Annotated in this window: 54 protein-coding genes (2 of these 54 running past the window's edge); 49 read left to right on the top strand and 5 right to left on the bottom strand. The window is 50.8% G+C overall.

From position 1 onward, the window contains the following. Positions 1-4,201: the 3' portion of a WIAG-tail domain gene (locus ACQSGY_RS13950; RefSeq protein WP_427052332.1), read on the top strand. Its footprint begins 1,193 nt before the window's first position; the window shows 4,201 of its 5,394 coding nt (coding positions 1,194-5,394); the start codon falls outside the window, past its left edge; the stop codon is at positions 4,199-4,201. A 147-nt stretch (positions 4,202-4,348) separates the two neighbouring features. Here the strand turns inward: ACQSGY_RS13950 and ACQSGY_RS13945 are convergent, their stop codons facing one another. Further along, entirely contained in the window at positions 4,349-5,914 is a 1,566-nt protein-coding gene (locus tag ACQSGY_RS13945; RefSeq protein ID WP_427052331.1) for a M4 family metallopeptidase, read from the bottom strand. Positions 5,915-6,479: 565 nt separating this feature from the next. On the opposite strand from ACQSGY_RS13945, the gene ACQSGY_RS13940 reads away from it, so the two are divergent. From ACQSGY_RS13940 to ACQSGY_RS13805, 28 genes are all read left to right on the top strand, one after another. Then, positions 6,480-7,430 (top strand): glycosyltransferase family 2 protein, encoded by a 951-nt coding sequence (locus tag ACQSGY_RS13940; RefSeq protein WP_427052330.1) that lies wholly within the window; start codon positions 6,480-6,482, stop codon positions 7,428-7,430. A gap of 122 nt (positions 7,431-7,552) precedes the next feature. After that, entirely contained in the window at positions 7,553-8,671 is a 1,119-nt protein-coding gene (locus tag ACQSGY_RS13935; protein ID WP_427052329.1) for a glycosyltransferase family 2 protein, read from the top strand. Further along, complete coding sequence (locus ACQSGY_RS13930) at positions 8,668-9,441, top strand: glycosyltransferase family 2 protein (protein WP_427052328.1); 774 nt, start codon at positions 8,668-8,670, stop codon at positions 9,439-9,441. The genes ACQSGY_RS13935 and ACQSGY_RS13930 overlap by 4 nt, the downstream gene beginning before the upstream one ends. Next, positions 9,438-10,169, top strand: coding sequence for a sugar phosphate nucleotidyltransferase (locus ACQSGY_RS13925; RefSeq protein WP_427052327.1), 732 nt, complete (start codon positions 9,438-9,440; stop codon positions 10,167-10,169). Before ACQSGY_RS13930 ends, ACQSGY_RS13925 begins: the two co-directional genes overlap by 4 nt. Before the next feature lie 191 nt (positions 10,170-10,360). Next, positions 10,361-10,516, top strand: a complete 156-nt coding sequence (locus ACQSGY_RS13920; protein WP_427052326.1) for a hypothetical protein — start codon at positions 10,361-10,363, stop codon at positions 10,514-10,516. Next, a complete protein-coding gene (locus ACQSGY_RS13915) occupies positions 10,513-11,787 on the top strand; it encodes a GT-D fold domain-containing glycosyltransferase (RefSeq protein WP_427052325.1) in 1,275 nt (424 codons plus the stop codon). Before ACQSGY_RS13920 ends, ACQSGY_RS13915 begins: the two co-directional genes overlap by 4 nt. Before the next feature lie 65 nt (positions 11,788-11,852). Then, positions 11,853-13,508 (top strand): glycosyltransferase family 2 protein, encoded by a 1,656-nt coding sequence (locus ACQSGY_RS13910; protein WP_427052324.1) that lies wholly within the window; start codon positions 11,853-11,855, stop codon positions 13,506-13,508. 347 nt (positions 13,509-13,855) lie between these two features. Continuing rightward, the gene (locus tag ACQSGY_RS13905; RefSeq protein ID WP_427052323.1) at positions 13,856-14,131 is read left to right on the top strand and encodes a glutaredoxin family protein; all 276 of its coding nucleotides are present in this window, start codon (positions 13,856-13,858) and stop codon (positions 14,129-14,131) included. A 375-nt stretch (positions 14,132-14,506) separates the two neighbouring features. Next, positions 14,507-15,850 carry an LLM class flavin-dependent oxidoreductase gene (locus ACQSGY_RS13900; RefSeq protein WP_427052322.1) on the top strand — a complete coding sequence of 448 codons (1,344 nt, stop codon included), beginning with the start codon at positions 14,507-14,509 and terminating at the stop codon, positions 15,848-15,850. A gap of 287 nt (positions 15,851-16,137) precedes the next feature. After that, positions 16,138-17,787 carry an ABC transporter substrate-binding protein gene (locus ACQSGY_RS13895; protein ID WP_427052321.1) on the top strand — a complete coding sequence of 550 codons (1,650 nt, stop codon included), beginning with the start codon at positions 16,138-16,140 and terminating at the stop codon, positions 17,785-17,787. A 71-nt stretch (positions 17,788-17,858) separates the two neighbouring features. Then, positions 17,859-18,791, top strand: coding sequence for an ABC transporter permease (locus ACQSGY_RS13890; RefSeq protein ID WP_145405341.1), 933 nt, complete (start codon positions 17,859-17,861; stop codon positions 18,789-18,791). A 93-nt stretch (positions 18,792-18,884) separates the two neighbouring features. Further along, positions 18,885-19,808, top strand: a complete 924-nt coding sequence (locus ACQSGY_RS13885; protein ID WP_427052320.1) for an ABC transporter permease — start codon at positions 18,885-18,887, stop codon at positions 19,806-19,808. Between the two features lie 25 nt (positions 19,809-19,833). Then, a complete protein-coding gene (gene ssuE / locus ACQSGY_RS13880; RefSeq protein ID WP_427052319.1) occupies positions 19,834-20,382 on the top strand; it encodes an NADPH-dependent FMN reductase in 549 nt (182 codons plus the stop codon). 105 nt (positions 20,383-20,487) lie between these two features. Then, positions 20,488-21,360 (top strand): LysR family transcriptional regulator, encoded by an 873-nt coding sequence (locus ACQSGY_RS13875; protein ID WP_216518096.1) that lies wholly within the window; start codon positions 20,488-20,490, stop codon positions 21,358-21,360. A gap of 101 nt (positions 21,361-21,461) precedes the next feature. Then, positions 21,462-22,769, top strand: a complete 1,308-nt coding sequence (locus ACQSGY_RS13870) for an amidohydrolase (protein WP_427052318.1) — start codon at positions 21,462-21,464, stop codon at positions 22,767-22,769. Positions 22,770-23,121: 352 nt separating this feature from the next. After that, positions 23,122-23,988 carry a diaminopimelate epimerase gene (locus ACQSGY_RS13865; protein WP_427052317.1) on the top strand — a complete coding sequence of 289 codons (867 nt, stop codon included), beginning with the start codon at positions 23,122-23,124 and terminating at the stop codon, positions 23,986-23,988. A 101-nt stretch (positions 23,989-24,089) separates the two neighbouring features. Further along, positions 24,090-24,887, top strand: coding sequence for a methyltransferase domain-containing protein (locus tag ACQSGY_RS13860; RefSeq protein ID WP_427052316.1), 798 nt, complete (start codon positions 24,090-24,092; stop codon positions 24,885-24,887). Positions 24,888-24,905: 18 nt separating this feature from the next. Next, positions 24,906-26,207, top strand: a complete 1,302-nt coding sequence (locus ACQSGY_RS13855; protein ID WP_427052315.1) for an opine metallophore biosynthesis dehydrogenase — start codon at positions 24,906-24,908, stop codon at positions 26,205-26,207. Between the two features lie 216 nt (positions 26,208-26,423). Then, positions 26,424-28,058: a staphylopine-dependent metal ABC transporter substrate-binding lipoprotein gene (gene cntA, locus ACQSGY_RS13850; RefSeq protein WP_427052314.1), complete on the top strand. Its 1,635-nt coding sequence runs from the start codon at positions 26,424-26,426 to the stop codon at positions 28,056-28,058. A gap of 13 nt (positions 28,059-28,071) precedes the next feature. Beyond that, complete coding sequence (gene opp1B / locus ACQSGY_RS13845; protein WP_427052313.1) at positions 28,072-29,004, top strand: nickel/cobalt ABC transporter permease; 933 nt, start codon at positions 28,072-28,074, stop codon at positions 29,002-29,004. 4 nt (positions 29,005-29,008) lie between these two features. Next, positions 29,009-29,905, top strand: a complete 897-nt coding sequence (gene cntC / locus ACQSGY_RS13840; RefSeq protein WP_216518082.1) for a staphylopine uptake ABC transporter permease subunit CntC — start codon at positions 29,009-29,011, stop codon at positions 29,903-29,905. Then, positions 29,886-30,695: a staphylopine uptake ABC transporter ATP-binding protein CntF gene (cntF, locus tag ACQSGY_RS13835; protein WP_216518080.1), complete on the top strand. Its 810-nt coding sequence runs from the start codon at positions 29,886-29,888 to the stop codon at positions 30,693-30,695. Before cntC ends, cntF begins: the two co-directional genes overlap by 20 nt. Then, on the top strand, positions 30,696-31,559 hold the full coding sequence (locus ACQSGY_RS13830; protein ID WP_426333340.1) for an ABC transporter ATP-binding protein: 864 nt from the start codon (positions 30,696-30,698) through the stop codon (positions 31,557-31,559). A 148-nt stretch (positions 31,560-31,707) separates the two neighbouring features. After that, positions 31,708-32,889, top strand: a complete 1,182-nt coding sequence (gene cntE, locus ACQSGY_RS13825) for a staphylopine family metallophore export MFS transporter CntE (protein WP_427052312.1) — start codon at positions 31,708-31,710, stop codon at positions 32,887-32,889. A 106-nt stretch (positions 32,890-32,995) separates the two neighbouring features. Beyond that, the gene (gene cntE / locus ACQSGY_RS13820; protein WP_427052311.1) at positions 32,996-34,225 is read left to right on the top strand and encodes a staphylopine family metallophore export MFS transporter CntE; all 1,230 of its coding nucleotides are present in this window, start codon (positions 32,996-32,998) and stop codon (positions 34,223-34,225) included. Positions 34,226-34,609: 384 nt separating this feature from the next. Next, the gene (locus ACQSGY_RS13815; RefSeq protein ID WP_427052309.1) at positions 34,610-35,806 is read left to right on the top strand and encodes a GTP-binding protein; all 1,197 of its coding nucleotides are present in this window, start codon (positions 34,610-34,612) and stop codon (positions 35,804-35,806) included. Between the two features lie 117 nt (positions 35,807-35,923). Further along, entirely contained in the window at positions 35,924-36,193 is a 270-nt protein-coding gene (gene rpsN, locus ACQSGY_RS13810; protein WP_427052308.1) for a 30S ribosomal protein S14, read from the top strand. A 182-nt stretch (positions 36,194-36,375) separates the two neighbouring features. After that, positions 36,376-36,816, top strand: a complete 441-nt coding sequence (locus tag ACQSGY_RS13805; protein WP_427052307.1) for a DUF3024 domain-containing protein — start codon at positions 36,376-36,378, stop codon at positions 36,814-36,816. A 921-nt stretch (positions 36,817-37,737) separates the two neighbouring features. Here ACQSGY_RS13805 and ACQSGY_RS13800 read toward each other — a convergent pair. After that, positions 37,738-38,847, bottom strand: coding sequence for a substrate-binding domain-containing protein (locus tag ACQSGY_RS13800; RefSeq protein WP_427052306.1), 1,110 nt, complete (start codon positions 38,845-38,847; stop codon positions 37,738-37,740). A gap of 336 nt (positions 38,848-39,183) precedes the next feature. On the opposite strand from ACQSGY_RS13800, the gene modA reads away from it, so the two are divergent. The 18 genes from modA to ACQSGY_RS13710 all read left to right on the top strand — a co-directional run bounded on the left by modA (position 39,184) and on the right by ACQSGY_RS13710 (position 53,719). Beyond that, entirely contained in the window at positions 39,184-40,071 is an 888-nt protein-coding gene (gene modA / locus ACQSGY_RS13795; RefSeq protein WP_427052305.1) for a molybdate ABC transporter substrate-binding protein, read from the top strand. After that, the gene (modB, locus tag ACQSGY_RS13790) at positions 40,068-40,757 is read left to right on the top strand and encodes a molybdate ABC transporter permease subunit (RefSeq protein ID WP_427052304.1); all 690 of its coding nucleotides are present in this window, start codon (positions 40,068-40,070) and stop codon (positions 40,755-40,757) included. Before modA ends, modB begins: the two co-directional genes overlap by 4 nt. A gap of 241 nt (positions 40,758-40,998) precedes the next feature. Continuing rightward, positions 40,999-41,331: a hypothetical protein gene (locus tag ACQSGY_RS13785; protein WP_145405333.1), complete on the top strand. Its 333-nt coding sequence runs from the start codon at positions 40,999-41,001 to the stop codon at positions 41,329-41,331. 412 nt (positions 41,332-41,743) lie between these two features. Further along, the gene (locus tag ACQSGY_RS13780) at positions 41,744-42,031 is read left to right on the top strand and encodes a nucleoside-diphosphate sugar epimerase (RefSeq protein ID WP_110897441.1); all 288 of its coding nucleotides are present in this window, start codon (positions 41,744-41,746) and stop codon (positions 42,029-42,031) included. A 23-nt stretch (positions 42,032-42,054) separates the two neighbouring features. After that, positions 42,055-42,393 carry a restriction endonuclease subunit S gene (locus tag ACQSGY_RS13775; RefSeq protein ID WP_427052303.1) on the top strand — a complete coding sequence of 113 codons (339 nt, stop codon included), beginning with the start codon at positions 42,055-42,057 and terminating at the stop codon, positions 42,391-42,393. Further along, a complete protein-coding gene (locus ACQSGY_RS13770; protein ID WP_427052302.1) occupies positions 42,390-42,689 on the top strand; it encodes a hypothetical protein in 300 nt (99 codons plus the stop codon). Before ACQSGY_RS13775 ends, ACQSGY_RS13770 begins: the two co-directional genes overlap by 4 nt. A 1-nt stretch (position 42,690) precedes the next feature. Beyond that, positions 42,691-43,029, top strand: coding sequence for a hypothetical protein (locus tag ACQSGY_RS13765; RefSeq protein ID WP_427052301.1), 339 nt, complete (start codon positions 42,691-42,693; stop codon positions 43,027-43,029). Positions 43,030-43,041: 12 nt separating this feature from the next. Further along, on the top strand, positions 43,042-43,212 hold the full coding sequence (locus tag ACQSGY_RS13760; RefSeq protein WP_427052300.1) for a hypothetical protein: 171 nt from the start codon (positions 43,042-43,044) through the stop codon (positions 43,210-43,212). A 56-nt stretch (positions 43,213-43,268) separates the two neighbouring features. Beyond that, entirely contained in the window at positions 43,269-44,363 is a 1,095-nt protein-coding gene (locus ACQSGY_RS13755) for a CgeB family protein (RefSeq protein ID WP_188593409.1), read from the top strand. A 67-nt stretch (positions 44,364-44,430) separates the two neighbouring features. Beyond that, on the top strand, positions 44,431-45,570 hold the full coding sequence (locus ACQSGY_RS13750; RefSeq protein ID WP_427052299.1) for a CgeB family protein: 1,140 nt from the start codon (positions 44,431-44,433) through the stop codon (positions 45,568-45,570). A gap of 69 nt (positions 45,571-45,639) precedes the next feature. Then, positions 45,640-47,265, top strand: a complete 1,626-nt coding sequence (locus tag ACQSGY_RS13745; RefSeq protein WP_427052298.1) for a glycosyltransferase family 4 protein — start codon at positions 45,640-45,642, stop codon at positions 47,263-47,265. Between the two features lie 147 nt (positions 47,266-47,412). Continuing rightward, a complete protein-coding gene (wecB, locus tag ACQSGY_RS13740; protein ID WP_216519799.1) occupies positions 47,413-48,504 on the top strand; it encodes a non-hydrolyzing UDP-N-acetylglucosamine 2-epimerase in 1,092 nt (363 codons plus the stop codon). Beyond that, complete coding sequence (locus ACQSGY_RS13735) at positions 48,497-49,483, top strand: polysaccharide biosynthesis protein (protein ID WP_184182635.1); 987 nt, start codon at positions 48,497-48,499, stop codon at positions 49,481-49,483. Before wecB ends, ACQSGY_RS13735 begins: the two co-directional genes overlap by 8 nt. Beyond that, the gene (locus ACQSGY_RS13730; protein ID WP_427052297.1) at positions 49,480-50,307 is read left to right on the top strand and encodes a dTDP-4-dehydrorhamnose reductase family protein; all 828 of its coding nucleotides are present in this window, start codon (positions 49,480-49,482) and stop codon (positions 50,305-50,307) included. Before ACQSGY_RS13735 ends, ACQSGY_RS13730 begins: the two co-directional genes overlap by 4 nt. After that, positions 50,289-51,230, top strand: coding sequence for an NAD-dependent epimerase/dehydratase family protein (locus tag ACQSGY_RS13725; protein ID WP_427052296.1), 942 nt, complete (start codon positions 50,289-50,291; stop codon positions 51,228-51,230). The genes ACQSGY_RS13730 and ACQSGY_RS13725 overlap by 19 nt, the downstream gene beginning before the upstream one ends. Continuing rightward, positions 51,227-51,943 carry a glycosyltransferase gene (locus ACQSGY_RS13720; RefSeq protein ID WP_427052295.1) on the top strand — a complete coding sequence of 239 codons (717 nt, stop codon included), beginning with the start codon at positions 51,227-51,229 and terminating at the stop codon, positions 51,941-51,943. The genes ACQSGY_RS13725 and ACQSGY_RS13720 overlap by 4 nt, the downstream gene beginning before the upstream one ends. A 106-nt stretch (positions 51,944-52,049) precedes the next feature. Beyond that, on the top strand, positions 52,050-52,862 hold the full coding sequence (locus ACQSGY_RS13715; RefSeq protein ID WP_427052294.1) for a glycosyltransferase: 813 nt from the start codon (positions 52,050-52,052) through the stop codon (positions 52,860-52,862). A gap of 302 nt (positions 52,863-53,164) precedes the next feature. Continuing rightward, complete coding sequence (locus ACQSGY_RS13710) at positions 53,165-53,719, top strand: GNAT family N-acetyltransferase (RefSeq protein WP_427052293.1); 555 nt, start codon at positions 53,165-53,167, stop codon at positions 53,717-53,719. A 125-nt stretch (positions 53,720-53,844) separates the two neighbouring features. Here the strand turns inward: ACQSGY_RS13710 and ACQSGY_RS13705 are convergent, their stop codons facing one another. From ACQSGY_RS13705 to ACQSGY_RS13695, 3 genes are all read right to left on the bottom strand, one after another. Further along, positions 53,845-54,237 carry a hypothetical protein gene (locus ACQSGY_RS13705; protein ID WP_427052292.1) on the bottom strand — a complete coding sequence of 131 codons (393 nt, stop codon included), beginning with the start codon at positions 54,235-54,237 and terminating at the stop codon, positions 53,845-53,847. Positions 54,238-54,325: 88 nt separating this feature from the next. Continuing rightward, complete coding sequence (locus ACQSGY_RS13700; RefSeq protein ID WP_427052291.1) at positions 54,326-54,496, bottom strand: hypothetical protein; 171 nt, start codon at positions 54,494-54,496, stop codon at positions 54,326-54,328. Next, positions 54,493-55,731, bottom strand: coding sequence for a glycosyltransferase family 4 protein (locus ACQSGY_RS13695; protein WP_427052290.1), 1,239 nt, complete (start codon positions 55,729-55,731; stop codon positions 54,493-54,495). Before ACQSGY_RS13695 ends, ACQSGY_RS13700 begins: the two co-directional genes overlap by 4 nt. Before the next feature lie 193 nt (positions 55,732-55,924). On the opposite strand from ACQSGY_RS13695, the gene ACQSGY_RS13690 reads away from it, so the two are divergent. Together ACQSGY_RS13690 and ACQSGY_RS13685 are read left to right on the top strand one after the other, a co-directional pair. Further along, positions 55,925-56,284 (top strand): hypothetical protein, encoded by a 360-nt coding sequence (locus ACQSGY_RS13690; protein ID WP_427052289.1) that lies wholly within the window; start codon positions 55,925-55,927, stop codon positions 56,282-56,284. 237 nt (positions 56,285-56,521) lie between these two features. Then, a protein-coding gene (locus ACQSGY_RS13685; RefSeq protein ID WP_427052288.1) for a DHA2 family efflux MFS transporter permease subunit crosses the window boundary here: on the top strand, positions 56,522-57,671 show its 5' portion. The gene runs 335 nt beyond the window's last position; only the first 1,150 of its 1,485 coding nucleotides appear in the window; the start codon lies at positions 56,522-56,524; its stop codon lies off the right edge, out of view.

Genomic DNA, 57,671 nt, shown 5'->3' with positions numbered 1-57,671 from the left:
ATCGGCACAGATTCGAGCTGGTGCAATCGGCAGTGAGCAGATTGGCAGTGCCGAAATCGGCACTGAGCATCTGGCTAATGGTGCGATCAGCAGCAGCAAGCTGGCAGACCAGTCCGTGGGAACGGCCAAATTGCTGGAGCAGGCTGTGACTTCTTCGAAGCTGGCAGACCAGAGTGTTATTGCTTCCAAAATTGCCGATGAAGCCGTACAGGGGAAACATCTCACCAAAGGTTCGATTCGTGCAGAGCATATCGCCAATCGCGGTATTACCCCCGTTCATATCGATAATGGAGCCATTCATTCGATTCATCTGGCCAACAGCAGCATCGAAACAGCTCATCTATCAGAGGAAAGTGTATCTGCTGATGCGCTGGCAGCTGGATCGGTTCTGGAGAAACACCTGACAGAGTCATCGGTTGGATCATTTCAATTACAGGATGAAGCGGTAACGACTGCGAAGCTGGCTGCCGAAAGTATAACGTCTGAAAAACTTGGACCCGGCTCGGTAAATGGCAGAGTTCTGGCTGCAGGTGCGGTGAGCTCTTCCCATCTGGCGGGCGGAGCCATTACATCAGCACATCTGACCCCAGGCAGTGTGGGCTCGGAGGCACTTCGTCCGTATGGAGTGAAATCCGAGCACCTGACAGAACGTGCGGTAGGTGCACCACATCTTCAGCCCGGAAGTGTTCAGACGGACACCGTGTCACGTGCAGCCATTACAACCGACAAAATAGCACCGGGCAGCATCACTTCCGCACTTCTCGCGAATGGCTCGATCTTCCCGCCGCATCTGACAGACCATGCCGTGACATCACCTAAACTTTCACCTGAAAGTGTATCCACGGATAAGCTGGCAGATCTGTCGGTCACCTCGGCAAAGCTGGCTGACGGCAGCATCACCTCCTCCAAAATTATGGCGGAAAGCATTGTTGCCAAACATATTCCTGCGGAAACGATTCGCGGATATCATCTGAAGCAGCATGCTGTTTCATTGGAACATCTGTCGGATGAGGTACGCAATCCCGAACTCTTTGCCAATGGCAGTATTCCTGGAAGCAAGCTGCGTCCAGCAGCAATATCGACAGAACATCTGGCCTCTGGTTCGGTATCCGGAGAGGCATTGCAGCATGGAGCAGTAGGCAGCGAGCACCTGCGGCAGGATGCTGTCGATTCACAGCACCTTGCTGACGGCAGCATCAAGTCCGAGCATTTGGCTGCCCAGGCTGTGAATGGTACTCATCTGAAAGCAAATGTAATAGACAGTGAGCACATTGCCGAACAGGCGATATGTTCCCGTCATCTGGCGGCTGGGATTGTGCAAAGCGGACATCTTGCGCCACTCTCTGTATCGGAAGCACATATGCAGCCGGGACTGATCAGCGGACTGCATCTGCAATCAGAAGCTGTAGGTGCAGCTCATTTGCAGCAGGGCGCGGTGCATTCTCGTCATCTTCAGGATAGAGTGGTGCTTTCGCACCATATTCTGGAGCGTAGCATCGGGACTGAACATCTGGAGGAGGAATCGGTTAGCACTGCACTTCTGCAAGATGGTGCAATCACCGCCTCCAAACTCGCTGATAACAGTGTGGACGGAAGTAAACTTGCAGATGGCAGTGTAAATGACAGTAAGCTTGCAGAAGGCAGTGTAGACGGCAAAAAGCTTGCAGAAGGTGCAGTAAGCAGCAATCATTTAACGGCAGAGAGTGTGCAGGGTGCGCATATTGCAGCAGGCGAGGTCCATGGGGATCATATATCGGAAGGCAGCATCACTTTCTACCATCTGAGTGAAGAAGCGGTAGGTACAGTTCACCTGCAAGATGGTGCAATTACCGCCTCAAAACTTGCGAATAACAGTGTGGACGGCAGTAAACTTACAAATGGCAGTGTAGACGGCAAAAAGCTTGCAGAAGGTGCAGTAAGCAGCAATCATTTAACGGCAGAAAGTGTGCAGGGTGCGCATATTGCAGCAGGAGAGATTCATGGGGATCATATATCGGAAGACAGCATCACTTTCTACCATCTGAGCGAAGAAGCCGTAGGCACAGTTCACCTGCAAGATGGTGCAATTACCGCCTCAAAACTCGCGGATAACAGTATGGATGGCAGTAAGCTTGCAGAGGGCAGCGTAGATGGCAGCAAGCTTGCAGAAGATGCGGTAAGCAGCATTCATTTAACGGCAGAGAGTGTGCAGGCTGCGCATATTGCAGCAGGCGAGGTTCATGGGGATCATATATCGGAAGGCAGCATCGCTTTCTACCATCTGAGCGAAGACGCTGTAGGTACAGTTCACCTGCAAGATGGTGCAATTACCGCCTCCAAACTCGCGGATAACAGTATGGATGGAAGTAAACTTGCAGAAGGCAGTGTAGACGGCAGCAAGCTTGCAGAAGATGCGGTAAACAGCATTCATTTAACGGCAGAAAGTGTGCAGGGTGCGCATATTGCAGCAGGAGAGATTCATGGGGATCATATATCGGAAGGCAGCATCACATCCTACCATCTGAGCGAAGACGCCGTAGGCACAGTTCACCTGCAAGATGGTGCAATTACCGCCTCCAAACTCGCAGATAACAGTATGGACGGAAGTAAGCTGGCAGAGGGCAGCGTAGATGGCAGCAAGCTTGCAGAAGGTGCAGTAAGCAGCATTCATTTAACGGCAGAAAGTGTGCAGGCTGCGCATATTGCAGCAGGCGAGGTCCATGGGGATCATATAGCGGATAGCAGCATCACTTCCTACCATCTGAGTGAAGAAGCCGTAGGCACAGTTCACCTGCAAGATGGTGCAATTACCGCCTCCAAACTCGCGGATAACAGTATGGATGGCAGTAAACTTGCAGAGGGCAGCGTAGATGGCAGCAAGCTTGCAGAAGGTGCAGTAAGCAGCATTCATTTAACGGCAGAGAGTGTGCAGGCTGCGCATATTGCAGCAGGCGAGGTTCATGGGGATCATATAGCGGAAGGCAGCATCAGTTCCTACCATCTGAGCGAAGACGCCGTAGGTACAGTTCACCTGCAAGATGGTGCAATCACCGCCTCCAAACTCGCGGATAACAGTATGGATGGCAGTAAACTTGCAGAGGGCAGCGTAGATGGCAGCAAGCTTGTAGAAGGTGCAGTAAGCAGCATTCATTTAACGGGAGAGAGTGTGCAGGCTGCGCATATTGCAGCAGGCGAGGTCCATGGGGATCATATAGCGGAAGGCAGCATCGCTTTCTACCATCTGAGCGAAGAAGCGGTAGGCACAGTTCATCTTCAAGATGGTGCAATTACTGCATCCAAACTCGCAGACAACAGTGTGGACGGCAGCAAGCTTGCAGAAGGAACGATATCATCGGTGCATCTGGCTGATCGTGCCATTGACGGTAGCAAGTTGAGTGAGCAAAGTATTACGTCCGATCACTTGAATGAAGGCATTGTAGGTACAGCTCATTTGAGCGAAGAAATCTGGAATGCGATTCGTCAGGTCAGTGCGGAGACGCTGGAACAGCTTGCTGAGCTCAAACGGCAGGAAGCGATGCAGGAAGTGCAGCAGCTTATGCAATCCGTTGGTATGCAAAATGAAGGTTTGTTCACCTGGGGAGACAATGGAGAGGAATCGCCGGAGGATAACGATACACAGAATGCGCTCCAGGTGGGAAACTGGAAGCTGCAGGATCTGCTGGGGTTAGCCGATGAATATGAGGAGCAAGCTGTTCTGACAGACGGTAAGCACGCTGCGGAATGGCCTGAGCCTGAGGCGATACAGACAGGAGAGCACATCGCAGCTTCAGATGAGGCCGACTCTGAACGTCCCGAAGCGGTTATTCCCGTAACGTATACACTTGAGCCTCAATCAGTGACACAAGAGCATCTGTGTGATGCTTCTGTAGGCAGCGAGCAGTTGCAAGCCGGTGCTGTGCATGCCGAGCATCTGGCGTTTCAGCCTGTGCGCAGTGTAAGCAAACAGCCGGTTGTGCAGCAGTTTGGTATGGAAGCCTTTATTTTGCCAGGGGATGAGGTATGCACGGAGGTCACGATTGTTTTTGAAGAGTCATTTGATTCGGAGCATTATGTGATTGTGGGTATGAGTAATGATCGCGGATTCCAGGTGTCGCTGTTATCTCAGAGCGAGGATGAAGCAGTGCTGGAGATTACCCGCACAGCAGATTGCAAGCATACGTACGGTTTGTTGTCCTGGATTGCTGCAGGACCATCAGCCTGACTGTTGCTTTAACATTTATCTGTAAGGTCTGAATCTGACATATGCATAGATAGAAGCGGTGTCCGGCAGTTGTTCCGGGCACCGCTTCTGCTGTTTGCCGTTATGACCGTTCGGACATGAGGGGAGCGAAACGGTCGGGTTTCTTTTTTACAAACCTACCGCTTGATAAGCTTTGGTGATGGCCGTAGCTTCAGCGGAATTGGCACCATACAGGTCCTTGGCTGCCTGAATTGTCGCTGTTTTGGCTGCTGCAAATTTGGAGGTTGGCGTCAGGTAGTTCACCAGCGTGCTGTAGAAAATACGAACTGCTTTATCCCGGCCGATTCCGCTAACCGTTACACCGTTATGTGTACCACCTTGGGCTGCAAGGTAATAAGCTTTGTTGATAATACCGCTGTTGGTATGCACACCGCCGTTATCCGCACTACCTGTGTAACGGTCACTATATTTGTCGGGTTGACCATACAGCGTAGGGTTAGACAAGGAGCGCAGTGCGTCACCTGGAATGTTAGGGGTATAGATATCATCACCCAGCAACCAGTTTTTGCTCTCAATGGTGTTCCCTATAATATCGGCAAAAGCTTCATTTAAAGCGCCCGGTTCATTACGGTATTCCAGATTGGCCGTATACTCGATGACCCCGTGTGTTAATTCATGACCGACAACATCCAGGTCAGCAGAGAATGAACGGAACAATGAGCCGTCGCCGTCACCAAATACAATCTGTGCCCCGTTCCAGAAGGCATTATTGTAGTTGGAGCCATAATGTACTGTGGAGCGAATCAACAATCCATTGCCATCAAGGCTGTTGCGGTTAAATTTATTTTTGTAAAAGTCATACGTGGCTGCAGCATAAGCGTGTGCATCTACAGCTGCACGGTCTGTCCATATATTATTGGAGCTGGTAAGCAGGGTTCCTGGCAGAGAGGAGCTATTGTTCGCTGAATGGGTTTGAATGCCGTTACCACGAGTGGTGTCTTTCAATTGGAAGGTGCTGCCGGATTGCGTGGTGGTCAGCGTTTTGGTGTCACCCAGCACGCCAGTACCTGTACCTGTGGCAAAGTTGATGATATCAAACTGGGATACGATGCTTCCGTCCAGGGCGTTAATGAAATACTTGGTTCGCAGCGGAGCAGGCTCGAGCACGTTAACTTCTGTAATGTAAACAAGATAGGTTTGACCATCTTCTTCATGATGATAAATGTTTAACTCGGCTTTTGGTTCAAGCTCCGGTGCGCCCAACTCGCCAATACGGGAGGTTGCTTCTTTCTCGGCGGCTTGGATGGCATCCTCTGCACTGATTGCGGGAACGCCATCATTCGGGATAGCCTGTTCTTCAATTGGCGGGAGATCGCCAAGCGCAGAAGTTACTGCTCCGTTCTTGTCCAGATGGATCGTTTGCTCTGCACCGTATACCGGAACACCTTTGATGTACTGCTTCAGACGAAAGTGTCTTACGCCGGAAGTGTCCGTGCTGCGTTTAATAATTTTGAGTTGGCCTTTGACATCGGCATTCAGGAATTGCTCCTGTTGCCCCAGGTAATTGTAAATGGTTTCGTCCGGATTATTGGTCAACAGTATACTCTCCTCAGAGGTGTATGGAGCCTCAAATGGAATGGATGAATCAGAGATCGGGGCAGCGGCAGCAGGGGACACGGAAGCAAGCAGCAGTGCTCCTCCAAGAATCGTTGGCATAACTTTGGCAAATTTCATCGTATACTCTTCCTTTCTGGATCAAATTTTAATAAAAAGGGATTATGCCTATCTCGGCTGGTTGTCCGTCTGCATCGGGCAGGGCGGAGTGTGGAGCTTGGATGAGAAGAGGGGCTAACAGAAATGTGTGAATAACAGTTATGGAATGGCATCACTCCTTTCAAGGTTGTTGCAATTGCCAAGTACACGGCGGGAGAAGAAGACTAATGGCTATAACTAACCAAAGGTCAATAAATGAATGGAGAAAGCGAAGTTAGGAACGTGAGTTCTTGAGAAGGTTAAAATTGTAAATATCATCGGCTTGAATCGTATAGTATCACAGTGTAAAAGTTTGGAAAAGATGTTATGTCAGCTTTTTAACAAAATTGTGTCTAAAGACGGGGAAACGATGTGGAATCTGATTTTTTTGACGAATTTTGTCAAAATTAAAGGCTTGTTTTGCATCAATCGATGCTTAGAACCTGCATACAGCAAGGGCAAAAGCCGTTTCCACTGCTCCACGAATACATAGAATAACGTGTACTCCCTTGGCATGATCAGGATCGATTTGCGGGAGGTGAAATGGTTGCGGAAACAACGGATTAAAGCCCGTTTTGCAACAAAAACAGGAAATAAACGCTCCGGAGGGGCGGCAAGGAAAAAACAAAAGTATTCTGGGAGGAAAAAGGGTACAAAGGCCTACGTGCTCATCGCACCCGTCACGGTTGACGAGGCTGCTCAAGAGAAGGGGAAGCCTGTTCGTGATGATAGGGAAACGGTTCACCAGATCGGGGAAGATGCTCACGTGCCTCTGCTGTCCGTTATTATTCCAGCGATGAACGAGCAGCGTACCATTGCGGCTGTAGTCCATGAATGCTTGCGAATATGCCGTGATGCGGAGGTGCTGGTTATTGTGAATGGATCGACCGATGCTACGGCCAGCGAAGCCAAGCGGGCAGGAGCACGTGTGATTCAATATGCAGAAGCGCTGGGGCATGACGGGGGACGCAGAGCCGGGGCTGCAGCTGCAAGAGGGCAGATTCTGCTGTTTACCGACGCGGATATCAAGGTTCCGGCTGAACATCTTGCACCATTCGTGCAGGCAGTGCTGAAAGGTGTTGATGTTGCGTTGAACGATTACAACGGACCGGTGACACGAAATCCGGTGCATCCGGTTGTTGAAGCGAAACATATGTTAAACAGTCTGCTGTGCAGATCCGATCTTGGCGGGGCTTCCATGACAGCCGTTCCGCACGCCATCAGCCGCAGAGCACTGGAGATCATTGAGACATCCTCTTTGGAAATTCCGCCGCTTGCTCATGCGAAAGCGATCGTTGGGGGGCTTCGGGTGCAGGCTGTTCATCATGTGCCTGTGGGAAGATTGAATGCTGTTCGCAGCAAGAAACGAAACAAAGCTGATCTGCTTAGCCAACTTGTGCAACAGGATCATCTGGAGGCTATTCGCTGGATTACCGATACGCGTGGTGCGCGAGGCGGTTTTCCGGACTTACAGCGTGTTCGCAGTTTGACCATATAGAGGGACGAACAGCTGGATGGTGAGCGCGGTTATGACCCAGCTGCGGTAGGGGAGAGGGATAGGTCAGTCGCAATCGTGAATGGGGTTCTGTGCCGGCTGCAGTATGATCGGAGGTGACAGCAATGAAAACGAGACCAGAAGCAGCGGTTCGCAGACACACGGTGGCTAGGCGGACGTCCGCGAGAAGGTTACGGAGCAGGCCCCTATCCGGGAAAGGCACAACACGCAAGCTTCGTCAGAAGAGCAGTCGAGGAAAAGAACGGCAGCTGGGACTGGACCTTCGTTCGTACTGGCGAGCGGGCAGACTTGCAGGCAAATCTTCGACGATGGATGCCGATCTGGTGAATCAACATGCTCGGGCTGCATGGCAGGCTTACGCAGCGGATCAACCGGGACTGGAGCAGTTGGAGGATGCTATGCAGGCGGGAAAAGCATTTATGCAGGGGTATGCCCAATCCTCTGGCCGTTCGCCAGACATTGTACCGCTCGCTCTCCGCCATACCGCCGCTGCAGTAGTCTGTGCCTGCAATGAGGAACGAACGTTGGGGCAGGTGCTGATCCAGCTGAAACGATTGCCCTTGCGTGATATTGTAGTTGTATTAAACGGAACGACAGATAACAGTCTGGAGCGGGTGCTGCAGCAGCCGGGCATTACGCTTGTGTATGAACCAGACCGGGCCGGACATGATGTAGGGCGCGCACTGGGAGTCAAAATGACGGATGCGGAGACGGTTCTGTTTGTAGATGGGGATATGGTCGTGCCTGCCGAGGAGCTGGCGCCTTTTCTCTTCGCTGTTGACCGGGGACAGGATGTTGCACTTAACAATCTGACCTCTCTGCTTCCGCCATTTGCCAAGCAGGATGAGGTCAGCCGCATTAAAGCGTATTTGAACCATACGCTGGGCAGGCGGGAGCTTGGCTCGAACTCGATGACTGCTGTGCCGCATGCTGTATCCAGACGAATGATTGAGACGGTGAAACCTGCTTCACTGGCGGTTCCACCCAAAGCACAGATGCTTGCCATCCTGCACGGGCTACGGATATCTGCTCCGAGTCAGGTGGACGTCATCCGCTCCAATCGGCTGCGCCCCGGGAATACAGGGAGCAACAACGAGGTTGCCAGACTGATTCTGGGTGATCATCTGGAAGCGCTGGCTGTCTGGCTGAAGTCAGGCGGTAACGCTGCCCAGTCGAGTGTTCTCTCCCGGGCAGAGGTTGCATACAGGAGGAACGCGAGATGACGCTGACGAGCATAATTATACCGACGTATAACGGAGTTTCACTGTTAAAACCTTGTGTGGAGGCCATTCGAACATACACAGGGGAATCAACACCATACGAGATTATCGTTGTGGATAACGGTTCGACGGATGGGAGTGCCGAGTTTTGTGCCAGAGAGCGCATACGATTTGTTCGTCTGCCTGAAAATCGGGGTTTCCCGGCGGCCTGCAATGCAGGGCTGCGCGCCGCCTGCGGGGATGAGCTGCTGCTGCTGAACAACGATGTTACCGTGACATCCCGCTGGCTGGAAAATATGCGGGCAGCACTGTACAGTGCTGAGGATGTGGGCATCGTTGGTCCGGTGACCAATTATGCCAGCGGCATTCAACAGGTGCAGATAGAGTTTCGGGATATGGCACATTTTCAGGAGCTGGCTACTGCGAGTAACGTTTCGGATGCGTCGCGATGGAGGGAAGTGCGGCGAATTGTCGGACTGTGCATGCTGATGAAACGAAGTGTGCTGAATGCGGCAGGATGGCTTGATGAAGCGTACTCCCCGGGGCATTATGAAGACGATGACTACTGTTACCGGGCGAGGCTGCTGGGATTCCGACTGCTGGTGTGTGGTGATGTACTCGTACATCATCAAGGCAGTGCGAGCTTTCAAAAGACGGATCCGATCGAATGGAAACAATTGCTTGAGCGCAACCGTTCGATTTTTATCAATAAATGGCATGTCGATCCACTTGAATATATGGACATATCCGATGAAGGAGGGAACAAGATATGAAAGGTGTAATTCTTGCTGGCGGCACAGGGACCCGATTGTACCCTCTGACCCGGCTTATTAATAAACATCTGCTTCCCGTCGGCAAACATCCGATGATTATGTATGGCATCGACAGGCTTCGTCAGGCAGGGATTGAGGATATCCTGATTGTTATTAATAAACATTCCGCAGGCTTGTATACGGAGTATCTTGGAGGCGGAGCAGATCACGGGGTCAAGCTGACCTATCGCATTCAGGAAAAAGCCGGCGGCATTGCTGAAGCGCTCGATCTGGCATCTACTTTTATTCTTCCGGGCGAAAGATTTGTGGTGCTGCTGGGCGATAACCTGTTCAGCGATGATTTGAAGCCTTACTTGGATCGATATATGCAGCAGCCTGCCGGTACCGCACGTGTACTGCTCAAAGGGGTGGATGATGCGCGGCGGTACGGTGTGCCTGTTTTTGACGAGCAGCACCCGGAACGTATCGCATATATTGAGGAAAAGCCAAGCCAGCCGAAGACCTCTTACTGTGTAACCGGCATATATATGTATGATGATCATGTGTTTAATCTGATTCATAACATTGTACCTTCGGCCCGCGGAGAGCTGGAGATCACGGATGTCAACAATCACTATGCATCCAGTGGCGGACTGGAGTACGACATTTTGCAAAAATACTGGAGCGACGCAGGTACCTTTGAGTCGCTCCAGGAGGCAGCTGAGCGTATGAAGGGGCAGCTGCCATAACGGATATAAACCGATAGTACAGCCGCTGTGCGGTGCCTGATCGACACAGATGATCGAAGCTAAGCTTGCGCCGGAGCCTTGAAGAAAGCTCCGGCGTTTTGCGCAGCGTCAGCGGCGATCCTTTTCCATGTTCAAGGAGGGATTGGTGTGAGAGCAGGAAACAGAAGGAGTACAGGTAAAGCAGGGAGTATATGGCACGTAGACAGGGCGATACAAGTGGAGAATGCAGGGAAGTGGGGCATGTGAAGGGTGCAGGGAAAACAGGGAGCAGAAGGAGTGCAAGTAAGGCAGGGAGTATAAGGCACGTGGCGGTACAAGCGGAGAATGCAGGGAAGTGGGGCATGTGAAGGGCGCAGGGAGAACAGGGAGCAGAAAGAATGCAGGTAAGGCTGGTGGTGTGAGACGCGCGGGCGGAGCTGGCGGTGTAATAGCTACGGGCAAATCAGGCAGAGCCCGGGCTGTGCCCCATGCGGGCAGGGCGGCGCGTGCAAGCCGTGCTGCGCTGGCTGGCCGGGCACAGGGCCGCCTGCGCCAGGGCTCGGCCCAGCGCAGGCACGCCTCCGCGCAGGGCCGCCGCGCCGCGGCCCGCGCCAAGCAGCGCACGGCGATGCGCCGTGCGCCACAGCCAGCACCGCATGCAAGCTCGCCACAGGCGATGCCTGCCCGCGGTGCTGGCCCCGCCCCGCGCCAGACGACACACCCGCAGGGTGTCGTCGCCCTGCCCGCGGGGCGGGAAGGCGCTGCTGCGGGTGCGGGCAGCGCAAACGGCGTGCCGCCGGCGGCGCAGGCGGCAGTGCCCGGCGGTTACGCCGCGGGTTACCGCGACGGCGTATACGCCGGGGGCGAGGCGCTGGTGGCGAAGCACATCCCGCCGGATCATATTCTGCCTGCTGTTGCAGCGTCAGATTTGATCGAGGCGGGATTCCGCCAGTATGCGCCCAGCCTGACCCGGCTGGCCAGCCCTCATGAGCTGGCTGGTCACATCATGGCGGCGCTTGATGAGCAGCGCCCCCTGTCTGTTGTTCGCCTCGGGGATGGCGAACTGCTTACGCTGGCAGCGGATACGGTGCTGCCCGCTCTTGAAGTGCAGGAGCTGGCACCGTTTCTGCCGTATGCAGGGGTGCCATGCTCCACGCCGGACATCCGCGCGATGCTGGCGGAAGCTATCCAAGGTGCGGACTGGGTGGGAGTACCCATCTCACGCGCACCAACATTTCAAGGACTGTTATTCCCGGTGCTGCGCCATTTCGGGATCAACTGGTCCAGTCTGAAATTGACCAGCTCAACCATCAATTACAGCCTGCATCATTCGCGTTTGCTGCTTCCCATCCTGCAAGGACGAAGGGTGCTGCTTATCGGCAGTCAGGCAGCAGATTTGGGAGTGCTGCTGCATCAGCATGGAGTACAGATCGCAGGTATACTTCCGTCTGTGGCGGGGATGGCAGATATTCCGAGAGTGATGCAGCATGCTGCGGAGCATACCTTTGATATTGCGCTAGTTGCAGCGGGCATTCCGGCAGTGGTGCTATGCAGACGTATTGCTGGAGAATTGGGTAAAGTGGCTTTCGATTTTGGACATTTGGCCGACAAACTGGTGACAGGAGAGCTTCAGTTCTAGCAGATCGTCCTGAGCAGGGGATCAAACGGGCTTTGCTGCAGGACGGGTGGAATGGAGGAAGCAGCATGAAGAAATCAAAAAAAACGTCTCATCACACATGCAACGCACGAAAAAATAGAATAAGCGGCTCGCAGGAGAGCAGTCAAAGTAAAAAGTCTGGACCATCATTGAGCAAAGCTGCTCATCGTACCGAGGCATCGGCGACCGCTCTGCTTCATGCAGCAGGCAGCCGTCATCGACGGTTGTCCTCACGCAAAGGCAAAAGAAATGCTCGAAGCCTTCGAAGCACCAAGCTTTATAATCAGGGCTACAGCCGAGGTTATGAAGACGGGGTGCGTCAGGGACAAAATTCATTCGGCCTTGTTTTTGAGGGCGTAAGCATTATCATCCCGACCTACAATCAGCGTGACTATGTGCTGCAATGTGTGGCGAGCATCGAGAAACATACCCCCGCTCCCTACGAGATTATTGTGGTCGATAATGCCTCACGGGATGGCACGGCAGAAGCGCTGCTTCGCCAAGGAGGCATGGTGAGAGTGGCTGCACTGGAGAAAAATCGGGGCTTCGCCGGGGGCGTTAACGTTGGTCTGATGATGGCCAAAGGACGTCATATTGTCGTGCTGAACAATGATACGCTTGTTACACCAGGCTGGCTTGAGAATATGATGGCTTGCCTGAACAGTGATCCACAGATCGGTGTGGTGGGTCCTGTAACGAACTATATTGGCGGGGATCAGCAGATTGAGGTGCCATATCATGATGTGAAGGAGATGTGGACCTTTGCTGCCAGCCAGAATCGCCCGGATACAGGCAAACATCGGTTGACGGACCGACTCGTTGGATTCTGCTGGCTGTTCTCCAGAGATTTGTTTGAGCGTGTAGGTTATCTGGATGAAGGGTACACGGTAGGCAATTTTGAGGATGATGACTGGATTGTACGCGTGCGTATGCTCGGATATCGTCTTGCCGTGGCGGGGGATGCGTTTATTCATCACTACGGAAGTGTAAGCATGAAAGAGCTTGGAGAACAGCAGTTCAACACAGTGAATCAGGGCAATGAACAATTTTACAGCGAAAAATGGGGAGACCCCCACACGCTCATTGCCGAAACCTCCCGGCTGATACTGTCAGAGCATGCGGACAGCCAATCGCGATCCCGGCGGAACGTACCCTTAGCCAATGGAAAGGGAGATAAGCATCCACAGGCAGATGGCCTTGATCTTGAAAAGAAAACTTCAATCTCCTGCCTCAGACGCAGCAGCGATTTCTATCCCGAAGAGGCATTGCTTGTCGATCTCAAAGGGGACGCCTACACCTTAAAAGGCAGGAAGCGACGCAAGCTGAACATTCCAGTTCCACGCGGCATTTCGCCCGTTCTGGTAGCCAAACCCGATCTGCTCGGCATCCCCTCAGGTGAGCCGATAAACGCTGCAGGGGACATTCGCAGCTGGCCGTTTGAACCGGAGCATGCACAGCCTGACATAACTTCGGATGCAGGCAAGGTGGCTACCGAAGGCAGCATCGTTGCAGCTTCCAACGCACCCGAAGTATGGTATCAGATCAGCGAAGGCAAACGCAGAAGGTTTGTGTCGGGTTATGCTGCGGAATGCTGGGGGGTTAGCTCCAGACATGTACAGCAGATACCAGTCGAACTGCTCCACACGATCCCGGAAGGCTTGCCCATTATTGCGCCACCGCAGCTGCTGACCCAGGACCTGTAATGACCACCGCTCGCGGTTTGATGCAGTATATGAAACATGCGGAATGAACAGCACAGCAGAATATGCAGCTTTTAGGCTGAACGTTCAGGCTGATCTGTTCATTCCGCATGAGGTTTTGCAGTGATGACTTACATAGAAGTGTGACAAGCGTTCGGCTTCCTCATTGTGCGAAAAATAAAATACAATTTTTCTATGCAGTTATAGGAGTATTCTATTAGGAGATCCATTGACCCTGGGAGCGCGCAGGAGTACATTATAGCCATAAACCGACTTAACAGATAGGAATTTATGATTTAGATCATCTGAATAAGAGGAAACGATACTTAAGTAACCGGGGAGGTATATCGATGTCATCATCCAAAAAAGTTGTGCTGTGGAGCAAAGAAGGCTGCCATTTCTGCGGAGAAGTCAAAGCATTTCTGAACGAGCATAATCAGCCATTCGAGAACATCGAAGTGCAGGGAAACGATGTGCTGCGGGATGTGCTCGAAGCCAAATACGGCATTCGGCATGTGCCCGTCATTGAAGTGGGCAGAGACGGAATATACGAAGCTTTACTTGAAGCAGACCTGGATCAACTGGCTCAGTTGCTGGAAAAGGTGGATGAAGCAGCTGCTGTTTGAGTAAAACCACATTCTCTCTGAATCTTAAATTAAAGCAGAGAATGACAAGTTTTATTTGCATGGACCGTACGGTTGGTACGGGCGGCATTATAGATAATATAGGCAATATGATGTGATTTTTGTGGCCTCATCCCCCTTATATACATTTGCAATATCGTTATAGAAAAAATCTATTAGAAGCACGGTTGACCTGTTTGCAGGGCAGTGATAAGCTGTGTGAAATTAAAACAAACCAAACTCATAGGAATAATAGAGTTTTGTGATGGTAGCGGGTTTCATAATTTTCAATTTGTGTTTGTACGACAGAAGCAGCGTTCATTTTACGACCCCATTTTACTCTTGTACAATAACTTATTTCAGGAAGGCGGAGGGCATATGACAGCAAAACGTAGTTTGAAATTTGGAGCGATCATTCATGGTGTAGGAGGAAGCAACACCACCTGGAGACACCCGGAGGTATTGTCTGATGCAAGTGTGAATTTCGGATTTTACAAACGTCAGGCCTTGAAGGCAGAAGAGGGTAAGTTTGATCTGGTTTTCATCGCGGACGGACTGTATATTACCGAAAAATCTGTTCCCCACTTTCTCAACCGCTTTGAGCCGATCAGTATTCTTTCCGCTCTCGCTGCGGTAACCTCACGCATTGGCCTGGTCGGCACACTTTCCACATCCTACAGTGATCCGTTTACAGTCGCCAGACAGTTCGGTTCCCTCGATCTGATCAGTGACGGACGTGCAGGCTGGAACGTAGTAACGTCCCCGCTCGAAGGTACTGCGAAAAATTACAGCAAAAGTCATCATCCAACCCATCCGGAGCGTTACCGCATTGCCAAGGAGTATTTGCAGGTGACCAAAGGATTGTGGGATTCCTGGGAAGATGATGCATTTGTACGAGACAAGGAGAGCGGTGTATTCTTTGATCCTTCCAAGCTGCATACGCTGAATCATGAAGGTGAATTTTTCTCGGTACAGGGGCCGCTGAATATCGCTCGTTCGCGGCAGGGACAGCCGGTTATTTTCCAGGCAGGTTCTTCGGACGATGGCAAAACGCTGGCCGCTCAGGAAGCGGATGCTGTATTCACCGGGCATGACAATATTGAAGATGCACAGGCATTCTACAAGGATGTGAAAACAAGAGCTGCTTCTTATGGTCGCTCATCACAGGATATCGTCATTTTGCCAGGCATCAATCCCATTGTAGGACGCACGGCAGAGGAAGCAGAACAGAAGTATCAGGAGATCGCAAGTCTGGTCACGATTGATAAAGCACTGGATTATCTGGGACGTTTCTTCGAGCATCATGATTTCACCCAATATCCGCTGGATGAACCGTTCCCGGAATTGCATGGCATTGGCAGCAACAGCTTCCGCAGCGGAACAGACAAAATCAAGAAGGATGCGAAAGAACAGGGGTTAACGTTGCGGGAAGTTGCGCTGCGGGCCGCAACGCCACGGAGTCAATTCCTGGGTACACCGGAGCAAGTGGCCGACAAAATCCAGCAATGGTTCGAGGCAGAAGCGGCAGACGGCTTCATCATTGCTTCTGAACTGCCTAGCGGATTGTCCGACTTTGTCGAGCTGGTCGTGCCTATTTTGCAGGAACGCGGTATCTATCGCACGGAATATGAGCATGACACGCTGCGTGGCAATCTGGGTGTACAGGTGCCTGTAAACCGCTATACCGCAGCCAGAACACAGGAAGAGTCGAACGTCATCTAATCAAACGTCATGTACCTGTTTCATGTATGTTTTCTAAACGCGGTGACTCCAACCTGTACTCATAATCCGATACATTCGGATCAAATAACGGTTCAGTGCAATACAATTTTAGCCCAGTCCAGTCTATCGTGAAATGAAGCATAAATGCATCTGGAGCAGGAGTTAATCCAGTTAATAGAGTCTTTCACGCCATAAAACCTACTTTTCTCATAGGAAATATAAATTATATGCAAGTTTGCTTACAGTAGCTCATTAATGACACCTGTATACACAGAGGGGGAAGCGATATGAACAGGTCTGTTTCATGGACAAAATACGTGGCATTGGCATTAGCATTGGTGATGGTATTGTCTGGATGCGGAGCGGCGTCAGGAGGAAAAACAAGCGGTACAGCAGCGGCTTCCCAAGGCGGCGGCCAGGCTGGAACGGCTGAAGGCGGTAATCTTACGTTTGCACTCGCAACCTCACCGGATACGCTGGACCCGCATCGCAGCGGGCTTGCTGTAGCCGTACGTGCCATTCGAACCATCTATGACAATCTGGTGGTGCAGCTGCCCGATGGTTCCATTAAACCTTGGCTTGCCAAGGAGTGGAGTGTGTCGGAGGACGGCAAAAGTTATACGTTCAAGCTGCGTGAGGACGTGAAGTTCCATGATGGAACTCCGTTTAATGCCGAAGCGGTGAAGTATAATCTGGATCGGGTCATTGATCCCTCCACCAAAGCCGCCAATGCCCTTGCCCTGATCAGACCCTACAGCTCCTCCGAGGTCATTGATGAATATACAATCAAGGTGAATCTGGCTGCACCGTCACAGGCTTTCCTCGGCAATTTGAGTCAGGCCTTGCTGGGCATTGTATCTCCAACAGCAGCGAAAAAATATGGGGATCAGCTGGGCAAAAATCCGGTAGGTACAGGACCGTTTACGTTTGTGAAATGGGATGAAAATGCGGATATCGTCGTAGCCAAAAACAAGGATTACAGCTGGGGACCGGACACGGTGGAAAACAAAGGCGCTCCTTATATTGATACGATTACGTTTAAAATTGTACCGGAAGAAGCAACACGCATCGGAAGTGTACAAAGCAAGCAGGTGCTTGCCGCCGAGACTGTGCCACCGCAAAATATCGCTGGGCTGAAAAGTGATCCAAACCAGCAATTACTGCAGGCCAATACCGTTGGACTTCCGTATACCCTCTTTTTCAATCTGCGCAAGGCACCTTGGGATGATGTAAAAGTAAGGCAGGCGGTGCAATCCGCTGTAGACGTCGAGTCCATTGTGAAAACCTTGTATCTGGGCAACTACGAGCGCGCATGGTCAGCATTGTCTCCAGGCATTCTCGGCTATGACAAGGCGCTTGAAGGAAGCATCACCCCGGATATCAACCGCGCTAACCAGCTATTGGATGAGCAGGGCTGGGTCAAGGGCGCTGACGGGATTCGGGTGAAGGATGGGAAGAAGCTGACTCTGAAATATGTGGATGGCTCCCCTAACCGGGAGAAACGGAATGACATTGCTGCGATTATTCAGCAGCAGCTGAAACCGCTGGGCATTGCGGTTGAAGTGGTAATTACCAAAGACGTTGCTACCGTGATCTATCAGAACTGGGACTATGATCTGTATGGCAACAGCCAGGTCAATTCCGATCCGAACGCGTTGTATGCCTTCTATCATACCAGTGCGGAAGGAGAACGCCCGACATTATCAGGTCTATCTGATCCGAAGATTGATCAACTGTTAGAGCAGGGAGCGGTAGAGACGGATACCGCGAAAAGAGTAGATATCTACAGTCAGATACAGAAGTACCTGATTGAACAGGCGGTTATTTTGCCAATCTACGTTTTCCCGTATACAGTGGCTGCATCCAAAGATGTGCAAGGCATAAAATTTGATTCGCTCGGTTATCCGCTCTTTAATGATGTACGCATTCAGCAATAAAGAATACACCCGCCCTTGACTTTAACAGAAGCTTATAGCACATTCTGGTCTCAGAAAGGAGACATCCCGGTATGATTCAACTTGTCTTGTCACGGCTGGCAACGTCACTGCTCGTTATATTTGGAGCCTCGGTGCTGGTGTACTGCATCATGTATCTTCTACCGGGTGATCCGGTGCTGCTTATGCTGGACCCGTCCACGGCTACCCCGGAGATGATCGCAAACCTCCGGGCCCAGCTTGGACTGGACCAACCGTTTTACGTACAGTTTGCAAACTATTTTGGTCATATGCTGCGGGGTGATTTTGGTCAATCCATGGTGAACTCCGATCCGGTGCTGCCCAAAATTCTGGAGCATTTCCCGGCAACCCTGGCTTTAACTGCACTAAGCTCGCTGATCGCCATTACGATCGGGATCACACTGGGCGTTTTATCTGCAGTGCACCGGAATGGTGTCATTGATTTTGTGGCTCGACTCGTTGGTTTGTTCGGTATCTCGATGCCTACCTTCTGGACCGGCATTTTGCTCATTCTGCTGTTTTCCGTGCAGCTCGGCTGGTTTCCGGCGATGGGTTCGGACGGATTCAGTTCACTGGTGCTTCCGGCTGCCACACTCGGACTGGTCGGTGCAGGCTTCATTGTTCGCATGGTGCGCAACAGCATGCTGGAAGTCATTCATGAGCCCTTTATCGTTGCGCTGCGTGCCAAAGGAATGTCTGAACGTGTCATCATGTATGGTCATGCACTGCGTAATGCGCTTATCCCCGCAGTAACGGTGATTGGCATGCTGATCGGTGATCTGCTGGCAGGCACCGTGGTGGTGGAGACGGTATTCTCCAGACAGGGAATCGGGCGTATCATTGCCGATGCATTAATGGCAAAGGATTTGCCGGTGGTGCAAGGGGTTGTGTTTTTTACATCCATCATCTATGTCGTTCTGAATGTGCTGGTTGACATCTCGTATTCGTACATTGATCCCCGGGTTCGGCGGGCTGTTCGTACATGAGACAGATCATCATACCATCATACTAAAACCATCAGACATCTGATATATCAGGAATAGCGCATCAGGCGCACGCAGAAGGAGGCGTTAATGGTTATGAGCATGAAACCTTTGGCTGGTGACAAAAAGGCGTGGGCAGGCAGCACGGGGAAAGCCCGCTTGTGGGGATGGAGCCGCTTGTCTTGGCGGCAGCGTGTTTCATCCGCAGTATCGCGGCTGTTCTTGTATGTCGCGCTGCTAATCGTCATTTTTACTGTGGCCTGTGCGATCGTTCCAGGTTGGATTGCTCCGTATGATCCTACACAGATGATGACGGACGCAATACTACAGGCTCCTTCTGCTGTACACCTGTTTGGTACGGATTATTTCGGAAGAGATATTTTCAGTGTGGTTGTGTATGGCAGCAGAGATTCCCTGCTGATTGGTTTTGCTTCCGTGCTTGTGGGCGGTCTTGTCGGCAGCATGCTTGGAATCCTTGCGGGGTACGTGGGCGGAATCGTTGATACCGTAACGATGCGTGCCGTAGATATTCTTATGGCTGTGCCTGGTGTTCTGCTGGCATTATCGGTTGCCGCTGCACTTGGCCCCGGACTGATGAATATTGCGCTGGCTGTGGCAGCAGCCTCGATACCTGGATATGCCCGTGTAATGCGTGGTCAGGTCATGTCAGTGAAGAATCTGCCCTTTATTACCGCAACACGTTCACTGGGCGGTTCCAATGCCCGCATTTTCTGGAAGCATGTCCTGCCACACTCCTTGTCGCCGCTGCTCGTTATGGCAACGCTGGGGGTAGGCACATCCATATTGACCGGCTCCGGACTCAGTTTTCTCGGACTCGGTGTATTGAAGGAAATTCCCGATTGGGGTGCATTGCTGTCCCAAGGCAGAGGATATTTGACGGTAGCCTGGTGGATCTGCACCTTCCCGGGGCTGGCCATCACATTGTTTGTGCTCGCTGTGAATCTGATTGGAGACGATATTCGCGATAGACTTGATCCAAAAGTAAAAGGAGCGGCCTGACCGCTATTCCAAGGAGGAAAATAACATGTCACATGTTGTCATTATTGCCGGAACCCCGTCCAAGCGTTCACGTTTGACAGGACTTACGGATTATAGTACCCATACGTTAAGCAAAGCTGGTATTTCCGTTGAAGTGATTCAGGTGACCGATTTGCCGGCTGAAGATCTGGTGCAAGCAAAGTTCGACAGCCCGGCCATTCAGGATGCACTGGCCATTGTGGATGCAGCGGATGCTGTTATTGTGGCTACTCCTGTTTACAAGGCAGCCTATTCGGGTGTGCTCAAGCTGTTTCTCGACCTGATTCCACAAGAAGGACTCCGGGATAAAGTAACTCTGCCCCTCGTCATTGGCGGTTCAATTGCACATTTGCTTGCCATTGATTATGCATTGAAGCCTGTGCTTACCGCACTCGGCGGACGCCATATTCTTGGCGGCGTATACGCAGTGGATCAGGCGATTGAACGCAATGAGGACGGAACATTTTCACTTGCGGCAGATATTACCGCCCGTCTGGATCGGTCTCTGGAAGAATTAAGATTGACACTGGAAAAGGACGGTATTACGATAAACTAAAACCGAGTAATATGATAGGAAAAATAAAAATAGATGATGGTCTTACCATCAGCGATGTTTGTTTCCCTTGCAAAAACGTCTGCGGACGTAGATACGGAGGCGCCCATGAATGTAGAGAACATTGAAGCATTTGTATATATCAATCACTATGGAAGCTTCAATAAGGCGGCTGAAGTACTCTTCTTGTCCCAGCCTTCGGTTACGGCACGTATCCAGTCACTGGAAAGAGAACTGGGGTGCAAGCTGTTTGACCGACTAGGCAAGCAGATTGTGCTGACAGATGAGGGCCGCAAATTTTTACCGTATGCGCAGCAGGTGCTGCAAGTACTTCAGAAGGGAAGGCAGAAAATTCAGCAGCGAAGAACAACACCTGAAGCTTTGCGTCTCGGCAGCACAGTGTCGGTGTCCAATTATGTTATTCCTGATTTTCTGCCCCGAATTAAAGCGACGTATCCCGAGGTGAATATCAAACTGACCACCGCAACAACGGATCAGCTGATTGCGAAGCTGCTCGGGCAGGAGATTGATCTGGCCTTTGTACGCAAGGTCATGCATCCCGCCATTCGCACCGTTGCTTTTTACGAAGATCCAATCCAGCTGTATGTATACAAAGACCATCCCTTCATTGAGCGTGGGCATGTCAGTATGGAGGCGCTTCGGGAGCAGCAGCTGGTTTTCTTCGAATGTGGATCACTGGACTGGCTTCGGATTCATCGGGCTTTCGACTCTCTGGAGCATCCGCCTGACATTACATATCATGTCGATAATTCGGAAACAGCGAAGAAACTGGTCATGCAGGGTGCAGGCATTGCTTTTCTCCCAGGGCTTACGGTAAAGAAGGAGGTACAACGTCAGGAGCTGTTCCCCATTCAGGTTCATGAGGTGGCAGGGGTATCGCTGCAGATCAGTGTTGTAACCTTGAAGGAGGAATATTCTCCATTTGCCGAGCCCTTCGGGGAGATGCTGCGACAACTGTAGCTGCAGCACCATTTTGTCATCGAATTGGGCAGGGAAGCGAATCGAAGCAAGAGAAAACTGAAGCAACCATCACATAACCTGAAGCTGAACGGAGGGACAGAATGAGAAGTGATCTGGAGCAGTCTGGACAGAAACTTGAGCAGCCGGATGAGGAGCAATTGGGCAAGCGGGATGAAGAGCAAGGACACCAGCAGGATGCAGAAAAGCAAAATGCTGAGCAAGCAGAAGAGGTGCAGGCACAATATGTAGTGCAAGATGAGGCATTTGCGGAAGAGCTGACCGCTATCCGACGGTATCTGCATCGCAATCCTGAGCTGTCTGGTGAGGAAAAGGAAACAACCGCAGCCATTCGTGGCTGGCTGGATAAGGAAGGCATTCGCCTTGCGGATGAGTATAAGCTGCGTACCGGGCTTGTCGCTGAAGTGGGACAGACGGAGGGACCTGTTGTTGCGCTGCGGGCGGATATTGATGCTCTGCCGATTCAGGAGCAGACCGGGCTGGAGTTTGCTTCACAGATTGAGGGGCGTATGCATGCGTGCGGGCATGATGCCCACACAGCTATTCTCGTGGGAGCCGCACGGCTGCTGAAGCAGCGTGAAGCCAGTCTTCCCGGGCGAGTACGCCTCATCTTCCAGCCTTCGGAAGAGAAGGCGACAGGTGCACGGCAGGTCATTCAGAGCGGGGCACTGGATGAGGTACAGGCCATATTCGGTTTGCACAACAAACCGGATTTGCGAGTTGGCACTGTAGGCATTCGTGAGGGGGCTCTGATGGCGGCGGCAGACGGTTTTGTTGTCAAGGTGGAAGGTGTAGGCACCCATGCCGCAGTGCCGGAAGCAGGCATTGATCCGATTGTCGTTGCTTCGCACATCGTCACCGCGCTGCAGGCTATTGTCAGTCGTAATGTGAGTGCGCAGGAGAGTGCCGTTATCAGCGTTACCAAAATTCACAGCGGCACTGCCTGGAACGTCATCCCGGAGGAGGCGGTGCTCGATGGCACAGTACGTACCTTTGACGAGAAGGTACGGGCGCTTATCCGCGAACGCTTCAATCAGGTAGTGTCCGGTGTCGCTGCAGCCTATGGCACCCGTGCAACGGTTCGCTGGATTCAGGGACCGCCCGCTGTAGTCAATGATGAATTGCTGGCGGAGGACGCTGTTCAGGCTGCGCAGCAACTTGGCCTGAATACCGTCAGACCTCTGCCCTCTCCGGCGGGGGAGGACTATTCCTTTTATCAAAAAGAAGTTCCCGGTCTGTTCCTCTTCCTCGGCACCTCGGGCCCGCATGAGTGGCATCATCCGGGCTTTGATGTGAATGAGCAGGCGCTGCCGTTGGGCGCGCAGTTGCTGGCAGCACTGGCAGAGCAGGCGCTGTACCGTCTGCAAGGTCAGGATCGCTGTTCAGGGTAGAGGGACATCTGAACAGACGAGAAGTCAGTTTTCGCTTTGCACATCATCGTGGTGCTGGTCATTCGTATGATATCGGATAAATTGGTATCTGTTGATCTGTACTTTCTATACCATTAGCTGTAGAGCTGGCGCCAGGCGTCAGCTCTATTTTTCTGTTTTTTAACCAACAATGCATCTAAATTATATTTTATAGATCAGCACAGCTAATGACGTACATGGAAATATTTGTTGACGACCCCTAATGCGTGTGCTATATTTTTTCTTGTTTAATCGTAATAATTACTATTAAACGATAGGCAATGAATTGGAGTACTTCAATTCGAATTTCATAGGAACAGGAGCAGCTGCTGGCATGAAACATGAGATTGATTTTATCAAATGTAGTCCAACGCAGAACATGACTATTCTGGTCAAAACGAATCATGCTGCCGAGCATTACAGCGGCATAGCCTCCAGTCTGATGTCTTATGATCATGTCTACGCTGAGCAGGTGGGATTCATTAAGCCGCCTCACAGGCAGGAAGCCGCCGCCCGTCTTGAGATGGCTGGAGGAGAGTTCTGTGGTAATGCATGCATGGCACTTGCTGCCCATATTGCTTCTGAACGGGGGCTGGAGCAGCAGGCTTCAATGAACGTCAAGCTGGATGTTTCAGGCACAGAGAGCCTGATTTACTGTCATGTGAAGAAGCGGGAGAATCGGTATGATTGCCAGGTTACAATGCCCGTTCCCGAGCTGATCGAGCGCAAGGCGATCACGTTTGAAGGTATGGAGCTGGAGATGATTGTTGTTCGATATGCCGAATTTATTCATATTGTGATCGAAGTTCAGGATTTCGATGACACGATAAGACGGCGGGCACAGCATCTGGCGCGGCTCCTTGGACTTACGACGAGTGACAAATTGATTGGCATTCTGTTATACCGTCCGGTCACAGAAGAGATGGCTCCGTTAATTTATGTTCCGCAGCTGGACAGTCTTATCTGGGAGAGAGGCTGCGGGTCGGGCACAGCATCCATAGGCGCTTATCTGGCCTGGCTGTCACAGCGGGAGGTCTCGCAGCAGATCAAGCAGCCTGGAGGTGTAATGAAGGTGACTGCCCAGTGGAATACAGCAGGTGTGAAGGCAATTACGATCGAGGGCAATGTTGGAATTGTAGCTCACGGAACCGCTTTTATTGATGCTCCGCTGGAGCGGAGCAGAAGCATGGCGAGTATATGAGCATAACTCTCCATTTAAACCCTCAACGTATCTGAGTGAAGCTTTTAATCTTAAATCTGGCAGCACGGTGTGACGATAACGAGATGCAGGAGGAGACACTATTGATCACGTTAATCCACTTTGAGACAAGGCTTACCGAATTCGCTTCACAGTTCAGCAATCTTGCGGTCAGGTATGACCAGACGCTTGAGCACAGCTCCGAGCTGGAGACAGTTATTAATGATTATTCCCGTTTTGTGACGGATGCGGATCATCGGCACGCTTGGAACATGTTGAGACCGTCAGAACTGGAGGAGCTTGAGCCGCTGATCCAGGAACTTAGAGGTCAATCAGCCCGGTGTGTAGCGATTATGGAGAAGTACCGGGCATTGAAGCTGCAGGATGGAGAAGTGCAGATTGCGGATTATTTTAAAAATATTGAAGAGTGTATCGACAAAGAGTTTGGCAGCTTTCAGGTGACGCCTGATTCGAAAGTGCTGCTGGTCGGTTCCGGTTCCTTCCCGATGACCCCGCTGTTGATTGCACGGCGCACCGGAGCACAGGTGGTAGGCATTGATATTGATGCAGAAGCGATTACGCTAGGGCGGAAAGTTGTGCAGACGCTTGGGTCAGAATTAAACATTCGCCTGGAGTTGTCATTGCTGGAGGATCTGGTATACACCCGGGAAGCCACCCATATCATTTTCAGCTCAACCGTAGCCAATAAATACGAACTGCTTGATCAATTACATGCGTTGACCAATGCACAGGTGGTCGTGGCGATGCGCTACGGCAATCAGTTGAAATCGCTGTTCAATTATCCGATGCGGGAGACGGACGGCCGGAAGTGGAGGCTCGCAGATAACATTTTGCGCCCGCATGATGTGTTCGATATTGCGTTATACCAGAAAAGTATGTAAGGGAGGCAGATATGAGCAATGAGCGGCATTCAACGAGTTCTGTTATGCGGCACAGGTCCTGCGTCCATCCAGCTGGCTATTACGTTCAAAAATGATCTTGATTGCCGCGTTGGCCTGGCGGGCAGGGAATCGGTGCGGTCAGCAGCCTTTTATGCAGCATTGGAACAGAGTGGGCAGCAGGTTCAAGTGACCATACAAAATGAAAAGCATCGTGCCTTGGCAGGAAAGTGTATCGTGGATCAGGTATTCCGGGGGTACAACACACTGGCAGGAGAATGGCAGACGCTGGTTCTGGCTGTCACAACCGATGCTTATATAGATGTATTGCAGCAAATAGATGATGCATTCATAAAGCAACTGAAATGCGTTATTCTCGTTTCACCGACATTTGGTTCCAGTCTGCTGGTGAATCAATATTTGCAGCAACGGGGGGCAGAGGCGGAGATTATCAGCTTCTCCACGTATCTGGGAGATACGCGCTGGTTGCATGAACATCCGTCGAATCAGGTTATCACTACAGGAGTGAAAAGGAAGGTATATATTGGCTCCACTGTGCCCTCTTCAGCTTATGTGCAGCAATTACGCGAGCTGTTCGAGCGGTTGCATATTGCACTCGGCGTGATGCCTTCCCCGCTGGAGGCTGAAACGCGGAATATTTCGTTATACGTGCATCCGCCGTTGTTTATGAATGCTTTCTCACTGGAGGCGATCTTCGGTGAGCAGGGCGTACAAAAATATGTTTACAAGCTGTATCCCGAAGGCCCGATTACACCTGCGTTAATTCGCAGCATGCGGGAACAATGGCAGGAGATTACGCAGATTACGGACAGACTCCATATTCAGGGAATCAACCTGCTGCAGTTCATGACGGATGACAACTACCCGGTTCGATTAGAGAGTTTATCACGTCATGATATCGAGAAATTTGATCAATTGCAGGCGATTCATCAGGAATTTCTATTATACATACGGTACGCCTCGTTATTGATTGATCCGTTCTCGGAGCCGGATGCTGCCGGAGCCTATTTCGACTTCTCCGGTGTGCCATTTCGCCGCATATTTACGAACCGCGAGGGAGAGCTCGACGTTCCGAGAATGCCGAAGGAGGATTACTACCGCATCAAAATCATTCAGGGCATTGCCAGACATGTGCAGGTCAGCTGTCCTGCGATTGACCATTTTATCGCCATATACGAAGCAAAGCTTCAGGAAACGGCCCGTGCACACCCGGATCAGCGTCTGTCTACAGCATTTGTAATCCAGTCGTTTCAACAGGATATTCATATGATCTGCAGTGCACTAAATGGCAGTAAGGATTGATTTGATATAAAAAATGCAAGTTGAATTTAGTTTTACACCGAAACGGAGAGGGCAGAAAAAAACCTGAAGAAACGAAGTGCTCGTATTTATCCCCGGATTTCCCCCTTGGAAATGGATTCCTGAAATCTGGGGATAACGGCGATCGGAAGGTTGTTCTGACCACGAAGTGGTATGGTGTAAATTTTGAATGTAACTTGCTCACCAGGGGGAAAGGTTATGACAAAAAGAAATGCTTTCAAACGTATCGTGTCATTGGTCGCTGTCATTGCGATCATCTCGGGCTGCGCTCAGAATGCCCAGAATACCAAAGAGGAGAAGGCGCCAGCGACGGCAGCAGTCAGCCAGAAGAACAATGAAATTATTTACGCCTCTGCGAAAGATATCAATGATATGAACCCACATCTGTATCCAGGCTCCATGCCTGCACAAGGAATGGTTTATGAGTCACTGGTGGAGAACACCAAGGACGGCGTCAAGCCGCTGCTGGCGGAGTCATGGGATATTTTAGAGGATGGAAAAACGTATACTTTTCATCTGCGGAAAAATGTGAAATTCCATGATGGCGAGCCATTTAACGCCGAGGCGGTCAAACAAAATATAGAAGCCGTTCAGGCCAATGCCGAGAAGCATTCCTGGATCAAGCTTTCCACCAAAATCAAGGAGATTAAAGTTGTGGATGAATATACGCTGCAGCTGGTGTTGTCCGATACATACTATCCAACGCTGGTGGAATTGTCCATGACCAGACCGTATGTGTTCATCTCGCCCAAGGATTTCAAAAATGGCGGAACCAAAGATGGAGTGAGCGGCTTCCATGGAACGGGACCATACAAGCTGACCGGACATAAGGTTGAGGAGAACGCTACGTTTGAAGCAAATGCGGATTATTGGGGCGGTGCACCTGCGATTCAGAAGATTACAGCCAAGGTGCTTCCGGCTGGAGAAACGACATATCTGGCATTGCAGAAGGGGGAGATCAACGTTGTATTCACCGATGACCGCGGAGCGGACAGCATTGATGTAGCGGCAATGGACCAGCTTGCTGCTTCCAGCGAGTATCAGGTGGTGCGAAGTGATGCCATGAATACAGCCATGATTGTAGCGAACAGCAGCAAGCTGGATAGCCCGGTGCATGACAAGGCTGTGCGAGAGGCATTGTGGACTGGCATTGATCGCGAGACAATCAGCAAGGATATTTTTAACGGCACGCAGACCGTGGCAGACACTCTATTCTCACCCAACGTGAACTATGCCGATGTGGGCCTGAAGATCAGAGCGTATGACCCGGAAGTCGCGAAACAGCTGCTGGAGCAGGCAGACTGGAAGCTGGCTGAAGGCAAGACCGTACGGGAGAAAAACGGTCAACCACTCGCGATGAAGCTGTATTATGACAGCAACTCTTCTTCGCAAAAAACGCAGTCCGAGCTGATCCAGTATGAGATGAAGGAAATCGGCATGCAGCTCGACCTGGTAGGAGAAGAGTCCTCTTCCATCGCCAATCGCAGAGCGACCGGGGAATATGATCTGTTATTTAACCAGACCTGGGGACTGGCCTACGATCCACAGAGCACCATTGCTGCGTTTACATCAGATTCCTCATACAAGCATACCACCAGTGGTATTGCGGAAGCGGATGAGCTGTACCGAAAAATCGATGAGGTGATGAGCTCCACGGATGAGCAATCCAGAAAGGCCTTGTATGCCGATATTCTGAAAATCGTGCATGATGAAGCCGTCTTTATTCCGCTTACCCATGGTCGTGTGACTGTTGTTGCTCCGAAAAATCTGCGGGGGATTACCTTTAAGCAGACACAGTATGAACTGCCTTTTGAAAAGATGAAATTCGAGTAGGGGGGAGAGGACCATGGGAAGTTACATTGCGAGACGATTGCTGTTAACCATCCCGATGCTGATCATCATATCCTTGATTACCTTTCTGCTGATCAGTCTGTCACCTCTTGACCCGGCTGTGGTAGTGCTGCAGGCGCAGGATGTACCGCAGATTACCGACGAGCTGATCGCCCAAACGAACGAAGCGCTGGGCTTTAACAAGCCTTTCCTCGTTCAATATCTGGACTGGATGAAGGCCGTTGTGCAGTTCGATTTTGGACATTCGTATGTATCTGGTGAGTCAGTGTGGTCTTTGATCGGGCCGGCTTTGCTGAATACGTTAAAGCTGACCCTGGTATCTTCTGTTTTCATCATCCTGTTCTCTGTATTGCTTGGTGTACTCAGTGCATTAAAAGAAGGCAAACTGCTGGATCGATCGGTCCGAGGGGTTTCCTTTTTCCTGACAGCAATGCCTTCCTACTGGCTCGCGGCGCTGCTCATCTGGTATTTTTCCGTGAAGCTGGATCTGCTTCCAACCAGCGGTATGGATTCTTATCGCAGCTATATTCTGCCTGTGCTGGTGATCACGGTGAGTTATACGGGCATTTATTTCCGCTCGGTTCGCAGTGCCATGCTGAGCAATATGAATGAAGATTATGTGTTCTATGCCCGTGCAAGCGGTCTGAGTGAGCGGAAGGTCATGCTGCATATTTTGCGCAATTCCTTGCAGGTGGCTGTGTCGATCTTTGGTATGGCGATCCCGATTATACTGGGCAGTACGGTGGTCATTGAAAATGTATTTGCATGGCCCGGCCTTGGCCGGTTAAGTGTAAGGGCGATTCTGAGCCGGGATTTCCCGATCATTCAGGCGTATGTGCTTATTTTGGCGGTAACCTTTGTGCTGTTCAACATGTTCTCCGATATGATCAATGCTGCGCTGAATCCCCGTTTGAGAAAGGAATTCTGATGCGATGCGACTATTCAAAAATCTGAGCCGTGACAAGCTGGCTGTTACCTCATTGGCCATTATTGTTTTGACGATTGCCCTAGGATTATTTGCTCCTCTTGTCGCTCCCCATGATCCCGGTGCGGTCAATATGAAGCTTCGCTACGCCTCGCCGTCCTGGTCATATCTGTTAGGCAATGACCATTTGGGCCGATGTGTGTTATCCAGGCTGATCTATGGCATTCGTCCAAGTGTGCTGTGGGTGCTGGCTGCGCTGGGCTTCTCGGTGCTGGCGGGTGCAGTCGCCGGGTTTGCCGCAGGTTATTTCAAGGGCAAAGTGGATGCGTGGCTGATGCGAATCTGTGATGTTATGCTGTCGTTTCCCGGTTACGTCATGACCCTTGCGGTTGTCGGGATTCTGGGGGCGGGACTGGAAAATATTCTGATCGCGTTTGTTTGTATGAAATGGGCCTGGTTTGCCCGTGTCATTCGTACATCCGTGATGCAGTTCTCGGAAATGGAGTACGTGAAATTTGCCAAAGCTTCAGGCATATCCAATATGCGAATTATTACACGGCATATCATTCCGGTGACGTTTGCCGATATTGCGGTGATTTCCAGCAGTGCAATGTGTTCGATGATGCTGCAGGTATCGGGACTTTCCTTTCTGGGGCTGGGCATTCAGGCTCCCCATGCCGAATGGGGCATGATGCTGAATGAAGCCAGAGAAGTCATGTTCTCCAGACCTGAATTGATGCTGGCTCCGGGACTCGCGATTGTTGTTGTTGTGTCCGCTTTTAATTTTTGGTCAGATGCCCTTCAGGTGGCCCTTGATCCGAAATTAATGACTTCACAAGGGAAGCCGGACCCGTCTCATGGAAGAGAGGTGAGAAAGGCTGTCTATGAATATAGTCGAGGTTAAACACCTCAAGGTGTGGGACACGCAGACAGATCGAACGATTATCCATGACAGCTCATTTGAGGTCCGACAAGGAAGCTGCCTGGCCATCGTTGGGGAAAGTGGCAGCGGCAAGTCAGTCACCTGCCGGGCCTTAATGCGGCTGAACAAACCCAATATGCGTCAGTCGGGAACGATGCTGTTTCAGGGCGAAGACCTCCAGCTGCTCCCGGAACAGGAGATGCGGCGCCGAAGAGGCAGACATCTGTGTATGATTATGCAGCAGGGCATGAGTGCATTCGATCCCTCTTGTGTGCTTGGAGTCCATATCCGGGAGACCTTACAAACACACTATAACTGGAACACCCGTGAACTGGAGCGCAAAATGCATCAAGCCATGGAACAGGTCATGCTCAAGAACCCGAAGGACATTCTAAACCAATATCCGCATCAGCTGTCTGGCGGCATGCTACAGCGAATGATGATTGCCCTCGCCCTTGTGCTGGAGCCGGAACTGATCATTGCGGATGAACCAACAACAGCGCTGGACACTATCTCCCAATATGAGGTGCTGGAGCAATTGATCCAGCTGCGGGAGCGCATAGGCTGCTCCATGATTTTTATCTCGCATGATCTTGGTGTAGTTCGGAAGGTGGCGGATGATGTGATGGTGATGAAGGATGGAAGCATTGTCGAGCAGGGCAGCATACAGTCTGTATTGCAGGAGCCAGCGCATGCGTACACCCGTTACCTTGTATCCACCAGGCAGGAGCTAAGCGATCATTTCAAAGCTATCATGCAGGAGGGATCGTAAATGCTTACAGTAGAGCAGGTTGAAAAATCATACGTGCAGGGCGGCATGTTCTCGAAGCAGCGACAGCAGGTGCTGAAAAAGGTGACTCTGGAATGCCGTCCAGGTGAGTGTCTGGGCATTGTCGGTGAGAGCGGCAGCGGCAAATCGACACTGGGGCGTCTCATGCTCGGACTCGAAAGGCCGGATCAAGGAATCGTTCGATTCGAGGGCCGGGACGTGATGGATCGCCGGGTTCGGATGGGGCGAATCAGCGCGGTTTTTCAAAACTATACGTCTTCGATGAATCCATTTCTCACGGTGCAGGATGCCATTATGGAGCCCATGAAGGCGCAGCGAAAAGCAGGGCCGGGACAGCAAATGATAGAGCACGGACCGCAAAAGACGGAGCGGGGACAGCACAAGTCGGTGAAAGAGCGACACAGGTTGGAGCAGCGAAATCACGAATCTGTACTAAGCCCTCAGAAGGCGGCAGCGGCGAAAGTGGATATGCTGCTTGCTCAGGTTGGACTGGACCCTTCGTACCGGCTCAAATATGCTCATGAGCTGTCGGGTGGGGAGGCACAGCGAATCTGCATCGCAAGAGCGATCTCGACAGAGCCGAAGTGCATTGTGCTGGATGAAGCGGTCAGCTCGCTGGATGTGTCGGTTCAGATTCAGGTGCTGCAATTGCTGAAAACGTTGAAAAGTTTGTACAAGATGAGCTTTGTTTTTATTACACATGATATTCAGGCAGCGGCCTATATCTGTGACAGGTTTGTTTTTTTCAGAGAGGGCCGGGTTGAGGAGACGATTGCGGTTGAACAGTTGAAGCATGTCCAGTCCGACTATGCACGAAAATTATTAAAGCATCAAATCTCGTTATAGCTGCCCGGGCAGCGATCGATCGAAGTTGAACGATACTTTTACAAGGTTATTCTGTCATTCGGACTGGACTGTGTTACGTGTCTTTAGTTTAGTCTATATAGCCTTGGATGCAGGAATGAACGGTTTTGTGTGGAGGAGGAGTAATGTTGTGAGTGGCGCGATGTCCTGGCCTTTTTTGCGCTTGTACATTTTGGTGATTTTGTACTTCAGTGCCAATGCGATTCTAAATGTGATCATTCCGCTACAGGGGGCATCTCTCGGTGCAGACAGTACAACCATAGGAGTGATTATGGGGGCGTATATGTTCACCACGATGTTTTTCAGACCTTGGGCGGGCAAAATGATTCAAAAGCACGGTCCGATTAAAATTTTGCGGATCATTCTGATTATTAACGGGTTGGCCTTAATTTTATATACGTTTACGGGGCTGGGCGGTTATTTGATTGCCCGCATGATGCAAGGGGTATCCACGGCCTTTTTTTCCATGGCGCTGCAGATTGGCATCATTGATGCACTGCCGGAGAAAGACCGCTCGCAGGGCATTTCGTATTATTCGCTGTTCAGTTATATTCCGGGCATTGTCGGCCCGGTACTGGCTTTAGCCATGTGGCAGGCGGGAGGCATGCACTATTTTACAGTAGTACTGATCGGAATAGCTGTCTGTACAGGCATATTTGGCTACACGGCCAAAATGGAAAAAAATAAAGAGCAGCCGCACCCGGCAGATGCATCTGCGCAGAACGTGAACATGTGGCAATCCTTCGCACAGCTGGTGCGTAATCCGCTGCTGTTCCGATCCAGTCTGCTGATGCTGAGTGCTTCCGTTGTATTTGGTGCGGTCACCACCTTTATCCCGCTGTATGCGGGTCAAATTCAGGGCGGCCATGCCGGGGTGTATCTGATGCTTCAGGCGGGTACGGTGGTGCTGGCGCGCATTGTACTTCGCAAACGCATTCCTTCGGATGGGCGATGGCATTCGCCGTTTATGATGGGAACGATGCTCCTGCTTGCGATTGCCTCGCAGTGTGTAAGCTTTTCGGTGACGGGCGGCATGATCTTTTTCTATGCTGGTGCTGTGCTGATGGGCATCGCTCAAGCGATTCTGTACCCGACGCTGACGACGTATCTGTCCTTTGTTCTGCCGAAGCTGAATCGCAACGTATTGATGGGTCTGTTTATTGCCACAGCGGATCTGGGCATCTCTCTGGGCGGTGTCATCATGGGACCGATTGCAGATATCTCTTCCTATTCATTTATGTATATGATCTGTGCTATTCTAGGAGCGGTGATGATATTTTTTGCCTATGAACGGCGGACAAGGCTACTGTGAGTTTCTTGAGCTGTTCGCCCGGGTGCAGGCATGTGACAGAGGATTGAGGAATACAGTCAGGTCATAGAGAGCGTATGTATGTGATAGAGAAAGCAGGTATGGAATTTTGAAAGCTTCAACTTCTGTAACAACTACGACCAGTAGAAAATTAAATCCGGTATCCGTTTCGTTTATCGGGTTTTATATACTGGCTTTTTTATTTTTTGCTGCGAACGCGGCTTTGACCATTATTCTGCCCTTGCGAAGTGAGGCATCCGGGTTAAATCAGGCTGAGATCGGTCTGATGATGGGCAGCTACATGTTCACCTGTATGCTGCTGCGGCCGTTTGCAGCACAGATGCTGGGCAAGCATGGGCCACTGCGCGTGATGCGGTGGCTGCTCGTTTTGCATGCCGGAACGCTGCTGCTGTTTATCGTATCTGGTGTGGACATGTATCTATGGCTGCGGGCGCTGCAAGGCGTAGTAACAGCATTTTTTTCGATGACGATGCAGGCCGGTATTGTGGAGAGACTGGAAGACAAGGACCGGGCGCAGGGGCTGTCGATGTACACGCTGTTTACGATGGTGCCCTCTCTGGTCATTCCGATTCTGGCTGTACAGATCTGGCAAAATGCCAGCGAGCTGGCGTTTACACTGCTGATGATCGGACTTGCTGTGTTCCCCTTGCTGTTAGGGTATAAGGTGGATTTGCCGCAAAGCACCGTGCAGAACAAAACGTATACGCTGGGGGATATGCTGCGCTCGTTCAGCGGCATCTGGCGCAGTACACCGCTGCTTGTAAGCAGTGTGGTGATGCTGTTTGCCTCCTGTGTATTTGGCGCAACAGCGACCTTTCTTCCGCTCTATATGGTATCGACAGGTACAGCGAGTGCCGGACTTTTTCTGACAATCCAGGGCCTCGTTGTGATCCTGTGCCGTTTTCTTTTGCGTAAAAAAATCCCTTCAGACGGCAGCTGGAATACTTGGCTTATGGCAGGTCTAATGCTTAGTGCTGCGCTGGGAACGCTGCTGCTTAGCCTGATGGGCAGCATTGGGCCAGTGGTTTATGTGGCTGCGGTGTTTAGCGGTTTTGCGCTGGCCTTGCTGTATCCGACCCTAACCACGTATCTGTCCTTTGCACTGCCTGCCGATTCCAGATATGTGCTTATGGGCATTTTCATGTCCTCCTATGATCTGGGCTTTTCGCTCGGCGGGCTCGCGATGGGTGTTGTGGTGCAAATCAGCTCGTATTCGGTCATGTTTACCGTCTGTACGCTGCTCTCTGTAATAGCCTTAATCGTAGTGGTGCTTAGCAAACAGCGGATGGAGGGCAGGGCGGGTGCAACCTCAGTTTAAACAGGGTGAGCTGGGGCAGGGGCGCAGGCAGGGTGACTGGAGAAGTGCACGAATACGAATAGGAATACGAGCATGAAATATGATTGAAAGTATGAGAATGAGTAAGAGTAAGACTATAAATAAGAGCAAGAGTATGAATTTTGAATAAGCATATTTATAGGAACTTTTAGAACAGGCTTATGATGAAGCTTTGCTAAAGCGCATGGGGTATGCGCATATGCAGGGAGAAATCGTAAGCCTTTTTTAGATTGTTTTTTTGTGGAAGGAATGAAAAAAGATTTGACAATGGTGTCAAACAGGATTATAGTCATTGTTGTTAATCGTAATAATTACTATTAAATATCATCTATGAAGATGAACTGCAACTATAAGGAGTCGATTTTCATGACACAAAAGCAAATACCGGTGACCGTTCTTAGCGGTTATCTGGGATCAGGTAAAACAACGGTTCTAAATCATGTGCTGCACAATCGGCAAGGCTTGAAGGTCGCTGTGATCGTAAATGACATGAGCGAGGTCAACATTGATGCGGCGATGATCAAAGGTGAGGCAACGCTCTCGCGCACAGAAGAGAAGCTGGTGGAGATGTCCAACGGCTGTATCTGCTGCACGTTGCGCGATGATCTGATGCAGGAGATTGAGAAGCTGGTGAACGAGGGCAAATATGACTACATCCTGATTGAATCGACGGGCATCAGTGAACCTGTTCCGGTTGCACAGACGTTTACATACGCCGATGAAGAAACAGGTATTGATCTGACTCGTCTGGCGAAGCTGGATTGTCTCGTCACAGTTGTTGATGCCAATCGGTTCTGGCATGATTACGCTTCGGGACAGAGCTTGATGGATCGCAATCAGGCGACTGGGGAGCAAGATACCCGTGATGTCGTTGACCTGCTCATTGACCAGATCGAAACCTGTGATGTATTGCTGCTGAACAAATGTGATCTGGTGGAAGAGGCAGAATTGCAGAAGCTGGAAGGCATAATCCGCAAGTTGCAGCCGAGTGCGAAGATCATTCGCACGGTGAACGGACAGGTGAATCCGGCGGAGATTTTGAACACGGGACGGTTTGATTTTGAGAAGGTGAGCATGTCGGCTGGCTGGATACAGGAGCTGGAAAAGGAAACCCATACACCAGAGACCGAGGAATACGGTATTGGATCATTTGTGTATCGCCGCCGGAAGCCATTCCATCCTTCCCGTCTGGCTGAGTTCATGAGTTATTGGCCGGAAGAGGTCGTGCGTGCTAAAGGGCTGGTGTGGCTTGCTGCTGAAGGGGATGTCGCTGCCAGCTTGAGCCAGGCGGGGCCCTCCATTCAATTCGGACCTGCGGGGCATTGGGTGGCCGCGCTGCCGAAAGCTGATCAAGCGGAAATTTTGCGGACCGAGCCGGATGTGCTTGCCAAATGGGATGCCCGGTGGGGCGATCGTCAGACGGAACTGGTGATGATCGGCATAGATATGGAGCGCTCCATCATCGAGGATGAACTGGACCAATGCCTGCTCAGTGATGAAGAGATGCTGGCAGATTGGGGGCATTTTGAGAACCCGCTGCCGTGGCCTGTAAAAGTCATGTAATGAGGGCCGAGTTGGCTTAGATATACGTGAACAGTGAATTGGCTTAGAACGCACGGAGCGTCAGGTGTACATTTTATAAAATATCACATTATTCAAACGATAAAGGAGCTGGAGAATTTGGCTAAAAAATCAAAGGTTGTACGTGAGACGCAGCGTCAGGCCATTGTGGCAAAGTATGCAGAGCTGCGCAGGGAGCTCAAGGAAAAAGGAGATTATGAGGCTTTGCAGAAGCTGCCTCGTAACGCTTCACCAACAAGATTGAAAAATCGCTGTGAAGTGACAGGCCGCCCGCGTGGATATCTGCGTAAATTTAAAGTATCCCGGATCAAATTCCGTGAGCTGGCTCATCAAGGCCAGATCCCAGGTGTGACCAAATCGAGCTGGTAAGCCTTGCGGAATGGTGTGTTTATAAGTAAAAGTGAGAGTAAAAGTGATAGTGGAGTGATTGTGGAAAGGTAGTGAAATGATAGTCAATAGTCAAGTGATAGTGATGTGCAACGTTTGCCTCTGGTTTAAGTCTTTGAATCGGGGAGGCGCTATAAGCGAAGATGTCAGGAAAGTGAAAAACGGTGGGCAATCAAGAAATGGTGGATTTGTTGATTGTAATGTTTTGCTTGTTCCAGCTTGGTGATAAGTTCTTATTTTTCGATAAGGGGGGCAGTTATTCCATGCTGGATGTGTTTACACTGCGGCGAATTGAATCTTTGATGAATGGATATGTTCACGAGAAAGTACCGGCACAGCTGCGTACCATGGTGAAGTTAACCTACGAGATGAAGGGCAATGAGCTGATTCTTACCGAAGAACGTCCAGGCTTACAGCGTTATCAGTGGGATCGCATGCCGATAGCCCGTTTTTACTGGGAAGGAGATCAGTGGCAAGTGTTCGCTAGTGATGATTGTTCCAGCTGGAATCCGGTGGAGGTCATTGTGCCGTGCTCTGATTTTGAAGATGTGCTGGAGCAGGTGGAGAGGGACGAGTCCGGGGTATTCTGGCGTGAGCGTGATTGAAGCAGTGAGATCATAATGAAGGTAAGAATATATGTAAGGTAAGTGTATGTGAATGGGGCATCGGGAAAGGTCAGCAGGATAAGATGGTCAGTCCTGTTCATGTCATTGCGCAGCTGAATTGGTTAAGAGGACTGCAATCGTGGATTACGATGTGGTCCTCTTTTGGTTGTTGTCGGGAGAAGTTAGGGATGCGATGCGCAGTTGGCGGTAAGAGTGAGATGATGTGATTAAAGTGACAGTAAGGTAACTGAGCGGTGAGAGGGAATGAGGTGCTTCGAGAGAGTGAAGTGGCTTGGCGTCAGGAGTGAGTTGGTCTGAGAGAGTGGAGTAACTGGTGTCAGGAGTGAGGTAGTGTGTGGGAGCGGAGCAACCTGGCGTCAGGAGTGAGATGGTGCGAGGGAGGGAAGTAACTTGGCGGTAGGGGTGAAGTGTGCGAGAGAGTGGAGTGACTTGGCGTCAGCAGTGAAGTGGTGCGAGGAGTGAAGTAACTTGGTGGTAGAGGTGACTGAGATGCACGCATTATATTGTGTCAAAATAAACTCACCAAAGTACGCTCAAGCACGGAGTGAATTTTTAACGAATCCTAGGAACGCTATTTGCCCGGATTTAGCAGGTTTGAAAATCTAACGATTCGTAGAAGCGTTATTTCACTGAAATTAGCAGTTTTGGTAGGGAAAATGTTGAAATTGAGCCGAATAAGGTTCGTAGGAATCGTTAGATTTTTCTAAACGTGAGAAAGGGCGAAATAAGCCTTCTACGATTCGTTAGCGTCAGGAGTGAGGAGGCGAGAGAGCGGAGTAACTTGGCATCAGGAGTGAGCTAGTGCGGGTGCGCGGGGGCGGGGTGATTTAGCATGACGAATGAGATACTGGGAGGGAGCGGACTAACTAGTCCGTCCCTCCCTCTACAGATCCTTTACAGCTATGCCTCGTATAAAATCTCACCCGTGCGGGATGCATCGTATCCTTCAAACGCCTTTAGCTCCTGCTGGAACTCCGGAGATTGCAGGATGCGCAGCACCGACTCGATCCAGGCCTCGTTGCCCTGTTTTCGCAGCATAACCAGGTCGTACCGTTCTTGAACGAGCGGGATAAAATCGACCTGTCCCACAAGACGGGCGGCTTTTTCGATGCCTACGCCAACATCGGCTTCACCGGAGCTGACTTTGGCTGCCACGCCCATATGGCTTGTTTCCTCCACATCATACCCGAGAAGCCCCGCAGCTGATATCCCGTTCAGCCGCAGCTGCTCATCCAGCAGTACCCGGGCTCCTGAGCCTTTTTCACGATTCGCAAGGCGTAGTCCTGCCCTGTTCAAATCGGTCCAGTCATTTAACTGACGAGGATTACCACGCGCAACATACAGACCTGCAGGACGGGACAGCAGATTTACAACGACGTAGGACCAGCCCGTTAAAATTTTGCGGATATATGGCAGATTGTACTCTCCGGTGTCTCCGTCCAGCAGATGTGTGCTGACCAGATCGGACTCCCCACGATACATTGAGATCAGACCGTCCAGACTACCCATAAAGGAGCGCAATGGACGAATGTCCCTTGATTGTTTTTCGATGTGACGCATTAGAATATCCAGGCTGACATCCTGACCCGTAATGACCAGATGGCGTGTTGCACCGGCGCTGTTCTGTCCGAAACCAGCTGGAGAGTTGGCGTACGAAGAAGGAGCCATCTGCGAAGACGACACTGCTGCCCCGGTTGTATGAGCTGCATACTGTACCTCCCCCTGCCCCGCGAGTATATTCGAGCCGGGATGCTGCTCCTGTGTACCAATGGGTCCAGCAGCCTGCTGATTCACGCCCGAGCCGCTCACGCCTGTTGACTGCTGTGCCGGGGACTGAAGCTGCTTGGAGCGGCGTTTATAGGCTTCCAGATCTGTGGCGTCAATGCGCATTTGTTTGCCTACCCGATAGGCGACAAGGTCTCCCTTTTTGATCAGGTCATAGACGGTTAGTTTCGATATTTTAAGCAGTTTGGCAATTTCTTCGGTTGTGTAGGATTGCTCCTCCGTCATGAGTGAAGAACCTCCCTTAATATTATAAGGCCGTATAACTCCGGCATTTCTGGCAATGTGTTTTATTGAGAGCAGGATAATTGACGTTTCACCCCAAATCATTCCTGAACGAGTTGTTATCGATCCGATACTGATGCTGCTAGATGCAGACGTTTCTTGTACTATACCACTATTTAAGTGTTTTCATAAACCTGCGCATGATGTAACTGCATCGTTCTCATCTCTATTCGTGAAAAATGTGGTGCCCTTCACCTTCCCATTTCAAACGTTCTGTGTATAATTAGTTATAATTAAATATAACTAGTTATAACTAAACATAACTTTGGGGGAGAATAAATGAACAAGAGAGCTGGAACCTTACTTGGAGTTATATCACTAAGTCTCGCATTTGTGCTGGCAGGCTGCGGGGCAAATGGCAGTTCGGCAACAGAGAAGCCGGATGCATCATCCACGACTAACCAGACTACAGCCTCTACACCAGCAGCATCTGGTGAGGGTACATCACCAGCTACGTCAGAATCGCAGGAAAAAGTCGAGCTAACAATATCGGCGGCAGCAAGCCTGACCGATGCTATGACAGAGATCAAAACCAGCTATGAACAGGCTCATCCCAACATCAGCCTGAATTTTAACTTCGGGGCTTCGGGTGCGCTGCAGCAGCAGATTGAGCAAGGAGCACCCGCAGATATTTTTGTATCGGCTTCAGCTAAAAATATGAAGGCACTGGTCGATGAACATCTGATCGCATCCACAGACCAGAAAAATCTGCTGCAAAACTCACTGGTAGCCATTGTGCCCGCAGATGGGACAAGTACAGTCACCAGTGAGAAGGACCTGGCTAATGACGCCATCAAAACGGTAGCCATTGGCATTCCCGAGAGCGTGCCCGCTGGAACGTATGCAAAAGAAGCTCTGACCAACGCGAAGCTGTGGGATCAGCTTGAGAAAAAGCTTGTGCAAGGGAAAGACGTCAGACAGGTGCTGCAGTATGTCGAAACAGGCAATGCGGATGCAGGCTTTGTGTACAAAACCGATGCACTGACCTCCAAGCAGGTGAAAATTGCATTTGAAGTGGACAAAAACAGTTATACTCCCGCGAACTATCCGCTTGGCATTATTGAGGACACGAAACACCGTACAGAGGCCGAACAATTCTATGCCTATCTGCAAACACCGGAAGTTCTGGACATTTTTGCTAAATACGGATTCTCGATCCCGCAATGAATATAAGTGCAATCGACTGGTCCATGTTCTGGTCACCGGTGCGCTTGTCCCTTCAGGTGGCGCTGTTATCCAGCATTGCCGCTTTATTGATTGGCGTGGCCGTTGCCTGGAAAATGTCCCGTGCTTCCTTTCGAGGCAGAGTGTTTCTGGAGACCCTGCTTATGCTTCCACTTGTTCTGCCACCAACAGTCGTTGGCTTCCTGCTTTTGGTGCTGCTGGGCCGTAGAAGTCTGCTCGGGCGCTGGATCGAAGTGATCTTCTCGGCTCCTGTCATTTTCTCGTGGTGGGCTGCTGTAATTGCTTCGATTGTGGTGGCTTTTCCTCTAGTGTACCAGACGATGAAATCCGGTTTTAACGGGGTCGATCGGGACCTGGAAGATGCAGGGCGCTCTATCGGAGCGAATGAGTGGCAGGTATTCCGATACATTACGCTGCCGCTTGCAGGCAGAGCATTGATGACCGCATTTATTCTGGGCTTTGCTCGCGCTCTGGGCGAATTCGGTGCAACCTTGATGATCGCGGGCAACATTCCAGGCAAAACACAGACCGTACCCACGGCTATATATGTGGCTGTCGATTCAGGAAACCAGACCATGGCCTGGGCCTGGACCATTTCCATTATTATCATTTCATTTCTGATGTTACTGATGACGAGACAGCAGCGTGATTACCAAAAATCATCATAGATTTGCCTGTAACCCGCTTGGAGAACTGTTCTCCAATGGCGGGTTTTTCTTATGAATTACAAGACATATGTCCTCAGGTGCAATGAAATTGATCATATTGGAAAAGTAAAGCCCTTTTCGCGGAAAAAAAACAAATTTTTTTCCAAATTTCTGCTGTTCAGTACTCGCTTTCAGGGGGCTTGTTCCTGTAAAATAGGAGGTAACTGATTCCAGCCAAGCATTGAAATAAGGAGAGACGACGATGAACACTAAACCTGATTGCGACATATCGTTGCAAATCGATGATTATCTGGATCTTTTGCATTTTGCCATCCAAATTCAAGATCAGGAATGGCGCCAGTCCCTTATCCAGCAGCTCAAAATATTTCAAATTGCACCGGAGCAGCAGCATACGCCAGAAGAAGAATTGTGGATGAGATTCGATTACATCAATAGCAAATTGACAGGTCTATGTCATCAGATTCATGCCGCGCATTCGGTAGATGAACGCAAAAAGTTTGAAGAGCGAATCGGCGTGTTGCAATTGCAACGGGTGGAAGTGGCACGTAAAATCAAATGGGCCAGCCGAAGATAGCACTGCTCCTATGATTCACGAATAGATGACAAACGACAGAAACTGGATAATACACGAAACAGAGCCATGCTCCTCATATTGAGGGGATGGCTTTTTTGCTTGCAGAATACCTCTAGCCTAGCTCATCCTACTCGATGAACCGACATCGGCCCATCATCCAGAGCTTGTTGGTGAGGCGCAGACAGTATTGTGGAGGAAGGGGCGACGGAGGATGTATTCAGCAGACCGCAGCAGGAACGCGCCCGGCAATTTCTCAGTCGGTACGCTGCGGAATGGTGTTATTTCATTTCACGATATAGGCGCAAGCTGTAGTAACTGACGATCCCGGCCCGGCATATGCTGTAACAGGCAAATGCTGATAGGCCGGTTTTTTCTGTGGGGAAGCAGGCCTTGACCCGAAAGGAGGAGCACCATGCAGAGCAAAATTGATGAAATTATTACACATATCGCCCATTCCCATCAGCAGATCGCAAGGGTATTGGATGCCAAACGTCAGGTTGCTGTACGCATGTCGGAAATTATCCATCATTTGCCCGATATCGAGCCGGAGCTGGACGGGGTTGAGGGGCTGCTGGACAGCTCGGGACAAATAAACAAAAGCATAATCTCCTACCTGGGGGGGCTGGCTGACCTGGAAGAAGCTGTGGCCGAGACGCTGACCCAGGTCATGCGGGAGATTGCAGTGCAGGAGGAAGAATAAGCCCGGAAGGCGGGTGATGAAACATGAGCAGAGAACAAAGCCTTATTCTGATGCTGGATGCAGCAGCCAAAATGCAGTGGAACATTGCGCTGATTCTGGAGGCGAAGGCGATTGAGGCGGAGAAGGTGCGAAACTGGACGCTGAATCATCTGAACGGGGACAGCTTTTTGACCCATGGCGATCAGGTTGGCGAACCGCTGAAAATGCATGAGCAGCTGGTGGAGCTGCTGGAAGGCTTAACCCGCATGGAAACGGGGTTATGCAACAATCTTAAGGCGGTTATGGTTCAGAATGACAGCGAAGATAGCGGCATGGACGGGGGCATGTTTGGCGGCATGGATCTCGGGGATATGGGAAAATGAGTCTCTTGCAGCGTGAGCAGGAGGTCAAACTGGCGCTCATTGAATCCATTGCCCACAGTCAGCAGGCCCTGGCCCGTATTCTGGACAGTGTAGCCAGTGTATCGTCTCATTCAGAGATATCTGCTCGCAGTCTTGCCGAGAATATACGTCTGCTTAGTCGCTATCAGGAAGAGATGTCTCGTATGGTCACAGGCGTCAGGCTCTCCCGAATTCGTTATGGTGAGCCGGGTCTGCCTTGGCTCAAAGACCCCGCGTGTGTCATCCGTGCCGCCGGGGACCTACAGGAGGAATGCTGATATGTTAAAGAAGAAGTCCAGACTGAAAACAAAACGTGCTTTGGTCGCTCGTGGCGCCCGCCTGCGCAAAATCCGCAAGCTGCGTGCGCTGAAATCAAAACGTGTCGTTCATAAACGCACAGGCAAAGGACGCAGTGCGTGGCTGAAAAAAAAGAAACGCACAGTGCGGCGGCATCGCAATGCGAAGGCCGTTCAACCAGTCGTCCCGGCTACCCCTACCGATCCAAACCCCGACAACGCATACAGTCAAGGATACAACGAAGCATACAACGAAGGCTTCAACGCGGGTTTCGCCAAGGGTTTCGAGGACGGACACCAATTGGCTTACAAGGCACAGTAATGCAGGCATTGAATGACTAACTTACAGGTATGGCAACAACCCGGGGGGACACTTCCTCCGGGTTATTTACATAACCGCTGCAGCGGACATGCCCGTGCAGGCGGACATGGAGGGCAGACGCCAATTTTGCGCCTTGCAGGACACCCGTCCATGATGCATCTGACCCCGGGGCATATCCTTTAGAGGGAAGACCAATCTCGTGGAGAGTCCGAAAAGGGATCTCCTTGAAGGAAGACAGGGTGAAGAATGTGGCAAAACGAAGACACCGCCCGCTGACGGAAGCGGAGGCGGCCTACCGCGGCGGATATGCAGAAGGCCGCAGGTTTGGCGGCTGTCAGGCCATCATGGAGCGGGTACAGCCATATGTGCCAGCCCCGCGGGACATGAAGGTGCTGTATATCCCACAGGGTTTCGATGCTATTGATGAGGGTGTCATCTCGGCACTGCAGCAGTCCGTTCGGGAATGCGTTGTTGGATCGCCAGCAGCGATGCTGCAGGAAGCTGGTCAGCATCGGCCGGATGTTGTTCTGGTGATGAACGGTCTGCATGTGTTTCCCGAGAATCACCTGGAACAGGTAAGAGGAATCCGTGAGCTGGGGATACGGACAGCGATATGGTTTGTCGATGACCCTTACTTTACAGAGGACACCGCATCCATCTGTCAGCATTATGACATTGTATTTACACATGAGGAGGCAGCCGTTTCTTTCTACAGAGACAAAGGAGCACAATGTGTCATTTATATGCCGCTGGCTGTAAATCCGGGCATGTTTCATCCGCGTCGTACAGAGCCGCAGCATCAGTACGATATCTGTTTTATCGGCACTGGTTTCTGGAACCGGATTGACCTTTTCAATCAGCTCGCTCCTTATCTGGCAGATAAAAAAGTGTTTATTGCCGGAAGTCAGTGGAGCCGGCTGGCCCGGCTGGATGTGCTGGGGCAGTTCATCCACGAAGGATGGATTGATCCGGCGGCAACGGTGGATTATTACAACGGAGCGAAGATTGTCATTAATGTACACAGAACCTGTGAGAACGGGGAGGACAATCGTAACACGCACCAGCTGGAGGGGAACTCGATCAATCCACGCACTTATGAGATCAGCGCGTGTGGCACGATGCAGATTACGGATACTCGCGGAGATCTGCCCCGCTATTACCGTCCCGGGTATGACATTGAAACCTTCACGACAGCGGCAGAGCTGCAGCGCAAAATCCAGCATTATCTGCATCATGAGGAGGAACGACAGGCTATGGCTTGGCGTGGCTTGCTCACAACACTGAATCGTCATACGTTTAACCGTCGAATGGCCGAGTTGTTAGGACATTTGTAGCTTGCCTTCTGCTCGAAGGAAGCAACCAACCAGAAACACTTTATCCCAAATAAAAAGGAGTGGCGGTATGTCTCTCAAACACCGTAAAACGAGAAAGCTTCATGCACCTGTACTCAGCCTGGCTGATCAGGCACGCAAAAACGGGCAGCAGGCCGGATATGACGCAGGTAAGGAAGAAGGATACCTGCGCGGCCGTGCCAACTATATTGTGAATTGTGCACAGGAGCCGCTCCCCTTCCGGCAGCTTCACGTGCTGTACGTTTCTTCGGGGAAAGGCTTCCCATACTCCCCCATTGATGAAGCGATCATGACTACACTGCAGGGCATGGTGGCTCAGGTGACATTATCTGATCCACGTCAGCCGGTATCTCAGATTGCGCTGGAAACACGTCCTGATCTGGTGCTTGTGCTGGATGGCATGGATATCCCGATCGAGCATATTGATGCGATACGTCAAGCCGGAATTCAGACGGCAATCTGGCTGACGGATGACCCGTATTACACCGATATGACGCTGGAGATGGTGAAGCATTATGACCATGTGTTCACACTGGAACTGAACTGTGTGGAACTGTATCGCCAGCATGGCTGTGCATCTGTGCATTATATGCCGTTTGCCGCGTTTACCAACCATTACTTCCCGATTACTACGCCTTCCCCGCTGAAACGGGATGTCAGCTTTATCGGCTCGGCTTACTGGAACCGTGTGTATTTCTTCAATCCGATCATGCCGCAGCTGATGTCACACAACACGGTATTCAACGGCATCTGGTGGGACCGTCTGCCAGACTATACGGCCTATGGAGAGAAGATTGAGTTGGGCCGCTGGATGAGTCCACAAGAAACGAATGATGTATACAACGGCACCAAAATTGTGATCAACCTGCACCGTTCCCATGAGGATGATTCAGTCAACAACAACCAGGTCAAAATTTTGCCAGCTTCGCCGAACCCGAGAACATTTGAGATTGCCGCGAGCACGACGTTACAGCTGACCGATGCGCGGGATGATCTGGCACGTTTCTACAGACCGGGCGTGGAGATCGAGACGTATTCTTCACCACAGGAGATGCTGGATAAGGTGGAGTATTACCTTACACATGAGAAGGAGCGGCGCGAAATCGCCCTGCGGGGACTGGAACGGACACTGAAAGATCACACGTATGGCAGACGTATAAACGAAATGTTGAGCATTATATTCCCTTAATCTCGGCCAGGAGGAGGTGTGCACAGTGCCCTGTATCGGCTTGTCTGTATACAGGGTCCGTGTGCGGCCATGGCAATGAAACCAAAGCTGATGTTGTTTTCACATGTATGCAACACTCGCAGTATTACCGGTGCGGAGAAGCTGCTGCTTCATTTTATGAAAGAGATTGATTCGATCTTTGAATGTGTGCTCGTTGCACCGCAGGAAGGGAAGCTTACCGGGCTTGCACGAAGATACGGTGTACATGTCCACATATGTAATCTGCCGATGCTTCACGGTGTGTACACTCCTTATCAGGGCATTGCACAAGATGCGGAAAATTTGCGGCATACGCCAGCATTTCAAGATGTAATTTCACTGTTCCAGCGTTACGAGCCGGATATGATTTTGACGAATACCTGCGTGAATGTGATGCCTGCCGTGGCGGCAAAATCGTTAGGCATTCCGGTTATCTGGAAAATTACCGAGATTATTCAGAAGACGGAACATACAGCCGAGGCGATTCAGATGATCGGCCGTTACGCAGACTGGATTGTTGGCATTTCAGAGACGGCAGCGGCGCCCTTCAAACAGGCGGGGATGAGTGACAGGGTTACGGTTATTTCCCCGACATGGGAACCGTCTCTGCCTGCCCCGGACCGCTGGCTGCATCTGCGTGAGCGCAAACGCAAGCAGCTTGGCCTTAAAGACACGCATACCTGCATCGGTTATATTTCTTCCTTTATATATGATGCCAAGGGTTTGAAGCCCTTTGTAGATATGGCACTGAGATTGTGTGAGACACAGCCGCGTTGTCGCTTCTGGGTGATCGGCGCACCTTCGGACAAAAAGTATTATGACGAGTGTGTGTCCAGGGTAAAACGTTCCGGGTATGCAAAACGCTTTATTTTCACCACATTTGAGGAAAATGTGTCTCTGGCCTACACCGCGATGGATATCGTGGTAATCCCGAGCATGGTGAAGGAAGGCTTTGGCATGACAGCACTGGAGGGGCTTTATTTTGCCAAACCCGTCATTGCTTTCGCCCAGGGCGGTCTCAAGGAATTGATGGAATCCGTGGGCAGCAGCGCGTTTCTGGCACCGCCCGGGGATAGTGAAGCGCTCGTTACGCTCGCAATGACACTGCTGAATGATTCGGAGCTGGCTTCGGAGACGGGATGGCACAACCGGACAGAAGCGGAAAAGCTGTACGGTATTGAAACCTACCGAGTGAAGCTGCATACGATGGTCACACAGTGGTTATTGCGTTTTCCCGGATGGTTCAAATATATCCAGCCGCCGAATGGCCCTGTCTTGACATGGGGTGAGGGCGGTTTGCGCACGGTGCTGACATCCGACCCGTCGCGTGTCAAGACACGGCTGTTTCCAGAGAGCATTGTGCAGCTTTTGCCTCGTTCCCCGCTGCCTCCAGTAGCGGTGGCGCTTCATGATGGAGGAGGCATACAGCCTCACAAGGCAGAGGAGCGGATTCAGCTCGAAGGCCATGCCAGGAAGCGCCGTCGCAAGAAAGGCATTTTAGCCGTCCGGCGCGGGCTTAAAAAGCTGAAGCGGGGTGTTCGAGCACGGAAGAAAAGTGGCAGGGCTCGTAAAACAGCAGGTCGGAGTATCGCTGCTCCGAAAAGGTCCACACGCAGACGTTTCTCCGGAAGAAAGACACGCAGCCGCAAAATACGCAAAGGCTCCAGTGCCAGATAAAGGCCGGGGTTTCCAAAACACGTTAGAAAAAAGGGCTTAAAAGCACGATAAAATATAGGGTCTGAAAAACACGAAAGAAGACAGGGTTCCCCAAAACACGATAGAAGAATGGGGTTCCCAAAAACACGATAGAAGGCAGGGATGACGATGAAGATTATGACCGTGTTGGGTACGAGACCTGAAATTATTCGGCTCAGCCTGATCATCTCCAAGCTGGACCAGTACGCATCCAAACATATTCTGGTCCACACGGGACAGAACTTCACTGAAAGTCTCAGCGGTCTTTTTTTCAAAGAGATGGGTCTGCGGGCCCCGGATTACGTGCTGCAGGATGAAGCCGCCTCTTTGGGGCGGCAGCTGTCCTCCATGTTTACGCAGATGGAGGACCTGATCCTGCAGGAGAAGCCCGACAAGCTGCTCCTGCTCGGAGACACGAACAGTGCCCTCTGTGCTGTACTCGCCGAGCGTATGGGGATTCCTGTTATTCATATGGAGGCAGGCAATCGCTGCTTCGATCTGGATGTGCCGGAGGAGAAAAATCGCCGCGTTATTGATGCGATCTCGACTATAAATATGCCGTACACCGAGCAGAGCAAGAAACATCTCGTCAGTGAAGGTGTGCCCAGCCGCCGGATTGTGCTGACGGGCAATCCAATCTATGAGGTGATGCAGCATTACAGCGGTCAGGTCAATGCCAGCAAGATTTTGAAAAAGCTCAAGCTGAAGTCTGGCCAATATTTTCTGGTTACGGCCCATCGCGCTGAAAATGTGGATCACCCCCCTCATCTGCTGGAGATTATGAAAGGGCTCAATCAGGTGGCGGAGCAGCATGGACTGCGTGTCATTTGCAGCATTCATCCGCGAACGGCGATTCGAATCTCGGAGCATCTGCAGCTGGAGATGCATCCGCTGGTGGAATTCCACGAGCCGTTTGGATTTTTCGATTTTGTGATGCTGGAGCGCCATGCGCGATGTGCGCTTACCGACAGCGGAACGGTGCAGGAGGAATGCTGCATCATGGGTGTGCCTACGGTGACGATGCGCCGAACGACCGAGCGCCCTGAGACGGTGGACTGCGGCAGCAACGTGGTGTCCGGTCTGGATGCGGCACGAATTGCAGACTGTGTAAACGTGATGATCAAGCTGCCGAATGACTGGGATTGTCCGCAGGGTTACAAGGCAACAGATGTATCCAGTAAAGTGGTTAAATTTCTGCTTGGAGGGAAAATGCATGTTTGAAAATAAGCGTATACTCGTGACTGGCGGTACGGGATCATGGGGGTATGAGCTTGTCGCTCAACTGCTGCCCCAGCAGCCCAAGGAAATCATCGTTTACTCCCGCAACGAGTCCAGCCAGGTTGCCATGAGCCGTGAGTTCGAGGACCCTCGCCTGCTGTTCCGCATTGGAGATATCCGTGACAAGGATGCTTTGACTGCGGCCTGCCAGCATGTGGACTATGTGTTTCATCTGGCTGCACTCAAGCATGTGCCGGTATGTGAAGACCAGCCTTATGAGGCTCTCAAAACAAACGTGATCGGCACGCAGAATGTCATTGAAGCAGCGATCGAGAACAAGGTCAAAAAAGTAATCTATATTTCAACCGACAAAGCGGCGAATCCTTCGAATTTCTATGGCATGACCAAGGCGATCGGTGAGAAATTAATCGTTTATGCCAATCTGCTGCACAGTGAAACCAAGTTTGTTACGGTACGTGGCGGCAATGTGCTTGGCACAAACGGCAGTGTTGTGCATCTGTTCAAAAACCAGATTCGCCAAAAAGGCCAGGTATCCATTACGGATATGGGCATGACTCGCTTTTTCCTTACGCTCAAGGATGCCATTACTCTGCTGTTCAAGGCTTCGGTGGAAAGTGTTGGCGGAGAAATCTTTGTCATGACGATGCCAACATGCAAAATCGTTGATCTGGCTGAAGTGCTGATTGAGGACTCCGGGGTAGAGAACGTAGCCATTGTGGAGCGCGGCATTCGTCCGGGCGAGAAAATTCACGAAATTCTGATGAGTGAATTCGAAAGCTTGACCACCGTTGTCTATGACGAGCAGTATCTGGTGATTCTGCCTACACTCGGGATTCCGGGGCTGCGCGAGCACTATACAAACTGCCCGCCTGTGCCATACAGCAGCTTTAGCTCGGAGCATCAGCTCATGACCAAAGACGAAATTCGTGAAATTTTGAAACGCGGAGGGTTTCTGTCATGAAGCTGCTGATTCTTGGGGGAAACGGAATGGCCGGCCATATTCTGGTCGACTATTTCCGCCGTCAAGGTGTACACAGTGTCTTCTACACCACCCGGGACGTGACAGACCCGAAGGGCTTGATCCTGGATGTGAACGACAGCTTCATGGTCGACAGGCTTGTAGAAGCGGTGCACCCGGACGTAATCATTAACGCGGTTGGTGTGCTCAACAGCTTTGCTGACAAGGATAAAATTGCGGCATATCATATCAACGGTTTTCTGCCGCATCGTCTGCGGCGCATAGCGGATTCCCTCGGTGCACGTCTGATTCATATCAGTACAGACTGTGTGTTTAGCGGAAATCGCGGTGCATACCGGGAGCATGACGTAACCGATGGAACGTCCTCCTACGCCATCACCAAAGCGTTGGGAGAGGTGATGGATGAAGGACATTTAACGATCCGAACGTCCATTATTGGACCTGAAATCCGGCAGGGCGGCATTGGTCTGATGCAGTGGTTCATGTCAAGCAAAGGCCAGGTCGGCGGGTACACTCGTGTATTCTGGAATGGTGTCACAACACTTGAATTAGCCAAATGGGTAGATCATTATCTGGACTCTCCTGTCAGCGGCCTGATTCATCTTGCTCATCCTGTGCCAGTCAGCAAGCATGATCTGCTTGTCCTGTTCCAGCAGGTCTGGAATAAACAGGATGTGACAATTGTGCCGGACGACAGTGTAGTACAGGATCGCACACTGGTATCTACCCGTGAGGATGTGAAGACAGACCTGCCGGATTATTCAACAATGCTGAAGGAGCTGGCATTATGGATGGAGCAGAGCTGACGGGTAAAAAGGTGCTGATTACGGGTGCCTCCGGTTTCACCGGACGGCACGCGGTACATTATTTTCAAGGTGCCGGGGCTGACGTTGCAGCTGTTGTGCGCAGGCCGGATGTATATGCGTTTGATAAAAAAGTAGGTATACACGTCTGTGATCTGAATGATAAACATCAGGTGAGAGAGCTGATCAAGCATGTTCAGCCGGACTATGTGCTGCATCTTGCTGGCAAAAACTCGGTACCGGATTCCTGGGCCGATCCGTTATTAGTGCTTGAAACCAACGTGATGGCGGTGTTATATCTGCTGGATGCACTCCGCGGCTGTCCAGATGCCCGCACGGTCATTGTTGGCTCAAGGCTCAAATATACACCGGAACCGGGACGTGTGCCCGCTCCGCCGCATCCGTACAGCCTGAGCAAAGCGCTGGAGGAGATGGTATCTCTGTCCTGGATGTCCCTGTTCGGTCAGCAGATTATGCTGGCTGAGCCGGGCAATCTGATCGGTGCGGGCCCATCCACAGGCATCTGTTCTCTGCTTGCCCGGCATGTCGTTGCCTGTGAGCAGACAGGCAAAACGGAAGCATTTCGTCTATCCGGGCGGCATAATACCCGTGATTTTCTGGATGTGCGGGATGCCGTTCGGGCTTATGCCGTTTTACTTCTGCATGGCACCAGCGGGATGGTATATCCGGTAGTGTCCGGGGTGGAGCGAAGTCTTGGCGAGATTGCGGAGCTGCTGTTGTCGATGACCGATGCAGAGGTGCCGATGCGCTGGGATGGTGCATCCTCCGGCCCGGACGGCGCGGGCAAGCAGGAGGAATTGTCGGAGCTGCGCAGGCTGGGCTGGCAGCCGCAAATTGCATTTGAGGATTCGCTTCGGGACATTCTGAGCGATGTGCGTGCCCGCCAAGGGAGGATAAGCGAATGAATCCACGTGTGTCCATTATCATTCCGTTCTACAACTGTCCGTATGTGCCACAAGCCATTCAAAGTGCATTGAATCAGACGTATACCGAGGTGGAGATCATTGTTGTTAACGATGGCTCCACAAGGCATGAGGAGCTGCTTCAGCCTTATTTGCCTCACATCAACGTACTTGGCAAAAGCAACGGGGGCACGGCTTCAGCGCTGAATCACGGCATTCGGCATGCCTCGGGTGATTATGTGGCCTGGCTGAGCTCGGATGACTTCTTCTACCCTGACAAAATTCGTTACCAGCTTGAATTCATGCAGCGTGAAAATGTACTGGTATCCCATACGAATTTTCACTATATCAATGAGCATTCGGCCGTTACCAAAATGCATGGCGGCCCTGAGCCGATGTCCGAACTGGATTGTCTGCGCCGGTTCAATGGCGGTAATCCGGTCAACGGATGCACGGTCATGATTCGTAAGGATTTGCTTAGCGGCGTGGGACTGTTTAATGAGCTGCTGCCTTATACACATGATCTGGATCTCTGGCTGCGGATGCTGCTTAACGGTCACCGCTTCCCGTATCTGAATGAGCCGCTTACGGCGTATCGCTGGCATGGGGGGATGGGATCGGTCCGTCATGCGGACGCGATCGGCAGAGAAGCGTCCATGGTCTGGTCCAGATATCGCGAACCGCTGCTGCAGCGTATTGCTGCACTTGGCGGGTAGCGAGGGAGGCCGTTATGAAGCCGCGCAGCGTGCTGATTAACGGCCTGTTTGGCGTAGCCTTTTTGCGAGAAGCAGGGGGTTAAAATATACGTTCACCTTACCGCAGTTGCCCGCTACCGTTGATCTGAATTTTCATATACTGGAGGAGATGCAGCAGTTTCAGTTGGCACAGCAGAGATTTGTGCAGGAAGGGGAGGCTCGGATGGAACCGAAGGTATCAATAGTGATTCCTTTTTATAATTGCCCATATATCGAGCAGGCCGTTCATGGCGCTCTTCACCAGACGTATCCCCATATTGAGGTGATCGTGGTGGATGATGGTTCAACCATGCATATGGAGCGGCTGCAGCCATTTATGGATCAGATTCATTACATTCGCAAAGAGAACGGGGGCACAGCTACAGCACTCAACGAAGGTATTAAACAGGCGACAGGGGACTATTTTGTCTGGCTGAGCTCCGATGATGTCATGCTGCTGAACCGGGTGGAAAAGCAGTTGAAGTTTATGCTGGAAGTCCAGGCTTCGTTCTGTCATGGTGCGTACCATTATGTGAATGAACACGGTGAATGGCTCGATACGGTACAGCCCGAGGTGGGCAGTCGTCTGGAGATGTTACAGGTGCTGATGGAAGGCTGTCCGATCAATGGATGCACCGTGATGGTCAAGATGGAGGCATTCGAGCGCTTCGGAATGTTCGACACCGATTTTCGATACACGCATGACTATGAGATGTGGCTGAGGCTGTTTCCGCTGTATGAGCTGTTTTATTTCAATGAACCACTCATGTGTTATCGGCTGCACGAGTCGATGGGAACGAAACGTCATTTCAAGGAACTGGTTGCGGAGATGGAGCGTGTTCAGGAGAAACACCGCCCGATCCTGCTCAATCTTCAGCAAGTGGGTGGTTACTGGAAGTGATGAATAATCGCTGTTATGAGTAAAGCACTGGATGGGTATGTACATGGGAGCGGGCATCTGTGAAGCTTTGTTGACAAGCTGAAGGGTGCACGCTCTTTTTTTCTAAGAGAGGGCGGGGGAAAAGAAGAAAGAAGAAAGAAGAAAGAAAAAAGAAGAAAGAAGGGAAGGAACACTGTCCGCATGATGGGATAAAGAATTTCGAGTATAATGAGTGATGACTTGTACATAGAAGGGACTGAACTATGCGCAGATATCAATATGGAGTTACCTGACGATAACATTAACTATTGGAGGTTAACGTATTGATTACTGAATTACACACAAACCGATTATATCTGCGTCAAATGAAGGAGACCGACGCTGCTGACCTGTTTCAAGTATGGTCTGATCCAGAGGTTGCCAGGTTTATGAACATCTCTCCTTTTACAGCTGAACAACAAGCGGTAGAGATGATACGGATGCTTGCTGATCTTGCACAGGAGAGGCAGGCTATACGCTTCTCCATTATGGAGAAGGAGTCAGGTACAATTTTGGGCTCCTGCGGTTACAATTACCTTGATTTTGAACAGGCCAGAGCGGAGATTGGATACGATCTTGCCAGAGCTTTTTGGGGTAAGGGATACGCGGCAGAGGCGGTTTCTGCCCTGTTAGATCGTGGTTTTACTTTGCTCGCACTGAACCGGATTGAAGCTAAAGTTGACCCTCGCAACGTGAATTCGATCAGGCTGCTGGAGAAGCTTGGATTCACGAGAGAAGGATTGCTGAGAGCTTATGAGAGGGAAGTAACTTGCGCAGAAGCAGGATCAGGAGACACCTTTAATGATCTGTATATGTATTCGAGATTGGCCTCCGATTGAGGGAACCGCTTTAACATTGGGGTGCAAGAAATAAAAAATTAAATATGACAAAAGAAGCTGCAGATTCAATCTGTAGCTTCTTTTGTGTGTTTTTCCAAAATGGGGTACCTGCCTAGGATGAAGTGTTATGGACCAGTCACTTTGAATTCACCTATGACGGTTTTCCCATCATCTTCATAGAGTGAGATTGCTCGGCCGTCTGGGTTAAGTGTTAACTGACGTTTAACAGCTTCTTCAGGTGTCGCAGGGTCCTCACCGATTAACTCAGATGAGCGTACATAACCAATTGTGCCATCTGTTCCTTGAGCTAACAGCAGATCGGGAGGATGTAGTGGATCTGTAGGTTTACCATAAGTTTCACCAGACTCATTCACTGGATATAACGATCGAGCTTCTTCAGAAGCATGGGTTTTATTATGATGGGAATCATTCGATACGTACCCAATGACGTAAAAAGCTGATGCAGTGACTACGACTACTGTGGAGAGCGCCAGAGCAATTAGTCGTTTCGATCTCAAGCTGTCCCATCCTTTCATGTAAACATCTGTTATCCAAAATATAACATAATATTTACAAGAAAAGGACGATATTTCTTTCGTTCATCTTTTATTCTTTTTCATTCAAAATAATCATGGATACCGGATCGGGAAATACATATCCTTTCGGAAGCTGCTGCATGAGTGTGTTCATCGTCTCATAATCCACCTCAATATGGGGTGTTGAGACAGGAACGGAAAACCAGCGGTTGTACAAATCACTTGGAACCAGCAGTGTCATGTCGAAAGTCCCCCTCTATAAATAGCTTCCTCATATACTTGCAGCGTGCGCATCCCCATTTCTTCCAAAGAACGGTGCTGCTCAGCCCATGCTTTCGCTGCGGCCCCTACCGCTTTGCGGGCTGCATGATCCTGAAGCAGCGCTTCTAACAGCTCACTTAGTGAATCAGCGTCCTGCGGCGGCACGACCCAGCCTGTGCGTTCGGGTTCGACCATTTCAGGCATGCCTGCTGTACCGCTGACTATGACGGGTACACCTGCAAGCTGTGCTTCGGTGACGGAGAAGGGCTGTGTATCCTGAAGGCTCGGCTGCACGTAAATATCAGCATGCTTCAGAAAGGCAGGAATGTTGTCCAGCTTGCCCCAGAATACGATATCTGACGCGATGCCAGCTTCGGATGCCTGATCACGCAATTCATTAAGCAGATTGCCTTCTCCCGCGATCCAGCAGACCCAATCTGAACGTTTCGTTTTCAGGCTGGCAAGTGCCTTGATCAGCACATGCACGCCTTTGATATACTCCAGTCTTCCCGTAAAAGCGATGACCTTTTTACCTGAAGGCGGGCGATGGGGGAACCTGGCGGCGGCGGCTTTGCGATAGGCAGGCAGATCGACAGCATACGGAATCTGTCTGAATTTGGATGCTGGCACTCCTATTTCGGTGAGTGTGCTTTTAATCCAGTGGCTCGACACCAGAATCAGCTCGGACAGTGCCGCACTTCGCTGCTCCAGTGAGAGGAAATAACGCCCACGTTTGGATTGCAGATAGGCAGGCAAGGTTAGTTGCGGGTTGGAGGTTTGCGCATCATAGAATGCTTCGCGTGCTAACGCTCCGTGATAACTGGTGACGAGCGGGATGTTGCGTTTCAAGATCCGTTTGATCGCCACAGCTGCTACAGGGTCCTGTGCATGGATCACATCATAATGCTCTACCCCCAGATGGGCCGCAGCCATCTCGAAGGCATAGCGGTTCAACTCGTAATAGGCCAGCAGAGAATCTGCTGTGAATTGAGGCAAATCGGTAGGATTCAGCTTGGCTTGAAGCATAGGCCACACCAGGTTTTTCGAAAAGGAACGATTCAGGTTGCGAATATACACTTCATTGCATGCGCCGTTGGTGCCCATAATATCAACTTCTACACCAAGGGAAGTGAGTCTGTCGGCGAGCTGCCTGATATAAGTCCAGATGCCCCCCATATGTGTAAGTTCCCAATACGTAACGAGCAGAACTCTCATAACAACCTCCTTGTCGCGGCCTGCACAGACCGAACTCCTATCCTGTTATTCTATGAACCAAGCGGGGAATAAGGCCGGGCATTGGCTGTGAATTCTCGAAATTGGGTGATGGTAAAGGCGATTGGACGAGAAGCGGCATATGCTGTATACAGGGAGTAACGTGTGAACTCAGGCTCCGCAGGAGGGATGCAGGATGGCGGCTTATATTATGCAGATGTATGAAAACGTACTCCAGACTCCTATTCCAGTAAAGTATATCGATGTGGAGGTTGCGTATGTCGGAGATGGGGAAGGAACAGATGTATACGTTGGTGCAGCGAGCAATCACGGAGAAATATACCGATATTTATTCCATGTAAGTGCAGGTTCCAAGGCAGCAGGGAATCATCAGGTGATTCATCATCTGGACGTATCATCCGAAGTCTATGATCTGAAAATAGTCAGCAACAGTTCTGTACCGAATCATCTCGTCATTCGAATCTATTGCCGCAGCGGAGCGGGAGAACTGATCGGTGTGTTATCGGAGCATCAGATGTTGAAACTTGCCAATTGATGTGTATTTGAATGAGGAGCAGGCGTGAGGCCTGGTCCTTTTTTGTCGTTTTTTTTTTGTGAAAAGTGCCTTTAAAAAATAGCTTGACAGCAAAGGTATTTTCGTTAAAATTAAACCAGTATAAAACGTAAGTTTAAAACAAAGGTTTAAAACGAAGGTTTGAAAAATTCGTAATGATAGGCAGTCCACAGGCACGTTTACGGAAAGCCGCAGGACGCCGGAAAAGAGAGTGAGTGCGTGAAACAACAGACAGCAGTACCCCAGGAGGCAGAAGCGTTTTCGATCAAAACGATTATTCTGCCCCTCTTGTCCATCATCGTTGGAATGATTATGGTCATTCTGGACAGCACGGTAGTTAACGTCGCTATACCGAATCTTGTACAGTACTTCGAGACGGATCTGAAAACCATTCAATGGACGGTCACAGGTTACACTCTGGCTTTATCCGCAGTTATCCCATTGGCAGGATGGCTGACCGATCGTTTTGGAGCTAAAAGAGTATTTTTGTTCACCATCGCCATGTTTACACTGGGCTCTGTGTTATGTTCAATTGCCCAATCCCCTGAACAGTTAATTGTGTTCCGTGTTATTCAGGGTCTCGGTGGAGGCATGGTTGCCCCGATCGGAATGGCCATGGTATTTCGTTTGGCTCCGCCTGAACGCAGGGGTTCCATCATGGGCATGCTCGGTATTCCGATGCTGCTTGCTCCTGCGCTCGGACCCGTATTATCGGGCTGGTTTATTGAGTCCGTGAGCTGGCACTGGATTTTCCTGATTAATCTGCCAATCGGTATCGCGGCTTTTATTCTGTGTGTGCGATTTTTGCCGGATACGGATCGCGGACGCACGCCTTCACTGGATCTGCTCGGCATGATTCTTGCTCCGATTGCCTTCTCCATGCTGGCTTACGGTGTAAGTGAAGGCGGCACAAGCTGGACGTCTTCTACGACATTGACTGGTATTATCGTCGGCGGCGTGGCGCTGATTTTATTCATCATCGTAGAGCTGCGTCAGCAAAATCCGTTACTTGAGCTGCGGGTATTCGCTTCCTCAGACTTCTCCAGAGGTATTGTTCTCGCTTGGGTAGCACAAGTAGCATTGTTTGGTTCCATGATTCTCATCCCGCTCTATCTGCAGCAGATCAAAGGATACACGGCTTTGGAAACAGGACTTATCCTGCTGCCTCAAGCACTTGCCTCCGGTATCTCCATGCCGCTCGGCGGCCGCTTGTTTGACAGAATCGGGGCAAGACCGCTGGCCTTTGTTGGTCTCGGTATTATCTCAGGAGCCTTGTTTATTCTGTCTTCCATTACAGCAACAACAGGACTTGGACTTATTATTACCGCCTTGCTTATGATGGGTTTTGGTATGGGCTTGTCCATGATGC

The sequence above is a fragment of the Paenibacillus sp. TC-CSREp1 genome (assembly GCF_050171015.1).
In the GTDB taxonomy this organism is placed as follows: domain Bacteria; phylum Bacillota; class Bacilli; order Paenibacillales; family Paenibacillaceae; genus Paenibacillus; species Paenibacillus silvae.
This window is presented reverse-complemented; position numbering and strand designations above follow the sequence as displayed.

What these genes read in the sequence shown, in the direction of transcription:
- ssuE (WP_427052319.1), top strand. Translation starts at nt 19,834, where the DNA reads ATGTCACATGTTGTCATTATTGCCGGAACCCCGTCCAAGCGTTCACGT.
- ACQSGY_RS13735 (WP_184182635.1), top strand. Translation starts at nt 48,497, where the DNA reads ATGTTTGAAAATAAGCGTATACTCGTGACTGGCGGTACGGGATCATGG.
- cntA (WP_427052314.1), top strand. Translation starts at nt 26,424, where the DNA reads ATGACAAAAAGAAATGCTTTCAAACGTATCGTGTCATTGGTCGCTGTC.
- ACQSGY_RS13865 (WP_427052317.1), top strand. Translation starts at nt 23,122, where the DNA reads ATGAAACATGAGATTGATTTTATCAAATGTAGTCCAACGCAGAACATG.
- ACQSGY_RS13885 (WP_427052320.1), top strand. Translation starts at nt 18,885, where the DNA reads ATGAGCATGAAACCTTTGGCTGGTGACAAAAAGGCGTGGGCAGGCAGC.
- ACQSGY_RS13925 (WP_427052327.1), top strand. Translation starts at nt 9,438, where the DNA reads ATGAAAGGTGTAATTCTTGCTGGCGGCACAGGGACCCGATTGTACCCT.
- ACQSGY_RS13800 (WP_427052306.1), bottom strand. Translation starts at nt 38,847, where the DNA reads ATGACGGAGGAGCAATCCTACACAACCGAAGAAATTGCCAAACTGCTT.
- ACQSGY_RS13785 (WP_145405333.1), top strand. Translation starts at nt 40,999, where the DNA reads ATGAACACTAAACCTGATTGCGACATATCGTTGCAAATCGATGATTAT.
- ACQSGY_RS13875 (WP_216518096.1), top strand. Translation starts at nt 20,488, where the DNA reads ATGAATGTAGAGAACATTGAAGCATTTGTATATATCAATCACTATGGA.
- cntF (WP_216518080.1), top strand. Translation starts at nt 29,886, where the DNA reads ATGAATATAGTCGAGGTTAAACACCTCAAGGTGTGGGACACGCAGACA.
- ACQSGY_RS13945 (WP_427052331.1), bottom strand. Translation starts at nt 5,914, where the DNA reads ATGAAATTTGCCAAAGTTATGCCAACGATTCTTGGAGGAGCACTGCTG.
- ACQSGY_RS13720 (WP_427052295.1), top strand. Translation starts at nt 51,227, where the DNA reads ATGAATCCACGTGTGTCCATTATCATTCCGTTCTACAACTGTCCGTAT.
- ACQSGY_RS13920 (WP_427052326.1), top strand. Translation starts at nt 10,361, where the DNA reads ATGGCACGTAGACAGGGCGATACAAGTGGAGAATGCAGGGAAGTGGGG.
- ACQSGY_RS13775 (WP_427052303.1), top strand. Translation starts at nt 42,055, where the DNA reads ATGAGCAGAGAACAAAGCCTTATTCTGATGCTGGATGCAGCAGCCAAA.
- ACQSGY_RS13935 (WP_427052329.1), top strand. Translation starts at nt 7,553, where the DNA reads ATGAAAACGAGACCAGAAGCAGCGGTTCGCAGACACACGGTGGCTAGG.
- opp1B (WP_427052313.1), top strand. Translation starts at nt 28,072, where the DNA reads ATGGGAAGTTACATTGCGAGACGATTGCTGTTAACCATCCCGATGCTG.
- ACQSGY_RS13730 (WP_427052297.1), top strand. Translation starts at nt 49,480, where the DNA reads ATGAAGCTGCTGATTCTTGGGGGAAACGGAATGGCCGGCCATATTCTG.
- ACQSGY_RS13760 (WP_427052300.1), top strand. Translation starts at nt 43,042, where the DNA reads ATGACTAACTTACAGGTATGGCAACAACCCGGGGGGACACTTCCTCCG.
- ACQSGY_RS13780 (WP_110897441.1), top strand. Translation starts at nt 41,744, where the DNA reads ATGCAGAGCAAAATTGATGAAATTATTACACATATCGCCCATTCCCAT.
- ACQSGY_RS13900 (WP_427052322.1), top strand. Translation starts at nt 14,507, where the DNA reads ATGACAGCAAAACGTAGTTTGAAATTTGGAGCGATCATTCATGGTGTA.
- ACQSGY_RS13745 (WP_427052298.1), top strand. Translation starts at nt 45,640, where the DNA reads ATGGCAATGAAACCAAAGCTGATGTTGTTTTCACATGTATGCAACACT.
- ACQSGY_RS13895 (WP_427052321.1), top strand. Translation starts at nt 16,138, where the DNA reads ATGAACAGGTCTGTTTCATGGACAAAATACGTGGCATTGGCATTAGCA.
- ACQSGY_RS13770 (WP_427052302.1), top strand. Translation starts at nt 42,390, where the DNA reads ATGAGTCTCTTGCAGCGTGAGCAGGAGGTCAAACTGGCGCTCATTGAA.
- cntC (WP_216518082.1), top strand. Translation starts at nt 29,009, where the DNA reads ATGCGACTATTCAAAAATCTGAGCCGTGACAAGCTGGCTGTTACCTCA.
- ACQSGY_RS13815 (WP_427052309.1), top strand. Translation starts at nt 34,610, where the DNA reads ATGACACAAAAGCAAATACCGGTGACCGTTCTTAGCGGTTATCTGGGA.
- ACQSGY_RS13750 (WP_427052299.1), top strand. Translation starts at nt 44,431, where the DNA reads ATGTCTCTCAAACACCGTAAAACGAGAAAGCTTCATGCACCTGTACTC.
- ACQSGY_RS13690 (WP_427052289.1), top strand. Translation starts at nt 55,925, where the DNA reads ATGGCGGCTTATATTATGCAGATGTATGAAAACGTACTCCAGACTCCT.
- ACQSGY_RS13930 (WP_427052328.1), top strand. Translation starts at nt 8,668, where the DNA reads ATGACGCTGACGAGCATAATTATACCGACGTATAACGGAGTTTCACTG.
- ACQSGY_RS13700 (WP_427052291.1), bottom strand. Translation starts at nt 54,496, where the DNA reads ATGACACTGCTGGTTCCAAGTGATTTGTACAACCGCTGGTTTTCCGTT.
- ACQSGY_RS13905 (WP_427052323.1), top strand. Translation starts at nt 13,856, where the DNA reads ATGTCATCATCCAAAAAAGTTGTGCTGTGGAGCAAAGAAGGCTGCCAT.
- ACQSGY_RS13870 (WP_427052318.1), top strand. Translation starts at nt 21,462, where the DNA reads ATGAGAAGTGATCTGGAGCAGTCTGGACAGAAACTTGAGCAGCCGGAT.
- ACQSGY_RS13830 (WP_426333340.1), top strand. Translation starts at nt 30,696, where the DNA reads ATGCTTACAGTAGAGCAGGTTGAAAAATCATACGTGCAGGGCGGCATG.
- modB (WP_427052304.1), top strand. Translation starts at nt 40,068, where the DNA reads ATGAATATAAGTGCAATCGACTGGTCCATGTTCTGGTCACCGGTGCGC.
- ACQSGY_RS13910 (WP_427052324.1), top strand. Translation starts at nt 11,853, where the DNA reads ATGAAGAAATCAAAAAAAACGTCTCATCACACATGCAACGCACGAAAA.
- ACQSGY_RS13890 (WP_145405341.1), top strand. Translation starts at nt 17,859, where the DNA reads ATGATTCAACTTGTCTTGTCACGGCTGGCAACGTCACTGCTCGTTATA.
- wecB (WP_216519799.1), top strand. Translation starts at nt 47,413, where the DNA reads ATGAAGATTATGACCGTGTTGGGTACGAGACCTGAAATTATTCGGCTC.
- ACQSGY_RS13765 (WP_427052301.1), top strand. Translation starts at nt 42,691, where the DNA reads ATGTTAAAGAAGAAGTCCAGACTGAAAACAAAACGTGCTTTGGTCGCT.
- ACQSGY_RS13725 (WP_427052296.1), top strand. Translation starts at nt 50,289, where the DNA reads ATGGATGGAGCAGAGCTGACGGGTAAAAAGGTGCTGATTACGGGTGCC.
- ACQSGY_RS13695 (WP_427052290.1), bottom strand. Translation starts at nt 55,731, where the DNA reads ATGAGAGTTCTGCTCGTTACGTATTGGGAACTTACACATATGGGGGGC.
- ACQSGY_RS13855 (WP_427052315.1), top strand. Translation starts at nt 24,906, where the DNA reads ATGAGCGGCATTCAACGAGTTCTGTTATGCGGCACAGGTCCTGCGTCC.
- modA (WP_427052305.1), top strand. Translation starts at nt 39,184, where the DNA reads ATGAACAAGAGAGCTGGAACCTTACTTGGAGTTATATCACTAAGTCTC.